Origin of the sequence: Bacillus sp. 522_BSPC (genome assembly GCF_001076885.1) — a bacterium.
In the GTDB taxonomy this organism is placed as follows: domain Bacteria; phylum Bacillota; class Bacilli; order Bacillales; family Cytobacillaceae; genus Niallia; species Niallia hominis.
The window spans coordinates 1-57,671 of sequence record NZ_JVDT01000084.1; the positions used below are offsets into that span (position 1 = coordinate 1).

Here is a 57,671-nt window from a genome sequence, read left to right on the forward strand (position 1 = left end):
CGCCCCTAAACGGGCCCCCTCCGCTTTTCAATTAGTCTAGCTCCAGCGCCTATCGTTTAGCAAACTTCCAGGTGCCTTCCCTACGATAAGTCAACATCGGTTCACTAACGTTCACCGTGTTTCCTTTATCTCAGTCAGGCCCCCTCCAGTTTGTACATCGATAATCAGGCGCTTCCGCTTTTCAATTAGTCCAGCTCCGGGTGCCCAGGGGCTGATGGGCTTCCCGACGCTTCCCTACGATAAGTCAACATCAGTTCACTGCCGTTCACTGTGTTTCCTATATCTCAGGAATCGTCGCTCCACCCCACACGCCCCTAAACGGGCACCCTCCGCTTTTCAATTTGTAAAGATATTTTCTTGACATCTTTTTTTCTGGTGTGTAAAATAGTCGATGTAAAGGCTTTTGACTTAACACGGGGGTATTATTCGATGCTTGAGAAAACAACGAGAATGAATTATTTATTTGATTTCTATCAGTCGTTGTTAACACCGAAGCAACGAAGCTATATGTCTCTTTACTATTTGGATGATTACTCTCTTGGGGAGATTGCTGCTGAGTACAATGTAAGCCGTCAAGCGGTGTATGACAACATTAAACGTACAGAAGCAATGCTAGAAGAATATGAGAATAAGTTATTATTACTTCAGAAATTTCAAGAGCGTCAAGTTCTTTTTGAAAAGATGAAAAAAATGCTAGAACATGATACCTTATCTATATCTGCGTTGCGAGAGGCAGTAGAGGAACTAGAGAAATTAGATTAAGGAGGCTGACGTATGGCATTTGAAGGTTTAGCTGACCGACTGCAGAACACGATGCAAAAAATCCGTGGAAAAGGGAAAGTAAATGAAGCGGATGTAAAAGAAATGATGCGTGAAGTACGTCTTGCGCTTCTTGAGGCAGACGTAAACTTTAAAGTGGTAAAAGACTTTGTCAAAAAAGTAAGTGAACGTGCAGTTGGACAGGAAGTGCTAAAAAGCTTAACTCCTGGACAACAAGTTATTAAAGTAGTAAAAGAAGAGCTTACGGAATTAATGGGTGGAGAAGAAAGCAAAATTGGTGTGAGTAAACGTCCTCCAACTGTCATTATGATGGTCGGACTTCAAGGGGCGGGGAAAACAACCACCACTGGTAAGCTTGCAAATTTACTGCGTAAAAAACATAATCGTAATCCACTATTAGTAGCTGCAGATATTTATCGTCCTGCTGCGATTAAGCAATTGCAAACATTAGGAAAACAGCTTGATTTTCCAGTTTTTTCACTAGGAGACCAAGTTAGTCCTGTTGAAATTGCAAAGCAAGCGATTGAAAAAGCGAAAGAAGATCATCATGATTATGTATTAATTGATACAGCAGGTCGTCTTCATGTAGATGAAGCCCTAATGGATGAATTAAAGCAAATCAAAGAACTTGCAAACCCAGAAGAAATATTACTTGTTGTCGATGCAATGACAGGGCAAGATGCTGTCAATGTAGCCGGAAGCTTTAACGAGCAGTTAGGATTAACGGGAGTTGTCTTAACAAAGCTTGATGGTGATACACGTGGGGGTGCTGCGCTTTCCATACGTTCTGTTACAAACACACCAATTAAATTTGTTGGTTTGGGAGAAAAAATGGACGCGCTTGAAACATTCCATCCTGAGAGAATGGCTTCTAGAATCCTAGGAATGGGTGATGTGCTTAGCTTAATCGAAAAAGCGCAAATAAACGTGGATGAAGAAAAGGCGAGAGAATTAGAAAAGAAAATGAAATCAGATTCATTTACCTTTGACGATTTTCTTGATTCCTTAAGCCAGGTGAAAAGCATGGGACCACTTGACGAATTAATTAAAATGATGCCAGGTGCGAACAAAATCAAAGGCTTAAACAATATGAAAGTGGACGAAAAGCAAATTGCACATGTAGAGGCAATCATTAAGTCCATGACTAAGCAAGAAAAAGAACATCCAGAGATCATCAATTCTGGCAGAAGAAAGCGTATTGCAAAAGGAAGCGGTAGAACCGTTCCGGAAGTAAATCGACTTTTAAAACAGTTTGATGACATGAGAAAAATGATGAAGCAAATGACCAATATGGGTCAAAAGGGCAAGAAAAAAGGTAAATTAAAATTACCTTTCAACCCGTTCTAACGACAGTTTTTTATATAAAATTGGCTTCGTTTGTCCATTGAAATTGGGCGAAAACAGACTGTTAGAGGGCGTAAATAAAGATTTTTAACACTGACAAGAAAAAACACTTTACAAAGTGTTGGAGTATCTGATAATATACTATCTTGTGTGAAACTATTCGGAGGTGCAATATTAAATGGCAGTAAAAATTCGTTTAAAAAGAATGGGAGCAAAAAAATCTCCTTTTTATCGTATCGTAGTAGCAGATTCTCGTTCACCACGTGATGGACGTTTCATTGAAACAGTAGGAACTTACAATCCGGTAGCAAACCCAGCTATCGTGGAAATCAACGAAGATAAAGCTCTACAATGGTTACAAAATGGTGCAAAACCATCTGATACAGTACGTAACCTATTCTCTAACCAAGGTATTATGGAAAAATTCCACAATATCAAAAACGCTAAATAATTTTTGATGCAATGAAAGAGCTTATAGAAACGATTGTTAAGCCCCTTGTTGATTTTCCAGAGGAAGTTGCCGTAACTGTAACAGAAGAGGATAATCGTATCACTTACTTGCTTTCTGTCAACGAGAATGACATAGGAAAGGTAATAGGGAAGCAAGGGCGAGTAGCGAGAGCCATTCGAACGATTGTTTATGCAGCAGGATCATTACAACAAAAGAAAATTATTGTTGATATTAGAGATTAAATGAAAAGGAAGGAGGGGGAACCCTCCTTCCTTTGTTTTTTAGGAGAAATATGCGTTTGGCTGATTAGTGCGCTTCTTTGGCTGATATCGATGGAGATTTGGCTGATAAATGATTATTTTGGCTGATAAACATGTTACATTGGCTGATATAGTAAACTTAAGTGCTAGCATTTCTTCAGAAGTAGCTGTAGTGTTGGTAAAATGATTGATAATTTACTTGTATTTAGACGAAAAATGCAATATATGTTACCTTGTTAGTGGTATGTACAAAGGTTGTCATCTGTTAGGAGGAAGTATATGAAGATTCTTCAGTCTGTAACAGTAAAACAAGTTTTAACAGAGAAAACGCGAAAGTCCATTTCTGAACGATATCGGCAAGAAATAGAGCAACTAGAAAAAGAAGTACAACAGCTTTATTTTGAAGAAAGAAAACAATTGAAAAATCACCCTTCTGGTTCGGAAATTAAACGTTTTTTTCGAAAGGAAGTTACAAATAAATTAGAGAAACAAAAAACGATAGAGTTCCAATTAAATCAATTACATATACTACCATTAGGGACAGAAATCAAGGAGCAAGAAGTAATGGCTGTTGTTGATGTTCAGGTGGGGCAGTCTTGGGAAAATACAAATAAGTCAATTATTGTAAAAGATGGAACAGTGGTTGATATTCGATAGAGGTGAATGCAATGGAGAAATGGTTTAATGTTGGTAAAGTTGTCAATACACATGGGATAAGAGGAGAAATTCGTGTTATTTCTCGTACTGATTTTCCAGAAGAACGCTACAAAATTGGGAATACGATTTATTTTTTTCAGACAGATAAAGCGAATCCGCTTGAATTGAAAATTAAAGGCCATCGAGAACATAAGAACTTCAATCTGCTTACATTTGAAGGCTATGAAAATGTGAATGATGTGGAATTTATGAAGGGCGGCCTTTTAAAGGTGCCAGAGAGCTTTCTTGGAGAACTTGCAGAAAATGAGTATTATTTTCATGAAATTATCGGTTGTAAAGTGGTAACCGTAGAAGGGGAAGAGCTTGGAGAAATTACGGAAATCTTAACACCGGGAGCGAATGATGTGTGGGTTGTGAGAGGCCAAGATAAAAATGAAATCTTGATTCCATATATCGAAGAAGTAGTGATGAAAGTAGATGTGCAAGAAAAACTAGTTGTAATAGAGCCAATGGAAGGGCTGTTTTCTTAATGAAGATTGATGTACTTACATTATTTCCAGAGATGTTCGAAGGGGTTCTTCATCGTTCTATTTTAAAGAAGGCAGAAGAAGGCGAAAAAGCTGCGTACAATGTCGTGAATTTTCGCGATTACGCTGATAATAAGCATCAAACCGTTGATGATTATCCGTACGGAGGAGGTGCTGGAATGGTATTAAAGCCCCAGCCGATATTTGACGCTGTTGGTGCATTAACAGCAAAAAAGGAAGGAACCAAGCCTCGTGTCATTCTAATGTGTCCTCAGGGAGAAAGATACACGCAAGCAAAAGCGGAAGAACTGGCCAAAGAGGAGCATTTAATCTTCATTTGTGGTCATTACGAAGGATATGATGAAAGAATCAGAGAGCATTTGGTAACAGATGAAATCTCCATTGGTGACTATGTCCTAACTGGCGGTGAATTGGGCGCAATGGTTGTCATTGACAGTGTTGTACGGCTATTGCCAGGTGTACTGGGGAAAGAAGCATCCCATGTAAATGATTCGTTTAGCACTGGTTTGTTGGAGCATCCTCATTACACTCGACCAGCTGATTTTCGTGGTATGAAGGTTCCGGATACACTGTTATCTGGAAATCATGCTCATATAGATGAATGGAGAGAAAGGGAATCTTTCCGAAGAACGGTTGAAAGACGTCCGGATTTACTAGATAATTATCCGCTGACAGAGAAGCAGAAAAAGCTTGTAAATGAGTTAAAAAAGCAACATCATCCAAGTTAACATAATACAATTATATTAAAAATAGCAAAGTTCTATTATTTTTAGAAAAAATATTGCTGTTATTATAGTTTTATGTTAAGATAACACTTGTGACTTAAACAGATGGATTTCTGTGAAGAGTCTTATAACGATGTTCCGCTGCAAGTGGTCTCCATTATGAGTGCAAGAGCGTCTGTTGGAAGGAGTTGAAAACGATGCAAAAATTAATAGAAGAAATTACAAAAGAACAACTTCGTTCTGATCTTCCTTCGTTCCGTCCTGGTGACACTGTACGTGTACACGTGAAAGTTGTTGAGGGTACTCGTGAACGTATTCAGTTATTTGAAGGTGTTGTAATTAAGCGTCGTGGTGGTGGTATCAGCGAAACTTTTACAGTACGTAAAGTTTCTTACGGAGTTGGCGTTGAGCGTACATTCCCTGTTCACACACCTAAAATTGCGAAGCTAGAAGTTATCCGTCGCGGTAAAGTACGCCGTGCGAAACTTTACTACCTACGTAACCTACGTGGTAAAAAAGCTCGTATTAAAGAAATTCGATAATTGTTACCAAAAAAGAGCTTGTTCTTGTAACAAGTTCTTTTTTATATCTTACTTTCCAATTTTACTTCATCCAGAAATTCCGCTAAAATATATCATGTTAGTGAAGCGTTCAATCATACATAAATAACTACCTATATTGTTCAGTTAAGGATTGGTGAAAGGTATGGCAACTGAAAAGAAGAAGAAAAATGAAGTATGGGAATGGAGTAAAGCATTAATTATCGCTGTTTTACTCGCCTTTGTCATTCGATATTTTTTATTTGCTCCCATTGTAGTAGATGGAGAGTCTATGCAGTCAACATTGCTTGACCAAGATCGAATGATTGTAAATAAAATAAACTATAAAGTAAGTGAACCAAAGCGTTTTGATATTATTGTTTTTCACGCGCCAGAAGGCAAAGATTATATAAAAAGAGTAATTGGCTTGCCGGGAGATACGATTGAGTATCGAGATGATGTGTTATATGTCAATGGACAAGCTTATGAAGAGCCCTACTTGGAACATAATAAGGAAGGGCTAAATGGACTACTAACGGAGGATTTCACTGCAACCGTACCAGAGGATGAGTTATTTGTAATGGGTGACAACCGCAGAAATAGCAAAGATAGCCGCCATATTGGTACAATTGGCTATGATAAAATAATTGGCAGTACAAGTGTTGTATATTGGCCGATTTCCGATTTAAAAATAGTAGAATAATGTAAGTGGAAGAAATAGAGGTGCAAGATGACTATACAATGGTTCCCGGGGCATATGGCGAAAGCCAGAAGACAGGTAACGGAAAAATTAAAGCTGGTAGATATTATATTTGAATTAGTGGATGCGAGAATTCCTCAATCATCTCGAAATCCCATGATTGATGAAATCATCCAGCATAAACCGAGAATTGTGTTATTGAACAAAGCAGATATGGCAGATAAAGAACGTACAAAAGAATGGATAAACTACTTCAAAAAGCAAGGTATACAAGCGCTTGCGATTAATTCACACGCAGGGGTAGGAATGAAGGAAATTACTGCTTTAGCAAAAGTAGTTTTGGCGGAAAAATTTGATCGCATGAAAGCAAAAGGAATTAGACCACGAGCAATTCGAGCAATGATTGTCGGAATTCCGAATGCAGGTAAATCTACCCTGATTAATCGATTGGCGAAAAAAAACATTGCCAAAACAGGAAATACACCAGGTGTAACGAAAGCACAGCAATGGATTAAAGTAGGCAAAGAAATGGAGCTATTAGATACACCAGGAATATTATGGCCGAAATTTGAAGACCAAGAAGTTGGATTAAAGCTTGCTTTAACGGGAGCAATTAAAGATACTATTTTAAATTTACAAGATATTGCTATCTTTGGACTACGCTTTTTGGAAAAAGAATATCCAGAACGTTTAAAAGAAAGATATGATTTAGATACGATTCCAGAGGATACGGTTGAACTGTTTGATAAAATCGGCACATTTAGAGGAGCATTATCAGGCGGCGGTATGATTGACTATGATAAAGTGACAGAATTAATAATCCGTGATATCAGAAGTGAAAAATTTGGACCTTTGACATTTGAAAAAACAGAAGATATGTAAAAAGCTCTCAAAGAGAAGTGGCTAAAATCAGACACTTCTCTTTTCTATGTAAAGAGTAGGAGATAAATTTCTAATTTTCATAGTTATAAGGAGAGAAGAAATTTTGTGTCTGAAATGGAAAAATAACGGCCAACATTTTCGGAAGCGAAGTAAAAGCATACCGAACAGATTAAAATAAATAAAATCATCCATAAACCGATATAAATATCGAGGTGTAAAAAATGAAATTAGCAACGATGAAAGAAATAAAAGAGACGCTAGAAGGGATAAAGGAAGTTAATGACCCTTTTATCCTTGAATTACGAAAGGACGAGAGAAAAGGGGCTCAGAAGCTTCTAGAAGCATGGGAGAAGCGTATCGTAAAGGAACAGAAGCTTCATGACCATTTCGTCAAGATGAATCGTTATGAAATAGAAATAAGAAGCAAGGGATATACATATATTGCAGGCATTGATGAAGTAGGCAGAGGACCGCTTGCTGGACCTGTTGTCACAGCGGCCGTTATCCTTCCGGAAGGTTTTTACTTACCTGGTATCGACGATTCAAAGAAATTGTCAGAGAAAAAAAGAGAATTATTTTATGAGGTCATTAAAAATGAGGCAATTTCGATAGGGGTGGGAGTAATCTCACCTACAGAAATAGATCGAATTAATATTTATCAAGCAACAAAAAAGGGAATGTTAGAAGCGATTAATGAGCTTTCCCAAACGCCAGATTACTTACTTATTGATGCAATGAAATTAACCACTCCATACCCTAGCCAGTCCCTTATTAAAGGGGATAGTAAAAGTGTTTCAATTGCTGCGGCAAGCATTATTGCAAAAGTAACGAGAGATCGCATGATGAAAGAGTTACATGAAGTGTATCCTGATTATCATTTTGCGAGCAATATGGGCTATGGCACACAGGAGCATCTAGTAGCTCTTAAGGAATGTGGGATTACGATTCATCACCGCAAGAGTTTTTCCCCTATCAAAGAGATGGTGGAGAATATAAAATAGCTAATGGAATGGTTGTATTTTTGTTAAGGAAGAAAGGAGGAATAAGATGAATATTAACCATATTGTACATGATTTATTTCATGAAAATCGTTTAGGTAACAAAGCCCTTGAATTAAGAGATGGACAACTAGTATATGGAAAATTGACAAAATTATTTCCTCAACAAATGGCAGAGGTACAAATAGGATCGCAAAGAATGCTTGCCAACCTAACCATTCCCGTAACCGTTGATCAAAGTTATTGGTTTCAAGTTTCCATAACGGATGATAAGCCAGTTTTAAAAGTTTTAACCCAAGCAAATGAAGTACCAGAAGAAAAAGGAAATATGACTGGATTGCTTCAACAGCTAAATCTTCCTAACACAAAAGACAATAGATTGTTACTCCATTATCTACTATCTAATAATCTACCAATTACGAATGAAGCGATTGGAAACATAAAGGAATGGCTGCCAAGTTCTTTGGGAAAACAAGAGCTTTCGATTATTGGCCTTATGCTTGAAAGAGAGCTGCCTCTAACAAAAGAAGTATTTTCAAGTCTTTCATCCTTGCAATCAGATAAAGGATTTAGTGTCCTGATAGAGGAGTTGCAACAGCAGCTTTCTTCCCATAAAGTGAAGGAACCAATCTTAAACAATTTGCTTTCTAGTTTAACAGAGGGAGAAAATTTTTCCAAAGATAGTATGGTAGATACGATAAAAACTATAATTCATAAAATGGGCTATTCGTATGAAGCTGGATTATTAAAACGAACTCCGATGGAAGACGAACAAGCCTTTCATCAGGAAATGCTAAAGCCCATGCTACTAGAGTTAATGGGAAAAGACGTTCCAATAGCTGTGAAAGAGACAGCAGGACAACTGATCGATAAAATGACAGGCTATCAGCTTATGAGTCAGCAAACTGGTCCTATTATGCAGCTAGTTACAGAAATTCCCCTTCGTTTTTTCAACCAGCAGGTGGATGTAACGATGCAGTATAATGGCAGAAAAACGGAAGATGGCAAAGTGGATAGCAATTATTGTCGCATCCTTTTTTACTTAGAGCTTGCTCATATGAAGGATACGGTTATTGATTTAAATATCCAAAACCGAATCATGAATATGAGTATCCTTAATGATCAAGCAACTGAAATAATGCCAATAATAAAACAAAAGGAAGAGTCTTTAAAAGAAAGGCTTAGGGAGCTTGATTATAAACTGATGGCAGTTCATGTGAGACCTTTGACAAAAGAAGACAGGCCTATGTGGAGTCCTCAGCAAGCAATGCGAGTAAATGGTTACAAAGGAGTGGATCTTAAAATATGAACAAGCCTAGGCCTTTAAAACGAAAAGAAGCGATAGCGTTAACCTATGAGAAGCATAAACATTCAGCTCCTGCAGTTATTGCAAAAGGGAAAGGCTTAGTGGCTGAGCAAATACTTGAACGGGCGAAAAAAGAGAATATCCCGATTCAGGAAGATGCTTCGCTTGTAGAACTTCTAAGTAAATTAAATATAAATGAACAAATTCCAGAAGATTTATATATGGCAGTTGCTGAAGTGTTTGCATATATTTATTCATTAGAGAAGGAAACGACGAAAAAAGACGCTCCAAAAGGCAAAAAATGAAGAAAAAATATTTTTAAATGTAAAATATTTAAAGATAAAAGCCTTTTTTATAGACAAAGAAAGGTTTTTTCATTTAAAATGAAAGCGTGACCATATTTTTGTTTTTTCCAAATAGATAAATAAATCGTAAATCGCTTTTAGGAAAGCCTATTACTACAGTGAAAACGATTATTATGTCAAAAGGAGAAAACAAAAAAGAATGAAATAAATTTCATTCATTCGTTATAAGATGTATTAATGCAGTTGTCTCCAATTTTACAAAAAAGGGAAATCAAAGGGGTGTGGAAGCTTGAATATTCATGAATATCAGGGGAAAGAGATTTTAGAATTAAAAGGCGTCTCAGTACCAAAAGGAAAAGTAGCTTTTACAGTAGAAGAGGCAGTGCGAGCTGCAGAAACATTAAACAGTGATGTATGGGTAGTGAAAGCACAAATCCATGCAGGTGGTCGAGGGAAAGCTGGTGGAGTAAAGGTTGCAAAAAGTTTGGAAGAAGTACAGACTTATGCATCAGATATATTGGGCAGCACATTGGTTACCCATCAAACAGGACCAGAAGGAAAATTAGTAAAACGATTATTAATAGAAGAAGGCTGCAGGATCAAGAAGGAATATTACATAGGATTTGTCGTGGACCGTGCAACATCTCGAATCGTATTAATGGCTTCTGAAGAGGGTGGTACAGAAATTGAGGAAATCGCAGAGAAGTACCCAGAGAAAATTGTCAAAGAAGTTATTGATCCAGTAACTGGTCTTACTCCGTTTCAAGCACGTCGGGTTGCATTTGCAATTAATATCCCAAGCAAGCAAGTAAATAAAGCAGTTGCATTTATGACTGGTTTATATAAAGTATTTGTAGACAAAGACTGCTCGATTGCTGAAATTAATCCACTTGTGCTAACAGAGGATGGAAATATTATGGCGTTGGATGCAAAGTTGAATTTTGATTCAAATGCCCTTTATAGACATAAAGATATTGTAGCATATAGAGATTTAGATGAAGAAAACGAGAAAGAATTAGAAGCGTCTAAATATGATCTAAGCTATATTGCCTTAAATGGAAATATTGGCTGTATGGTAAATGGTGCTGGACTTGCTATGGCAACGATGGATATTGTTAAGCATTATGGCGGAGAACCGGCAAACTTTTTAGATGTTGGGGGCGGAGCAACAGCAGAAAAAGTAACAGAAGCGTTTAAAATCATTTTGTCTGATTCAAAAGTAAAGGGAATTTTTGTTAATATTTTTGGTGGCATTATGAAATGTGATGTTATCGCAACAGGAATTGTGGAAGCTGCAAAGCAGGTCAGCCTTCATGTGCCGCTTGTTGTTCGCCTAGAAGGAACAAACGTAGACTTAGGCAAAAAGATTCTTCGGGAATCAGGTGTGGATATTGTAGCAGCAGAATCGATGGCTGATGGTGCTGAGAAAATTGTAACCTTAGTAGAACAAGGAGGGAATTAAGCATGAGTGTTTTTATTAATAAAGATACAAAGGTCCTTGTCCAAGGAATAACTGGTGCAACAGCACTTTTCCATACAACACAAATGATTGAATATGGTACAAAGATCGTTGGGGGCGTAACTCCAGGAAAAGGCGGTACAACGGTAGAAGGAGTACCTGTTTTTAATACCGTGAAAGATGCTGTAGAAGTTACGGAAGCAAATGCATCGGTTATTTATGTACCAGCTCCATTTGCGGCAGATGCGATATTAGAAGCGGTTGATGCAGAACTTGATTTAGTAATTTGTATTACAGAGCATATTCCTGTTCTTGATATGGTGAAAGTAAAACGCTATATGGAAGGGAAAAAGACTAGATTAATAGGTCCGAACTGTCCTGGGGTAATTACACCTGAAGAATGTAAGATTGGGATTATGCCAGGATATATCCATAAGAAGGGCCATGTAGGGGTTGTTTCTCGTTCAGGTACCTTAACATATGAAGCTGTTCATCAGCTTTCCCAGGCTGGTATTGGCCAATCTACTGCAGTAGGAATTGGCGGAGATCCAGTAAATGGAACAGATTTTATTGATACACTAAAGGCATTTAATGAAGATGAAGATACGTATGCAGTAATTATGATTGGAGAAATCGGTGGTACTGCAGAAGAAGAAGCGGCAAGATGGGTAAAAGCAAATATGACGAAGCCGGTAGTAGGATTCATCGGCGGGCGCACTGCACCACCAGGTAAGCGAATGGGGCATGCTGGTGCAATCATCTCAGGTGGAAAAGGAACGGCGGACGAAAAAATTAGCGTTCTATCAGAATGTGGCATAAAAGTAGCGCCAACTCCATCTGATATGGGAGCTACATTGATAGAGGTATTAAAAGAGCAGTCTTTATACGAAAAATGTAAAACACATGAAGTAGTTACAAAATAAAAAAGAAATCTAGTCTTATTTTGCAAATAAGGCTAGGTTTTTTCGTGATATTTTTTTAAGATTAGTTAGGAAGATATGTAATCTGCGGATTTACAAATGCAAACAGTGAAAATGAATACTAGGCATAATTCAAAAAACTATTTATAATGAAGGAAGATAATTCCTTATTTATGAAGTGTTTTTCGTCTTCCTTTTGTATGTTAGCTAATTTTTTGTGAAAAAGTAGACAAGTGAAAGGAAGAAAAGATGGAAATTGTAAACAAAACATTAATTAAGCTACATCACTGTCGAGGAATTAGTTGGAAAATAATAGGGAGTCTTCTGAAAGAAGATCCTACTCTTCAGTTGCATAAAATCCCTTCCTTTTTATCCTCGTTACCTCCTAATGTTGAAAAGGAAATAGTGGAAACAATCCATTCGAATTATGTGGAAGAGCTAATGAACCAGTATCGTTACAATCATATCCACACTATTCCTTTTTTTGATCCATTATATCCACCCCTTCTAAAAGAAATCTACCAGCCGCCTTGGGTTCTTTATGCAAAAGGAGATCTTTCCTTGCTTCAATCGAAAAAAAAGCTAGCGATTGTTGGTTCCCGTTTAGCTACTACCTACAGTACGAAAGTGATGCAACAGCTTCTAAAAGAACTAGTAGAGGAGAAAATCACCATAGTAAGTGGTCTAGCCCACGGGGTAGATTCTATAGCCCATAAGCTTACTATTGATCATGGGGGTAAAACAATTGGCGTTATTGCGGGAGGCCTTTTTCATATTTATCCAAAAGAAAACCGCGAGCTAGCCGGAGAAATGATGAAAGATCATCTCGTGCTATCTGAATATCCCCCATTAACAAAACCACTTAAATGGCAATTTCCAATGAGAAATCGCATTATTAGCGGCTTAAGTAACGGAACCCTCGTGGTAGAAGCGAAGCAGAAAAGTGGCTCCTTAATCACCGCTAATTTTGCCGTCAATGAAGGGCGAGACGTATTTGCTATACCAGGAAATATCTTTAGTCCCTATTCAGTTGGCCCGAATGAATTGATCCAACAAGGCGCAAAGCCCGTACTCGTAGCGAATGATATAATAGAAGAATGGAAGCATTTAGAATAAGTAAAAGCCTCTAATTTATTTATATAAAAATAGTTTTTAATCTCTATTTATCAATTGAAAAATAATCATTATCACAATAGGCAAATGAAAATAGTTTTCAATGCGAAAGGAAAGTGTTACGCTATAAACATAAAATTATTTAAGGAATTATCTTTTTTTATTTAAATTTTAATTGTTTTATCGGTTAATACTTGTACATTCGAGCAGACTGTGTGAAGTGGACACAAGCTGCGGAATTAGAAAGCAACCCTATTAGAAGCAGAAATAATCTTTCCATAAATTAGGAATTATTCATGAAACTTTAAAAAAAACTATTGCTATTTTTAGAAATTTGTTATACATTTTGCAACGTATAGATATTTAACCCGAAAAATTTACATAAATAAAGAGAGTGAAAACGTTTACTAGTTATCGGAATGTTTGACAAATCAAAACATAGTATACAATAATAGTGAATATTTAAATCCCTCTTAAGGAGGACAGTGGATGTCAGATTTTTTAGTAATCGTTGAGTCACCAGCAAAAGCAAAGACAATAGAACGATATTTAGGAAAAAAATTTAAAGTGAAAGCATCAATGGGACATATTAGAGATTTACCTAAAAGTCAAATGGGTGTTGATATAGAAAAACAATTTGAGCCAAAGTACATAACAATCCGCGGAAAAGGTCCTATTTTAAAGGATCTAAAAACAGCAGCAAAAAAAGCGAAGAAAATTTATTTAGCAGCTGACCCGGATCGCGAAGGGGAAGCAATTGCATGGCATTTAGCTAATAGCTTAAATGTGGACATTGAATCAGATTGTCGTGTTGTTTTCAATGAAATCACAAAAGACGCTATTAAAGAGTCATTTAAGCACCCAAGAGCGATTAATATGGACTTAGTGGATTCACAGCAGGCAAGAAGGGTTTTAGACAGATTAGTTGGATATAATATTAGTCCGCTATTATGGAAAAAAGTAAAAAAAGGACTGAGTGCAGGAAGAGTACAATCAGTTGCTGTACGTCTCATCATTGAAAGAGAGCGAGAAATCAAAGCATTTGTACCAGAAGAATACTGGTCTATTGAAGGTAGCTTTATTAAAGGGAAAAATAACTTTGAAGCATCCTTTTATGGAATAAATGGAGAGAAAATCGAACTTCATTCAGAAGAAGATGTTAAGAAAATAACTAGTCAACTAAAAGATAATAAATTTACAGTAGATAAAGTCAGTAAAAAAGAACGAAAGAGAAATCCCGCTGTTCCATTTACTACATCATCTCTCCAACAGGAAGCTGCCCGTAAATTAAATTTCCGTGCGAAGAAAACAATGATGTTAGCACAGCAATTATATGAAGGAATAGATCTTGGTAAAGAAGGAACAGTTGGTTTAATTACGTATATGAGAACCGACTCAACTAGAATTTCCGAGGTTGCCCAAGGAGAAGCATTTGAATTTATAAACAGTAATTATGGGAAAGAATATACAAGAGACGAGAAGAAAAAAGAGAAAAAGAATGCAAAGGTACAAGATGCCCATGAAGCAGTTCGTCCAACTAGCATTGGTCGAGAGCCAAATAAGGTAAAGGAATTTTTATCCCGAGATCAATTTCGGTTATATAAGTTGATTTGGGAAAGATTTATTGCTAGCCAAATGGCATCAGCTATAATGGATACAATGAGTGTCGATCTATCAAACGGCGACGTAAAATTCCGTGCAAACGGCTCAAAAATTAAGTTCCCTGGCTTTATGAAAGTTTATGTGGAAGGCACAGATGATAACGTTGATGAAAAAGACCGCCAGCTTCCTGATTTAAAGGAAGGGGACACGGTATTAAATAAAGATATTGAAACAAAGCAGCATTTCACCCAGCCACCTCCACGTTATACAGAAGCGAGACTAGTAAGAACGCTAGAAGAATTAGGTATAGGAAGACCATCAACATTTGCTCCAACCCTTGATACTATTCAAAAGCGGGGTTATGTAGCACTTGATAATAAACGATTTATTCCAACTGAATTAGGAGAAATCGTCTTAGAATTAATCTTGGAATTTTTCCCAGAAATATTAAACATTGAATTTACTGCCAATATGGAACAAGATTTAGATAATATTGAGGCAGGTAAAGTCGATTGGGTAAAAGTAATTGATGAATTCTATCAAACGTTTGAGAAAAGATTAGAAGTAGCTGAACAAGAAATGCAGACGATAGAAATAAAAGATGAACCAGCAGGAGAGGATTGCGAAGAATGCGGACATCCGATGGTTTATAAAATGGGCCGATATGGAAAGTTCATGGCTTGCAGCAATTTCCCGGATTGCAGAAATACGAAAGCGATCGTGAAGGATATTGGAGTAAAATGTCCGAAGTGCCATGAAGGGAATATAATTGAAAGAAAAAGTAAGAAGCGCAGAATCTTTTATGGTTGCGATCGTTTTCCGGAATGTGATTTTATTTCATGGGATAAGCCACTTCAAAGACCTTGTCCGAAATGCGAAAACATGTTAGTAGAGAAGAAGTTGAAAAAAGGGGTTCAAGTACAGTGCGTAAACTGTGATTATAAAGAAGAGCCACAAAGCTAACGAGGTTTCGTATAAAGATAATCGATCTACTTCGAAAATAACATTAAAGTAATGGTTCCGAGGGTGAGTGATGTGCTCACTCTCTTGTCAATTACTAACATATTATCTTTTGTGTATTTTCCTAAATATAATATATATGGAAGAAAAAGTAGTGGAAATTCGATTATATAAAAAAATATTTATTCTCTTGAAGTAGAAACTTTTCATTCTTTCATTCGTATAGTAAAATGCTATGAGTAATGACTTCATAAAAGTTGCGATTGTCTTTCGTGTTTTCCATGATTATTTAAATGTCTTGCTTTTAAATAGAAGGATGGTTCCTATATTTTAAGATTAGCTTTACAAATCGAAGGGAAAAGGAAGAAATAAACATGAAATGAAAGGATTGTCACAAACAATTCGGAACTTTGTGAAAAATGTGTAAATTTATTGCTTGTAGATAAAAAGTATGATAATATGATGAAGCCATTGTGAGGTGAGGGTATGAAACAGGAATTAAACAATCATGTTCAGGCATTTATTACCTATTTACAGATTGAAAAAAATTACTCACCATATACAATAGAATTTTATATGCAAGATATTGACCAATTTTTTCGCTTTATGAAGGATCAAGTAATAGACAAGTTAGATGACGTAAATCCTTCTGATGTAAGAATATACTTAACAGAGCTTTTTTCACAGCAATTAGCAAGAAAGACGATTGCGCGGAAAATATCTAGTTTGAGAAGTTTTTATCGATTTTTGCTAAGGGAGAAGGAAGTAGGCAATAATCCGTTTTCTGCCGTATCGATTCCTAAGCTGGAAAAGAGATTACCTGATTTTTTCTATGAGGAAGAATTGCAGCAACTCTTTTTATCATGTGATACAAACACACCCCTTGGGCTAAGAAATAAAGCATTGCTTGAATTATTGTATGCGACAGGCATTCGTGTTGGAGAATGTACAAAAATTCAATTAAGCGATATTGATTTTAGTGTTTCTACCGTATTGGTTAGGGGAAAAGGACAAAAGGAGCGCTATGTTCCATTTGGTAGCTTTGCTCATCAAGCTCTTGAAGCGTACATAAAAACTGGTAGGAATAAACTGATGAAAGATAATTCATCTCATTCTTATTTGTTTGTTAATTATCGCGGAGGAATTTTAACAGATAACGGAGTTCGTGATATCTTAAATAAAATGATGGATACTTCATCCTCACAGGGAAAAATTCATCCCCATAAATTGAGACATTCATTTGCAACTCATTTGTTGGCAAATGGTGCAGATATGAGAACGGTTCAAGAATTATTAGGTCATGCATTTTTAACATCAACTCAAATATATACTCATGTAACAAATGAGTATTTAAAAAAGACATATATGTCTTATCATCCTAGGGCATAGTCATTTGGATAAGGAGGAAGTAACATGTCTGAAATGCCACAATTTCATGCAACAACTATTTTTGCGGTAAAACATAAAGGGAAGTCAGCAATGTCCGGTGATGGTCAGGTTACACTAGGGAATGCTGTTGTGATGAAACACACTGCCCGGAAGGTAAGAAAGCTTTTTAACGGGAAAGTAATTGCAGGATTTGCGGGATCAGTTGCGGATGCCTTTACCCTTTTCGAACTATTTGAAGGGAAATTAGATGAGTTTAATGGGAACTTACAGCGTGCATCGGTGGAGCTTGCGAAGCTATGGCGCAGTGATAAAGTTCTTAGAAAACTGGAAGCGATGCTGATCGTTATGAATGAAACAGACCTATTATTAGTATCTGGAACAGGCGAAGTAATTGAACCAGATGATGGTATACTTGCAATTGGTTCTGGCGGAAACTATGCACTTGCTGCAGGTAGAGCGCTCAAAACTTATTCTGGAGATAATCTTTCTGCATACGACATTGCGAAGGCTGCTCTAAAGATTGCTGGTGAAATTTGTGTGTATACAAATAATAATATCATCGTGGAAGAATTATAGGGGAGGATTTTTAATATGCAAAAAAGTGCTAGTTTAACACCTCGTCAAATAGTAGAGCGCCTTGATCAATATATTGTTGGACAAAAGGATGCCAAAAAAGCAGTTGCTGTTGCTTTAAGAAACCGTTTTCGCAGAAGCTTGCTGGATGAAAAGCTTAGAGATGAAATCAATCCAAAAAATATTTTAATGATGGGGCCAACTGGTGTCGGCAAAACAGAAATAGCAAGAAGGATTGCTAAGATTGTTAACGCGCCATTTGTTAAAGTAGAAGCAACTAAGTTTACGGAAGTAGGTTATGTCGGACGTGATGTAGAATCAATGGTTCGTGATCTTGTTGAAACATCTGTACGCTTAGTGAAAGAAGAAAAGATGTTTCAAGTTAGAGAGAGAGCAGAAGTTGCTGCAAATAATCGACTTGTTGAATTATTGGTTCCTTCTGCTGCAAAGAAAACCTCGAACTACAAGAATCCTTTGGAAATGCTTTTTGGCGGTGGAGCTACAGATACAGACGAAGAAGAGTCAACTGTGGAAGAAACTAGTAAGTCAGAAAAAAGAAAGATAGTAAAAGAAAAGCTTGCCTTAGGCGAACTAGAAGACGAAGTAGTAACGGTAGAAGTAGAAGAACAACAGCCTTCTATGTTTGATATGCTTCAAGGTTCTGGCATAGAGCAAATGGGAATGAATATGCAGGATGCCTTAAGTAGTTTTATGCCGAAGAAAAAGAAAAAGCGCAAATTAACGGTTAGAGAAGCAAGAAGCGTTTTAACAAACGAAGAAGCGCAAAAACTAATCGATATGGACGAGGTTACACAGGATGCTCTCGTTCGTGCAGAACAAATGGGTATAATCTTTATCGATGAAATCGATAAGATTGCTAGCAAGTCAAATGGCAGTTCTTCAGCGGATGTTTCAAGAGAAGGTGTGCAGCGAGACATTTTACCTGTAGTGGAAGGATCGACAGTCGTAACAAAATACGGTTCGGTTAAAACGGATCATGTCTTATTTATTGCTGCAGGTGCTTTCCATATGTCTAAGCCATCTGATTTAATCCCAGAATTACAAGGAAGATTTCCGATTCGTGTTGAGCTTACGAAACTAACAGTAGATGATTTCTATCGTATACTTGTGGAGCCAGACAATGCATTGATTAAGCAATATCAAGCATTATTGCAAACAGAAGGTATAGAAATTGAATTTTCTGACGAAGCTATTCGTAAGATAGCTGAAGTAGCTTATGAAGTAAATCAAAATACAGATAATATCGGTGCGCGTAGACTTCATACAATTCTAGAAAAACTATTAGAAGACTTGTCTTTCGAAGCACCAGAAATAACAATGGAAAAAATAACGATTACTCCGAAGTATGTGGAGGAGAAGTTAGGAGCCATCTCAAGAAATAAAGATTTAAGTCAATTTATACTATAATTTTGTAGAACTAAAATATACTCCTGAAAAGGTAACGGTATAAGTAGACATAGATTATTTCAAGTGTTGGTTTGAGTTAACAGGAGGAATATGAAATGGATTTATTAACGAAAACAAGAAAAATAAACGCAATGCTGCAAAGAGCTGCAGGTAAGCCAGTAAACTTTAAGGAAATGTCTGAAACGTTAAGTGACGTTATCGAAGCAAATATTTTCGTTGTGAGCAGAAGAGGGAAATTACTAGGGTTTGCAGTTAATCAGCAAATTGAAAATGATCGCATGAAAAAGATGCTTGAAGATCGCCAATTCCCAGAGGAATATACAAATAGCTTGTTTAACATTCAAACAACTTCAAGTAATTTAGAAATCGAAAGTGAGTATACTGCTTTCCCAGTTGAGAATAAAGAATTATTTGCGAAAGGTCTTACTACCATTGTACCTATTATCGGTGGTGGCGAAAGACTTGGAACATTAATTCTTGCAAGATTACAAGAACAATTCCATGATGATGATTTAATTCTTGCAGAATATGGTGCTACAGTAGTTGGAATGGAAATTCTTCGTGAAAAAGCAGAAGAAATCGAAGAAGAAGCAAGAAGCAAAGCTGTTGTTCAAATGGCGATCAGCTCTTTATCTTATAGTGAATTAGAAGCAATCGAGCATATTTTTGAAGAGTTAAATGGTAACGAAGGTTTATTAGTAGCTTCTAAAATTGCAGACCGTGTTGGTATTACAAGATCTGTGATTGTAAATGCATTGCGTAAATTAGAAAGTGCTGGCGTTATTGAGTCGCGTTCTTTAGGAATGAAAGGTACTTATATTAAAGTGCTAAATGACAAGTTCTTATTAGAGCTTGAGAAATTAAAAACAAATAAATAAAAAGTATCTATTGAATATTCATTAATAAAACAGATGACGATAAAAAACCTTTTCAAATCATTGGAAAGGTTTTTTTGCGTTATATGAGCAGGAAGAAAGATTAACATGTTGGTTCGATTATACTATTAGCTATCGTTCGACAAAAACTGCGGATTTTCCAATTATTTTTCATTTACATTACAGAGTAGCAACATGTATATTTGTCTACGTAGCCAATTAATCATATCGATTAGTAACTAATAACCATGAAAATAGTAACGGTAAAGGTTCGAAAAACACCAACTCATACCCGTTTTTAGGAATAATTATGTCAATTATGAACTAAAATAGGTAAAAAGCATCATTAAAATTATCCTCTTTTCCATAGACATATTATTGCAAATTCATTAAAATTAAATCTATCATGTAAAAAAAACGTCACAAAAAAACAAAATTCAACAATTTTCTCAAAATTCGTTTCTCGAGGTGTAAAAAATTGAATCTTTTTTCTAATACAATAACAACCTTAGAAAATGCAATAAATTATTCTAATCAAAAACAAAAGGTTATAGCACAAAATATAGCAAATGTAGATACACCAAACTATAAAGCGAAGACAGTGACTTTTAAAGATTCGTTATCTAGTGCTATGAATGCAAATGTCACAAATAGTAAGCATATGTCTTTTTCCGCTAACAATGCTTCAACAACAGTCGTTTCCAAAAGTGGAGTTACTTATAATAACAGCGGTAATAGTGTAGATATGGATAAAGAAATGACAGACCTTGCGACAAACCAAATATATTACAATGCGTTAATTGATCGAATTAGTGGGAAATTTAGTTCGCTTGAAAATGTAATTAGAGGAGGGAAGTAAACATGACTATTTTTAATAGTATAAACACTACTGCCTCTGCTTTAACTGCTCAACGGTTAAGAATGGATGTTATATCTTCCAATATGGCAAATGTAGATACAACAAGAGGTAAATTAGTAGATGGAGAGTGGGAGCCATACAAACGAAAACAAGTTGTTTTTCAAGAGCAAGAAGGTTCGTTTGCTTCCCATTTGAATGCTGCAAGAGGAACAAGCTCAGATACAGGTTCAGGAGTTAAGGTATCTAAAATTGTAGAGGACGAAACACCATTTGAGATGGTTTATGATCCGGAAAATCCAGATGCAGATGAAAATGGGTATGTAAGTATGCCGAATGTAGATCCTTTGCGGGAAATGGTTGATTTAATGAGTGCCTCTAGGTCATATGAAGCCAATGTCACTGTTTTAAATGCTTCTAAGAGTATGTTAATGAAAACATTAGAAATTGGTAAATAAAAACGAATAGGAGTAATGAAATGGAACCTTTAAATTTTTCTGCAGTATCTTCTGCATTTCCATTAACAAATACAGCAACTACTAATAAAACATCTGTTGCAAATACACAAAAAAACTTTGCGTCCTTTTTAAAAGAATCCATTAACAGTGTGAACCAGGCACAAAATGAATCAGATGCGCTAACAAATAAGCTAGCAAGAGGAGAAAACGTCGATTTATCTCAAGTAATGATCGCATCTCAAAAGGCTAGCATCACGATGCAAGCTACAATGGAAATACGTAATAAAGCAGTAGAAGCTTATCAGGAAATAATGCGAATGTCAGTGTAATAGTAAGAATGTTTTCAATAAACGAAGTTGGAGGATAAGAGGTAACTCCCTTCCTCTCCGTAAAAAGCAAGTGTCCATGCGATTAATGGGCTTCGTTGAAAAAGAAACACTCATGAGAAAACTGATGACATAAAAAGATGGGCGGTTATTACCTAAACAAAATTACGGTAGCCGGGGGAAGAGAATGAAAGAGAATCTAAATAAAATATTTAATCCTTTAAAAGAGTATTGGCAAAGTCGTTCGAAAAAGCAAAAGACTGTGATAACAAGTAGTGGACTTTTGCTTCTTCTAGTTGTTATATTTTCAGTTTATTTTTTTACGAGAGTAACACTAGTGCCACTTTACAGTAATTTAACACCTTCAGAAACAGGAGCAATCAAAGAGAGTCTTGATAGTAGAGGTATAACTTCTGAAATTTCTAATGGGGGTACGGTTATTAGTGTTCCAGAAGAAGTAGTAGATACATTGAAAGTTGAACTTGCAGCAGAAGGAATACCGCAGTCAGGTAGCATAGACTACTCCTTTTTTAGCGAAAACGCAAGCTTTGGAATGACAGATAATGAATTTAATGTATTAAAATTAGATGCCCTCCAGACAGAAATCGCAAACCTAATAAAAGGTGTGGATGGGATTAATGACGCGAATGTTGTTATCACTTTACCAGAAGAAAGTGTATTCGTTTCTGATCAAGGAGGAGAAGCTACAGCCTCTATCGTGTTAAATACAAAACCAGGCTATAACTTCTCAGAAAATCAAATAAAAGGGTTATATACACTCGTGTCCAAAAGTGTACCAAACCTTCCTACAGATAATATCGTCATTACTAACCAAACCTTTGAGTATTTTGACTTAAATTCTTCGAATAATTCTGCCACAGATACTTTTACCGCGCAAAATAATGTGAAAAAACAAATTGAACGTGATATTCAAAGACAAGTACAAACCATGCTAGGGACGTTAATGGGGCAAGATAAGGTCGTTGTATCTGTTACTGCTGATATTGACTTTACCCAAGAAAACAGAGAAGAAAACCTAGTAACGCCTGTTGATGAAGAAAATATGGCAGGGATTGAAATAAGCGCTCAAAATATTACGGAAACATATACAGGTGAAAATGCTGCTAATGGCGGAGTTGTCCAGGCAGAAGACGAGACAGATACAACAACTTATAATTCAGAAACAGGATCCGGTAATGGGGACTATGAAAAAGTTGAACAAACCGTAAATAGTGAAGTAAATCGTATAAAAAAACAAATTGTTGAAAGTCCATATAAAATTCGTGATTTAGGTATACAAGTCATGGTAGAACCACCTGATGCTAATGATACTACTTCCTTACCACAGGAAAGCATTGATGATATTTCCAATATTTTAGGGACGATTGTTCGTACATCTATTGATAAAACGTCAACTGGTGGAGAACTTACAGATGAAGATATCCAAAGCAAGATTGCTGTGTCCGTTCAGCCGTTCAATGGAAAAATACAAGCAACAGAAGTAGTACAAACATCGATTCCTTGGTGGATTTATGCTGTTGGAGGAGCATTGCTTGCGATTATTATTCTATTAATCTTCTTATTTATGAATGCAAGAAAGAAAAAGAAACAAGAAGATGTGGAAGAAATTATTCAACCAGTTACTCCTGTTAAGGATATCAATGAAGAACAAGAAAATGAGGGGTCAATCAGAAGAAAGCAGCTTGAAAAAATGGCAAAAGAAAAACCAGAGGAATTTGCAAAATTACTACGTACATGGATAACAGAAGATTAAGGAGTGTTGTTAAATGGCAAGAAAAGAATCAAATGAATTATCCGGCAAGCAAAAGGCAGCCATTCTCCTTATATCATTAGGTCCTGATGTTGCAGCTTCGGTTTATAAACATTTAAGTGAGGATGAAATTGAACGATTATCACTTGAGATATCAGGAGTTAGAAAAGTGGAGAATACTTCTAAAGAAACGGTGTTAGAAGAATTTCATAATATTGCACTTGCTCAAGATTATATTTCTCAAGGCGGTATTGGATATGCAAAAACGGTGTTGGAGAAGGCTCTTGGAGAAGAACAAGCGTCTATCATCTTAAACAGATTAACTTCTTCTCTCCAAGTAAGACCTTTTGATTTTGCGAGAAAAGCCGATCCGAGCCAAATATTAAATTTTATTCAAAATGAACATCCACAGACAATTGCTCTTATCTTATCGTATTTGGATCCAACGCAAGCAGGGCAAATTCTATCTGAACTGCCACAGGAAGTACAAGCAGATATTGCCAGAAGAATTGCGGTAATGGATAGTACTTCACCAGAAATAATTAATGAAGTGGAACAAGTTTTAGAAAGAAAGCTATCTAGCACTGTTACACAAGACTATACACAAACGGGTGGCATTGAAGCTGTCGTTGAAGTGCTAAATGGAGTAGACAGAGCAACAGAACGGACGATTTTAGACGCGCTTGAAATTCAAGATCCAGAATTAGCAGAAGAAATTAAGAAGAGAATGTTTGTCTTTGAGGATATTGTTACATTGGATAACAGAGCAATCCAAAGAATTATTCGTGATTGTGAAAATGAAGATCTTATGCTTGCTCTTAAAGTTTCTGGAGATGAAGTGAAAGAGATTGTCTATAGCAATATGTCGACAAGAATGGCTGAATCCTTTAAAGAAGAAATGGAATTTATGGGGCCAGTTCGCTTAAAGGATGTAGAAGAAGCACAATCAAGAATTGTTGCAGTTATTAGACGACTTGAGGATGCTGGAGAAATTGTAGTTGCCCGCGGCGGAGGAGATGATATCATTGTCTAGGTTAATTAAGTCAAGATATTCCAATCCTGATGCTAAGAAAGAGAAACTAATTTCAATTAAGTATATAGATACCTTCGATTCTGACTTTGAACAATCAAGGGAAGTAACACAAACGGAATATAACAACATAATAGCTACTGCACAGAAAGAAGCAGAAGAAATAAAGAGACTCGCCTTAGCTGAAGCTGAACAAATAAGTCTTCAGCTTTCAGAAGAAAGGCAAAATTGGGAATTAGAAAAAGCACAATTAATAGAAAACGCGAAGCAAGACGGCTATCAGGCAGGATTTGAGACAGGTAAAAACGCTGGATACAAGGAAGCATATAGTTATATCCAACAAGCGAAGGATACTGTAATAGCATCCAAGACAGATTATGAAAAGTATCTACAATCTGCTGAAAGCACTATTTTAGAGCTAGCTATTGAAGTGGCAGGGAAAATAATGAACAACAAGATAAAGGAAGACGAGCAACATTTCATTCCTCTTGTCCAGCATGCCTTAAAAGAAGTAAGAAAACAAAGAGAAATACAATTACATGTTAACCCTATCCATTACGAAATGGTAGTAGCAGAAAAAGAGGAGCTGCTCCAATTATTTCCGATAAAGCCTAGTCTATTTATTTTTCCGGATGAATCAATGGAGGAAAATGGCTGTATCATTGAAACAGCAACTGGTCGTTTGGATGCTAGTGTAGATACACAATTACTCATGATTAAAGAAACACTACTTGAAATATTGGAGAGTGAGGAAGGATGAAAGCACAGGCTTTATTAAGCACCATTTCGTCCATTGACTCTTATAAGCAATATGGTCGTGTGAAAAAAGTAGTCGGATTAATGATAGAGTCACAAGGTCCAGAAAGCTCGATTGGGGATGTTTGCAATATTCATATTGGCACAAAGCATAAACGGATCATTAAAGCAGAAGTGGTCGGATTTAATGATGAAAATATTATTTTGATGCCATACACAACAGTTAATGATATTTCACCAGGGTGCCTAGTTGAAGCTTCTTCTGAGCCATTAGAAATAAAGGTTGGACCAGGATTAATCGGAATGGCTGTTGATGCATTAGGAGTGCCTTTAGATGGTTCGTTGCTGCCAAAAGGGTTAAAGTCTGTTCCAATTGATCAGGAGCCCCCTAACCCAATGACAAGACCACCTATATCTCAATCGATGGAAGTGGGTGTTCGATTAATTGATGGGCTACTAACGGTCGGAACTGGCCAAAGACTTGGGATTTTTGCAGGTAGTGGTGTCGGAAAAAGTACGTTATTGGGAATGATTGCACGAAATACAAAAGCAGATTTGAATGTTATTGCTTTAATTGGAGAACGTGGAAGAGAAGTACGTGAATTTATTGAACGTGATTTAGGACCAGAAGGTTTAAAAAGGTCGATTGTTGTCGTTGCGACATCTGATCAGCCAGCACTAATGAGAATAAAGGGTGCTTATACAGCTACAGCCATTGCAGAGTATTTTCGAGATAAGGGGTTAAACGTCATGCTGATGATGGATTCTGTTACACGGGTAGCAATGGCACAACGGGAAGTCGGTCTAGCTATTGGAGAACCACCAACTACGAAAGGGTATACCCCTTCTGTATTTGCGATACTGCCTAAGCTTTTAGAACGAACAGGGACAAATGAATATGGTAGTATAACAGCCTTTTATACCGTATTAGTTGATGGGGATGATATGAATGAACCAATCGCAGATACGGTGCGTGGAATCTTGGATGGGCATTATGTCTTAGATCGGGCGCTTGCGAATAAAGGACAATATCCAGCCGTCAATGTCCTGAAGAGTGTTAGTCGGGTAATGAATCATATAGTGCCCAAAGAACATGTGAAAGCTGCAGAGCGATTGCGGGAGCTTCTTAGTACCTATATGAATTCCGAAGATTTAATCAATATAGGTGCTTATAAGAAAGGTTCTTCTAAAGAAATCGATACGGCAATTCGATTGTATCCAAGTATTCTATCTTATATAAAGCAGGCTACAGATGAGAAGGTTTCAATTGAGGAAAGCCTCCATTCCTTATTAACTTTAATTGGAACTGAGGGATAAAAGATGAGTTATCAATTTAAATTTGAAAAAATCTTAACTATTCGAGAAAGAGAAAAAGAAGAAGCTAGCTCGGCTTATAATCAATCAGTAACTAGATTTGAAGAGGCTGCTGAAAAACTGTATGAGCTATTAAAAAGAAAAGAAGAGCTAGAAGCATATCAAGCTGACAAAATGGCGACAGGTTTATCTGTTCAAGAAATTAGACATCACCAGCAATTTGTGGGCAATTTAACAAAAACTATCGAACATGCACAAAAAATGGTGCAAAATGCACGAAATTCGATGGTTTATTTTCAAGAAAAAATGCTAGAAAAAAATATCGAAGTCAAAAAATTTGTGAAGATAAAAGAAAAAGATCATTCCAATTATTTAGCGTTAGAAAAAGCAGAAGAGGCAAAACAAATGGACGATATTTCGCTTCAACAATATATGCAACATGAAAAGGTGGGTGGTTAAATGGAAAACTCATGGGAAGAAAAAAAGAAGCCATTTAATTTTTTCCAGCGTTTTCTTATGGTTGCTATCATTCCAAGCCTGTTTGCAGTCATTGTCCTTGTGTTATTGCTCATGTATTCGGGAGCAGATATTGCAGAAAAGGGAAAAGAGTTACTAAATACGATTCCTTTTCTAAATGAAGAAAAAAAGTCGACGGATAAATTGCTAGAAAATAATAAAAATACGATTGTCTCCTTACAAACAAAGCTGGAAGAACGGGAAGAGCAAATAAAATCGTTAGAGTCCCAGTTAGAAAACAGTGAAAATAGAATTCAATCTGTCAATTCGGAAAAAGAAAAATTACAGAGTGAGCTAACTTCTCTTCAGTCTGCTCAAGAAGAAACAAAAAAGGCAGTTGCTGAAATTGTGAAGACATATGATACAATGTCGCCTAAAAATGCTGCGGCCATCTTGTCAGAAATGAGTGAAAGCGAAGCATTGAAAATTTTGGCAGAGCTTAAACCAGCAAAACTTGCGTCGATATTAGAGAAAATGGAACCATCCATTGCTTCAAAATATACGGAGCTTTTAGCCGCTAATACAACGGTAAATCCTTAAGTAAAAGGTTTTCGACTTGAAAGGGGGTGAAAAATTGCAGCTAGGAATGATTAATTCATTGAGAAAAATGGAATTAGCAAGTGGTAGTCAAGGAATACCAAGCGAAAAAATAGATGGACAGTTTATGTTAATGTTAAATGCCCTAAAAACAAGACCTCCACAAAATGAGTCCAGTCAAAAGGACGGACAAGCAAAAGAGGGCATAAATCAGCTATTAGACATACTATCTAGTTCAGCGGATGTAAGCCTTATGTCAAATAGGGAAGATAAATTGGAGGCAGAAGCAGTAAGCTTTTCGACAGAAGATGATCAGCTTTCATTAAATCTGAAACATTTAGTTACCACTTATCATTCTTTTTCGGATAGGGAAGAAACGCTTGATTTAGATGTATCGAATCTGGATTCCATTTTAACAAATACATTTGCTAATCTAGAAAGCAAAATCACTCAGGTTTTAAAGAACGAAACGAATACGAAGATTGCCCCAGATATGTTTAATCAAACAGAATTACCGGTTTTACTTTCGGATTTAAAACAGCTTGAGCATACAGCGAATAATCTGCCTGATATTTCGGTTAATGAAAAAATTTCGGAAACGGTACAAGATTTACAGGGGTTAATCGTTTCTATAACCAAATTCATCGAATCAAATGAATCAACGAAAAAAAATGTGGAAAAGGATACTAATCTTAAAGCAGGATATTCATTTACCAATGAAAATAATTTTATCGTTGGATATAATAAGCTGTCTTCCACAAAAATCACCGTGCAAAAAGCAGATAAAGAGCAAGCAATAGAAGTGAAACAAGAAGATACGGATGCTATTTTGAGTGAAGCTGATCCAAGTAGTTTTATGTTTTCAAATCCTGAGAAGCTTGAAGTGGAGATAGAAGCTCCAACATCAGAAATATTACAATCATCTGTGAAGAAACTTGAACATAAGTCTGAGACAAATGTTTCTGAGAATTCAATTGGGAAAAATGAAGATATTAGGAATTTTAGCCCTACTGAACAGCCAAGTGGTCGTATGAATAAACAAATGGTTGATCAAGCGAATATTAACCCTCGAGTGAAGAATACAGATACAAATCATGCGCATGAAGGAAATCATCTAGTTCAAATGAATGGAAAACAAGATTATGCAGAAGGATATCAAGAGGGATTAATCCTACCAACTGATCAAAATAATCAAAATAGCGTATCCAAAGTAAATAATGCAGTAGAATCTCTAGTTAAGGAAACAACGATAGCAGCTGAGAGCACTGGTGAAATGATTTCGAAAGCTCCAACTCCTAATACAGTGATAGATAGGACGAAAGATAATCCTTTGTGGATCGCAATTAATCCAAATAATGGATTAGAAAATCAAAAAGAAAACAGCCAATCTATAAAAAATAGTTTGCTTGATTCCAATTCAGAAGAAACAGCAACATCCTTTAACGAAGCAGAATTAATGGCTAGTAAGGAAAATGGGGAAAACGTAAAAAGATTTTCGACTATGGATTCAAAGCTGTTAGCAATACAAAATCGTGTATTGTTAGAAACTAGAAATGCGGTTGGAAAAGAAGCAAATACAACGAAGCAAAAGATCGATACTTTGCAATCAACCCAATCGAATCTTTTTCAAGGAGATAATCGCCTTACAGAAGCAACAACGGAGCTTAAATCGATTATTTCTTCTATTCTATCCAAGCTAGATAAACAACCAGAAGGAAAGAGTGCAACAGTTGTTCAAAAAGTCATGAATCCGATAATGGTAAGCTCCTTACGAAAAACAGGAGACATAATCTTACCATATGTAGGAATGAAGGAAGCAGTTGAAGTAAGTCAGGAAGATGCAAACACGAATGTGCTTCCATCTATGCAAAATTCCTATATAAAACAACATCCGTTTGTATTGTTAACAGACACAGGGAAAATGGCACAGCCAAAAGATGTCGAGGAACAGTTTACTAAACTATTAGCAAATAGTACGTTTACAAAAGTCGGCGATATGCAAAAGCTCTCCATTCGTCTTGCGCCAGATCATTTAGGATCAATTCGAATCGAAATTACGCAAAATGAGGGCAATATGATAGCTAGAATTATTACCACAAATGCTGAGGCAAAAGAAGCTTTAGATAAACAGCTTACTAGCTTAAAGCATGGATTTACTGCACAAAATTTGCAAGTGGATAAACTGGACATCGTTGTCTCTACTCCACCACAGGAGAAACTGCAAAAAGAGCAACAGCAGCAACAAGAACAGCAACAATCTCAATCACAAAGAGAGAAGAAAGATGCTGATGAAGAGGAGAAAAATCGAAAATCTTCTTTTTTTGATGAACTATTAAATATGGAAATATAGAGGAGCAAGTAAAAGATGGCAAATACAATTAATGATTCTTCTCTTTATTTATCAGACTATCAGAAATCAAATAATTCTACTGGCAGTTCGTCTTTAGGAAAAGATGATTTCTTGAAAATTTTGATTACTCAATTGCAAAACCAAGACCCAACTAGTCCGATGGATGATAAAGAGTTTATCGCACAGATGGCTCAATTCTCAAGCTTAGAACAAATGCAAAATTTGAATACATCTATGACAAACTTAATTTCCCTGCAAACACAGTCCAATTTAATTTCTTATGGACAATTTATGGGGCAAGATGTGAATTGGAGCAAGGTAGAAACCGATGACGAAGGGAACAGTACGACAACTTCTGGAGTAGGAAAAGTAAGCTCCATTGCTTATACAGAAGATAGCGTCGTATTTACACTAGAAGATGGAACACAAGTTACTCCAGCAAATATATCGAGCATGAGTTCAAGCTCTTCAGAAAACAATCTAGTACTAGCAAGCCAGTTAATTGGAAAAACGGTTTCTTATTCCAATGAAAATAAGGAAGAAGTGAGTAGCAAAGTTCAGTCTGTATCTTTAAAAAATGGACAAATACTACTAACATTAGATGATGAGGCGGGGAGCCAAATTACCTCAGGACAAATTACAAAAATTGAATAGGAAGTGATTAGATGGATAAGCCTATTTATCCCTCCATAAAATCACAAGCTGCTATTAAAAATGGTATTGAGGCGATTAAATCCAAGTCAACTGTGCATAAAGCACAAAATCTCACATCGTTTTCGACTCATTTCCATCAGTCCATTTCATCCTTAAATACGCTGAATATTAGTAAACATGCAAACGAGAGACTTCAGCAACGGGGGATTGAAATAGATGATGCCAAATGGAAGGCGATAGAAGAAAAAGTTACCCAAGCAAAGAAAATGGGAATAAAAGAATCACTCGTACTTTTAAATAATGCCGCATTAATCGTAAGCGCAAAAAACAATACGGTAATTACAGCAATGGATCGTGACGAAGCGACAGATCAAATTTTCACTAATATAAATGGAACAATCATTATGAATTAAAAAAAGGCTGGACCAAAAATGGAGGCCAAAAGCTGCTGAGTGATAGAGGCAGTTCATTCGAAGGGAGATAATTATACATGTTACGTTCATTATATTCAGGAATCAGTGGAATGAAAAACTTTCAAACAAAATTAGATGTTACTGGTAATAATATCGCAAACGTAAATACGTATGGATTTAAAAAAGGTCGTGTGACGTTTAGTGATTTAATAAGTCAAACAACAGCATCTGCAACTGCACCGTCAGCAACAACAGGGGGGATTAATGCAAAACAGGTTGGGCTAGGTGCACAAATTGCTTCTGTCGATACATTGCATACTCAAGGTAGCATGCAGACAACGGGTAGAATATTAGACTTAGCTATTTCAGGAGATGGTTATTTTGTATTAAGATCACCAGGCTCTACTACAGATTACTATACAAGAGCTGGTAATTTCTACTTGGATGGAGATCGTAATATTGTGGCGACAAATGGTATGGTGTTACAAGTAGAAAATGGAATTACCGATGTTACAGTTACTACAGATGAAGATGGTAATACAGATACAACAGTAGAGAGAGCTGGGGAAAATACTACATCGGGAACAAAAATTCCTGAAACTGCACAAAGTTATAGTATATCTGCAGATGGAAAAATCAGTTATGTTGATGAAAATGGTGAGACTCAAGAAGCTGGACAAATTGTCATGGCGAAAGTAGCAAACCCAGAAGGTTTAACGAAATCTGGAGCAAATTTATATCAAGCTTCTAATAACTCAGGTGATTTAGCTACTGGTGGACTTGTAACATCTGGTGTTGCTGGAACAGGTTCCATTAACAGTGGATTCCTTGAAATGTCGAACGTTGACCTATCAGAAGAATTCACAGATATGATTGTTTCTCAAAGAGGATTTCAAGCAAACACTAAAATTATTACAACTTCTGATGAAATTCTTCAAGAACTAGTTAACTTAAAACGATAATTTTAATTGGAGGGGAAGAGGCTTTCCGTTAGGTTAGCCTCGCATATAAAAAATGATACATTTAACTCGACTAAACGGGAAAAAGTTTTTATTAAATGCTTTATTTATTGAAACAGTCGAATCCTTTCCTGATACAACTATTACTTTAACAAATGGAAATAAATTTGTTGTTAAAGAAAGGGAAGAGGAAGTTTTAGAGAAAATGAATCATTTTTTTCAAAAGGTGAACCTCTTCGGATTACCACATGTGGGAGAGAAGGACGATGAAGAATAATAAAGTTATTATTACAATGCTTGTTTTATTACTAGTCATAACACTAGCCGGAGCTGGAGCATTCATTTATATTTGGAAATTCACTGGCGATGAGAAGGACAAAGAACCTTCGATTGAAGAAATCTTGGAATCCTCTGTTGAAATGGAAGAAATTACGACGAACTTAGCATCCGATAATTTCATTAGAATATCCTTTACGATTCAGACAGATAGTAAGAAGGCGAAGGAAGAACTAGAAAAACGGGACTTCCAAGTGAAAAATATTATTATTCAAGAGCTATCTGAGAAAACTACAGAAGACTTAAAAGGAAAAAAAGGACAAATTCAATTAGAGAACGATCTCAAGGATAAGATTAACGAACTGATGCAAGAAGGCAAGGTAGTCCAAGTTTATATTGTAAACTCTCTACTCCAATAAAATAAAAGAGAAAAAGATGGAGGTGAGTAATTTTGTCAGCTGATATTTTATCCCAAAATGAAATAGATGCCCTTCTTTCTGCACTATCCTCTGGTGAGATGGATGCAGATGAATTGAAGAAAGAGCAGCAGGAAAAAAAGGTTAAGGTCTATGATTTTAAAAGAGCATTAAGATTCTCGAAGGATCAGATTCGAAGTTTAACAAGGATCCATGAAAATTATGCTAGATTATTAACTACCTTTTTCTCTGCACAATTAAGAACATATGTGCAAATTACAGTTACATCAGCAGATCAAATTCCATATGAAGAGTTCATTCGCTCGATTCCTAAAATGACCATTTTAAATGTGTTCGATGTTCCACCACTAGAGGGAAGAATCCTGATGGAAGTGAATCCTAATATAGCCTATGCTATGATGGATCGAATGATGGGTGGGAGAGGCAGCAGTATCAATAAAGTCGAAAATTTGACAGAAATTGAAACAAAAATAATGTCAAATACTTTTGAAAGTGCCTTTGATCACTTTAGGGAGGCAATGGAAGATCTTATAGAAATTGAACCTAGCCTTGCAGAGTTTGAAGTAAATCCACAGTTTTTACAAATGGTTTCTCCAAATGAAACAGTAGTAGTTATTTCGTTAAGTACTACGATTGGTGAAACGAGTGGAATGATTAATATATGTATTCCCCATGTGGTGCTTGAGCCTATCATGCCAAAGCTATCCGGACATTATTGGATGCAGGCAGAGAAAAAGGAAAGATTGCCTGAATTTACATCTCGTCTTGAAGAGAATATTCAGCAGTCGATTGTGCCATTAGTAGCTGAATTAGGTACATCTGATATTTCTATCCAAGATTTTTTAATGTTGGATATTGGTGATGTAATTGAAATGAATCAAACGATACAACAACCCTTAATTATTAAAGTTGGAGATATCCCTAAATTTATTGGACAACCAGGAAAAGTAAATAAAAAAATGGCCGTTCAGATTTTAGGAACTTTAGAGGAGGGGAAGGAAGATGGTGAGTAAGGATATGCTATCACAAGATGAAATTGATGCTCTCTTAAGGGGAGATACTGTAACAAACGAAAGTTCAGAGATGGATGTAGAAAAGTACTTATCTGATATAGAAAAAGATACGTTGGGGGAAATTGGAAATATATCCTTCGGTAGCTCGGCAACAGCTTTATCTACATTATTAAACCAAAAAGTCGATATTACAACACCAAGTGTTAGTGTAATCTCAAAAAATATGTTATCAGACGAATTTCCGCAGCCCTATGTGGGGATTAGAGTCAATTATACAGAAGGATTTACTGGTATGAATTTACTTGTTATTGAACAAGCGGATGCTGCTGTTATTGCTGACTTAATGCTTGGTGGAGATGGGCTTAATGCTAGTAAGGATATGTTAGATGAAATCCAGTTAAGTGCTGTTCAAGAAGCAATGAACCAAATGATGGGTTCTGCAGCTACATCCATGTCCACCATTTTTAGCAAAAAAGTCGATATATCGCCTCCTAGTATTGATATTTTAGATATAAATCATGGAGAAGGAACGGATACGATTCCGGATGAAGATATTTTTGCGAAAATTTCCTTCCGCATCAGGATAGGAAATTTAATAGATTCTAAAATCATGCAATTATTACAGCTTTCTTTTGCGAAAGATTTAGTAGAAGGATTATTAAATCCAGATATTAAAGAAGAAGGCGTTTCAAATATTCCCAAAGTCGATTATAATTCAGTATATGAGCCAAAAGAACCGATGCAAGAGTCACGTGTACAAAGTAATAATCAGCAAGTATCTAACGAAATGCCTAATAATAATAATCAGGTCAATTATGCCAATACAAATGCTAATCAGAACAACGTGAATCATCAGCAACAATATTTTGGCTCAGGTTCTAATACACAAGGTCCGCCACCCAATGTGCAGCCTGCAGGGTTTTCTAGCTTTGAAATGCAACCACAAATGACGACAGAAACAAAAAATCTAGATATGTTGTTAGATATACCTTTACAAGTAACGGTTGAGCTTGGAAGAACAAAAAGATCCGTTAGAGAAATATTAGAGCTGTCCTCAGGTTCCATTATTGAGTTAGACAAGTTAGCCGGAGAACCAGTGGATATTCTTGTAAATAATCGTTTGGTAGCACAAGGGGAAGTAGTGGTAATTGATGAGAATTTCGGTGTTCGTGTAACCGATATTGTTAGTCAAAAGGATCGATTAAAGAATTTAAAATAATTTTGGGGGTATTGAGGAAAATGGCACAAAAAATACTAATTGTTGATGACGCAGCATTTATGCGAATGATGATCAAGGATATTCTATCAAAGAATGGATATGAAATTGTTGGAGAAGCTGCAGATGGTATGCAAGCAATTGAAAAATTTAAGGAAACACAACCAGATTTAGTAACAATGGACATTACCATGCCAGAAATGGATGGGATTACAGCTTTAAAAGAAATTAAAAAGCTAAACCCAAATGCGAAAGTTATTATGTGTTCAGCAATGGGACAACAAGCGATGGTTATTGATGCAATACAGGCGGGTGCGAAGGATTTTATTGTTAAGCCATTTCAAGCAGATCGTGTATTAGAAGCAATCAGTAAAACATTAGGCTAAAAATGAAAATAGAGGGTGCCGAATGTGAATAAAGTATATTTATTAATTCGTTGTTCACTACTCATCATTGTTCTGCTAGGCTTTGGAACGAAAGCCTATGCAGAACAAATTGATAAAAGTGTATATGATATTTTACATAATGAAAAATCAGAAGAGAACAAAAAGCAAGAAGATGCAAATAAAGATACAACAGAAGAAAGTACGAATGCTGAAGATCAAACATCGGATCAGTCTGAATTACTGCTAGATGAATCAGATAGAGAGGAATCAGGTTCCATTGGTGTTACCATTTGGGATTTTATTAAGATGATCTTTGCAACCATATTTGTCATTTTTTTAATGTATTTTATTCTGCGATTTATCAATAAAAGAAATCATGGTTATAAGAACGCGCAAATTATTGAAAATATTGGTGGTACTGGCTTAGGTTCCAATCGATCCATTCAATTAATAAAAGTAGGGAATCGATTACTAATAGTAGGTGTTGGAGATAGTATTCAATTAATTAAAGAGATTGATGATGAACAAGAGTATAAAGAAATTTTAGAAGAATATAATCGGAAATTAGATCAGCTAGTACAACCAAGCGATATTGTGACAAAGGTGAAGAAGATAGTAGCTTCCGGTCATTCTACATCGAAGCCAAAAGAGTCTTTTACTATGCGTTTGTCAAAAGAACTAGAGCGAATATCGAGAGAACGTAAGGAAAAGATGGATGTACTGGAGAAGAAAAAGAAAGGAACGTCTGAAAAAAATGAATGAGTTTATGCAGTTGTTTAGTAACAATGATCCAGGAAATGTTTCAACTTCTGTTCAATTGTTATTATTATTAACCGTCCTTTCTTTAGCACCTAGTATCATCATTTTACTAACTAGTTTTACGAGAATAGTGATTGTTCTTTCCTTTGTCAGAACGGCGCTTGCAACACAGCAAATGCCTCCTAATCAAGTAATTGTTGGGTTAGCTTTGTTTTTAACATTTTTTATTATGGCTCCAACTTTTCAGGAAGTAAACGATAAAGCACTGACCCCTTTATTTAATGAAGAAATTACATTAGAGGAAGCATATGATAACGCAGCATTACCCTTTAAAGAATTTATGAGTAAGCACACGCGTCAGAAAGACTTAGCGCTGTTTTTAAACTATTCGAATGCAGAAGCTCCTGAATCAATTGAAGATATTCCTTTAACTACAATGGTTCCTGCTTTTGCAATTAGTGAATTAAAAACAGCCTTTCAAATAGGATTTATGATTTTTATCCCATTTTTAGTCATTGATATGGTTGTTGCAAGTATTCTGATGTCTATGGGGATGATGATGTTACCACCTGTTATGATTTCCTTGCCGTTTAAAATTCTACTTTTCATTATGGTAGATGGTTGGTATCTAGTTGTAAAATCACTGTTAGAAAGTTTTTAAGAAGGTGAAAAAATGTCACAGGAAATGGTTATTTCCATTGCTGAGAAAGGTATACTTACCGTTTTAATTGTCAGTGGTCCATTGTTAATTATTGCTTTAGCAGTTGGACTAATAATCAGTATTTTTCAAGCTACAACACAAATTCAAGAACAGACTTTGGCCTTTGTACCAAAAATCGTAGCTGTTCTTGTTGGGCTTGTTTTCTTTGGATCATGGATGTTAAGTCACATGCTTTCCTATACGAAAGATATATTTTCGAATCTAACAAGGTTTATTGGTTAGAAAGATGATGGATGAACTTTTATCAAATTTTCCAGCATTTTTACTTATCGTCGTTCGGGTTACTTCGTTCTTTTTAATGTTGCCTATATTTTCTTATCGGACGATTCCTACATCTTTTAAAGTAGGTTTAGGCTTTTTTTTATCTTTAATTATGTTTTGGGGAATGGATGTGCCAACACTAGCAATTGATTCAACCTACTACTTTCTTATTATGAAAGAAGCCATGGTAGGGATACTAATTGGATTTGTTGCCTATATGTTGTTTGCTGCCATTCAAATCGCAGGTGGTTTTATAGATTTTCAAATGGGATTTGCTATTGCAAATGTCATAGATCCCCAAACAGGTACGCAAAGTCCACTTACTGGTCAATATTTAACCATTATTGCTATGTTCTTTTTGTTAGCATCTAATGGTCACCATTTGTTATTAGATGGAATTTTTTATAGCTATCAATATATACCGCTAGACCAGGCTTGGATTCATTTTGGTGATGGGAATTTGGCAGAATTTCTCCTTAAAACATTCAGTTTAATGTTTGTAATTGCCTTTCAAATGTCCATTCCTATTGTCGGGAGCATCTTTCTTGTTGATGTGGGATTAGGAATTGTCGCAAGAACCGTTCCACAATTAAATATCTTTGTTGTTGGGGTTCCCATTAAACTAATTGCAGGCTTAGTCATTCTCTTTATTGTTATAGGGGTACTCATGTCTTCCGTCTCTCATTTATTCTCGTCCATTTTAACAACAATGAGGGGAATAATGAACATATTAGGAGGTGGTGGATAAATGAAACTCCTACGAGTGAATCTACAGTACTTTGCAGGAGAAAAAACAGAAAAAGCTACTCCTAAGAAAAGACAAGATACTAGAAAAAAAGGACAAGTTGCAAAAAGTCAGGACGTTAATACAGCACTTGTTCTTTTAGTTGTATTTGGTGTATTAAGCTTCACAGGTGGATATCTTTTAGATGGATTAATGTCCATTCTCACTTTTACTTTTAGTGATTTTACGAACATTAACACTTCTGTAAATTCTATGCAGGCCTTGTTTTTAGATATTGTGAAGGAAGCTGCACTTCTATTAAGCCCTATTTTAATTGCAGCCCTTGTTGGGGGCATCGTAGCTAATTATATGCAAGTTGGTGTTTTGTTCTCGCCCGAAGCAATTAAATTGAAATTAGAAAAAATAAATCCTCTGTCAGGATTTAAGAGAATGTTTTCCCTTCGCTCTATTGTTGAGCTCTTAAAGTCTTTGCTTAAAATTACGGTAATCGGCATCGTTGTTTTTTCTGTTCTATGGGGAAAAATGGATGAAATCCTTATTCTTTCCCATAAATCAATCGGTTCTATTGCAGTGACAATTGCTAAATTGACCGTGCAAATGGGACTTTATGCGTCCGTTGCACTGTTAGTCATATCGCTAATGGACTATATGTATCAACGATATGACTATGAAAAAAATATTCGGATGTCAAAGCAAGACATTAAAGATGAATATAAAAACATGGAGGGGGACCCATTATTAAAGTCAAAAATAAAACAAAAGCAAAGAGAAATGGCGATGCACCGAATGATGCAGGATGTGCCTTCTGCAGATGTAGTCATTACTAATCCCACTCATTATGCAATTTGTTTAAAATATGATGAGGAAAAGTATGATGCACCCTATGTTGTTGCCAAGGGAGTAGATTTTATTGCACAAAAAATAAAGCTAGTGGCAAAAGAAAATAATGTTGTGATGGTAGAAAATCGTCCATTAGCACGAGCTATGTATAATCAAGTAGAGATAGGAGATTTAGTGCCTGAAGAATTTTATAAAGCAGTTGCGGAAATTCTTGCTATTGTCTACCAGACGAGAGATAAATAATGCGAGAATTATTAGTAAATGAATTATTGTAAATAATAAGGAATCAAATGTGCGTTTTTAAGGAGCGGAAGAAATGGCAAGGAAAGACTTAATCGTAGTGATAGGAGTAATTCTCATTATTGCAATGTTAATTATTCCATTTCCAACGTGGTTATTAAGTGTTCTTATCTTACTTAATATTACATTGGCGCTACTCATCCTATTATTAACTATGAATATGAGTGAAGCTCTCGAATTCTCTATTTTCCCTTCGCTTTTGCTATTAACAACCCTTTTTCGACTAGGGCTTAATGTATCCACTACTAGATCCATTTTATCTACAGGGGATGCAGGTGGGGTAGTACATACCTTTGGAACCTTTGTTATTGGCGGAAATATTGTTGTTGGGTTAGTGGTCTTTTTAATTCTGGTTATCATTCAATTTGTAGTTATTACGAAAGGTTCAGAGCGTGTATCAGAAGTCGCAGCTCGTTTTACATTAGATGCTATGCCAGGGAAGCAAATGAGTATTGATGCTGATTTAAATGCTGGAATTATTTCCGAGCAAGAAGCAAGACAGCGTCGAGAAAAAGTAAGTAGAGAAGCAGATTTTTACGGTTCTATGGATGGTGCCAGTAAATTCGTTAAAGGGGATGCCATTGCTGGTATTATTATTGTTTTTATCAACCTGATTTTTGGAATTGTAATTGGAATGACCCAGCTTGGAATGGCAACCGCAGATGCTGCCCAGCACTTTTCTTTACTTTCAGTAGGGGACGGAATTGTCAGCCAAATACCTGCATTATTAATTTCTACTGCAACAGGTATTGTGGTAACAAGAGCTGCTTCTGAAGGTAACCTAGGTTCTGATATTACATCACAGCTAATGGCTTATCCGAAAATGCTGTATGTTGCTGGCGGAACCATTTTTCTCTTAGGATTATTTACACCGATAGATGACTTTTTAACCATTCCTATTGCAGGACTTCTTATCTTTGGTGCCTATTACTTGTCGATAAAGCCAAAGCCTGATTTGGAGCAGATGCAAGAGATGGAGGAAGAAATACAGACAGATGAGTTGAAGAGTCCAGAAAGTGTCGTTAGTTTATTAAATGTGGATCCAATTGAATTTGAGTTTGGATATGGACTGATTCCGCTTGCAGATGCTAATCAAGGTGGAGACCTGTTAGATCGAGTTGTTATGATTAGGAGACAACTAGCAATAGAATTAGGACTGGTAATACCTGTTGTCCGTATAAGAGATAATATTCAATTACAGCCAAATGAATATCGGTTAAAAATAAAAGGGAATGAGAGAGCGCGCGGAGAGCTATTGTTGGATCATTATTTAGCAATGAGTCCAGGGATGGATGATGATGCTATAGAAGGTATTGATACTATTGAGCCATCCTTTGGGCTACCAGCTAAATGGATTACAGAAAGCACAAAGGAACAAGCAGAAATATTTGGATATACAGTAGTAGATCCGCCATCTGTCGTATCGACCCATATTACGGAGGTTATTAAGGCAAATGCTTATGAATTATTAGGCAGACAAGAGACAAAACAATTAGTGGATCATGTGAAGGAAAGCTACCCAATCTTAATTGAAGAAGTGACACCTAGTCCGTTATCTATAGGAGAAATCCAAAAGGTTCTCGCAAAATTGTTAAAAGAAAATGTTTCTATCCGCAATTTGCCAGTGATTTTTGAAACATTAGCAGACTTTGGGAAGATGACATCTGATACAGATTTACTTGTTGAGTATGTAAGACAATCATTAGCTCGTCAAATAACCAATCAATATTCAAATCAAAATGATTCCCTAAAAGTTGTAACTTTATCAGGAAAAGTGGAAAAACTAATAGTGGATAATATACAACAAACAGAACATGGAAACTTTTTGGCACTTGATCCAAGTGTTTCTCAGTCCATTTTAGAAAGCATCGCAGGACAAATTGAGCAACTGTCTGTCATGGAACAGCTACCGATTCTTTTATGCTCACCAGCTGTTCGTATGTATGTAAGACAATTGACAGAACGCTATTTTCCACAAGTTCCAGTATTATCGTACAATGAATTAGAAGCAAATGTGGAAGTTCAAAGTGTGGGAGTTGTGAATATCGAATGAAAATACAAAAATATATAGCACGTGATATGCCGGAAGCTATGAAAAGAATTCGAGCTGAATTAGGAAATGATGCCGTTATTCTTCATTCTAAAGTGATTTATACAGGAGGCTTCTTAGGCCTTTTTAAAAAAAGAAACATAGAAGTCCTTGCAGCAATTGATCCAAGTGTTTCGGATGTGCCCGTTCCTCAATATAAACAAATGAAGAAGAACGAGGTGCGGCATCCAATATTAATAAAAGAACAACCACCTAACACAAAATCTTTTGATCAACCTAGTATAGATCAGTCAGTGAATGGGAAAGGGAGTGCTGATTATCCGGATATCGTAAAGCAACTTGATGAAATTAATCAACATGTACAAGCATTTGGAGACTTAAGTAGCAATGTCTCCTTCTCCATCCCTACTCCTATAAAAAAAGTAGTGCACCAATTAGCAAAACATGAAATAGAAAAATCCATTAAAGACAGATTGGTTAAAGAACTTGTGGCTAAATGGTATGCAGCAGGGGAAAATGTACAAGAACCTGATGTTTTTAAATGGGCACAACAGCTTCTATTAACGGAAATTTCCTCCTATTCCTTTGGAGAAATCTCTTTATCCAAAAAATATATTAATGTAATTGGTCCTACCGGTGTAGGAAAGACAACAACTTTAGCAAAAATAGCAGCAAATATAATTTTAAAGCAACAAAAAACGGTAGGCTTTATTACGACAGATACATACAGGATTGGAGCGATTGAACAGCTTAAAACATATGCAACTATTTTGGATGTTCCCCTTGAGGTTTGCTATTCGATGGAAGATTTTGAAAACGCAACAAGGAAATTAGAAAATTGCGATATTATTTTAATTGATACAGCAGGAAGAAATTTTCGAAATAAAAAATATGTTGAAGATTTGATGCAAGTTGTCGATTATAAAAGAGAAATGGAAACATTGCTTGTTCTATCGTTGACGGCAAAGCAGAAAGACTTAGAAGAGATATATCAACAATTTTCAGCAATTGAAATCGACTCATTTATTTTTACAAAATTAGACGAAACGTCTTCTTATGGAGCAATGATCAATTTAATCGTTTCATGCAAAAAGGGTGTTGCCTATATTACGACAGGGCAGAATGTTCCTGACGATATTATCCAAGCAACGCCAATAGAGCTGGTAAATAAAATAATTGAGGTAGATTAAGGATGACAGATCAGGCTTCAATCTTAAGAAAAAAAATCGAGCAATTGAATACAAATCGTAAAAATCAGTCCAATCACAAAACATTAGCCATTATAAGTGGAAAAGGTGGGGTTGGGAAATCAAATTTTTCTCTTAATTTTGCCCTCACGTTACAAAAACGGGGCTACCGTACATTGTTAATTGACATGGATATAGGAATGGGCAATATTGATATTTTAATGGGAACCCAATCTCGTTTTACAATCGTTGATTTTTTTAGAAATAATATCGGCTTTGAGAATATTATTACAAAGGGGTTCGAGGGACTAGATTATATTGCAGGTGGTTCTGGACTTAGTGATTTTGTTAATATCGAGGAGGAGAAGCTTGAAAGTTTCTTTCAGCATTTTCATATGTTGTTAAGCCAATATGATTATATCCTCCTTGATATGGGAGCAGGAATCAGTACGGATTCCTTAAAATTCATATTATCTGTTGATGATTGTATTGTCATCACTACGCCGGAACCGACATCGATAACAGATGCTTATGCAGCGATGAAATTCATTCATACGAGGAACAATACACTTCCATTGTATCTTGTCGTTAATCGTACGATAACGAAAAAAGATGGAGTGGAGACACTCCAAAAGCTTCGTCAAGTAGTGAAACAATTTTTACATCGAGATCTTATTAACCTAGGCTATATTCCAGATGATACAAATGTTGCACAGGCTGTCAGAAAACAAATTCCTTTCGTCTTTTTTAATGAAAAATCAGAAGCATCTAAAGCTTTGCGTGAAATTGCCGATAGATATGGTAAACAACAGTTTACAGAATCTCATCTAGTTAATAGACACTCTTTTGTGTCAAAATTAAAAAGGTTTTTGTTTGAAAGGTAGTTGGGGATTAAAGTGGAGAAAATAAAGGTTCTCGTTATTGACGATTCTGCATTTATGCGGAAGCTAATTACTGATTTTCTTTCTGAAGACACGAGAATAACCGTTATTGGCACCGCTAGAAATGGCGAGGATGGCATTAAAAAAGTCAAGGAATTAGCTCCTGATGTGGTAACTCTTGATGTTGAGATGCCAGTATTAGATGGACTAAGTGCTTTAAAGAGAATGATGGCAGAGCATCCTGTACCAGTTCTAATGCTTTCAAGTATAACGAAGGCGGGAGCGGAAAGTACCATTCAGGCAATGCAGGCAGGTGCAATTGATTTTATTACAAAGCCATCTGGTTCTATTTCTCTAGATTTATATAAAGTAAAGCAGGAATTAATAGAAAAAATAATTTTGGCAAGCAATGTAAAGCGAAAAACATTAATAAATCTCTCTAATGAAGGAAAAAAGACTATTCCTTCACAATCTTCTTATAGTAAAATGGAACCAAGCGAAGAAAAAGAGAAAGTAGTACAAAAGATAGGTTTTTCAGATAAATGGATGAAACCTATGAAAAAAGTAGTGGTTATTGGAACATCGACAGGTGGTCCAAGAGCGTTGCAAAAAGTTTTAACTAGTTTACCAAGTGATATAGAAGCACCGATTTTAGTCGTTCAGCATATGCCAGCAGGATTTACCCGTTCGCTTGCAAATCGCCTTAATACGTTATCGGCGATTACAGTAAAGGAGGCCGAACATGGCGAAATTATCCGTAATGGTGTTGCCTATATCGCGCCAGGTGGTTTGCATTTAAAGGTAAAGACAGCTGGAGGTCATACAGCCATTGTGTTGGACGAAGCAGCACCTCTAAACGGTCATCGGCCATCAGTAGATGTAATGTTTGAGTCTGTTAGCGAATTGAAAGCCTATGCAAAAATTGCAGTTATTATGACTGGTATGGGTTCTGATGGTACAGAGGGTTTAAAGAAATTAGCAAGACAAGGCTATCTAAAGGCTATCGCTGAGTCGCAAGAAACATGTATAGTTTTTGGAATGCCTAAAACAGCTATTGCCACGAATTATATAGATGATATTCAAAAGGTAGATCAAATTGCGGAAACTATTATGAAATATGTATAACGTCAAGGGATGTGAAGCAAGGTGGAAATGAGTCAGTATTTAGAAGTTTTTATTGAAGAGAGTAAAGAACATTTACAAGCATGTAATGAACATCTATTAGAATTGGAAAAGGATCCTGAGAATTTACAAATAGTAAATGAGATTTTCCGTGCAGCCCATACTTTAAAAGGGATGTCGGCGACAATGGGGTATGAGGACTTAGCAAGCTTAACCCATCAAATGGAAAATGTGCTTGATGCAATCAGAAATAAGAAGATTGTTTTTTCTCCAGAAATATTGGATGTCATTTTCTTAGCTGTCGATGATCTTGATGCGATGGTAGAATCAATTGCTAGTGGTGGAGACGGAAAGAGAAATGTAGAGGAAGTTGTTGAAAAGCTTGTTCAAATCGAAAAAGGTGAACCGATAAATCAACTTAAGAAAGCGGAGGTTGAGGTTGCCGCTACTACTATAGAAAAAGCTCCAGCAAGAGAAAATCATTATGATCAATTTGAAACGACCGTATTACAACAATCAGCAGATCAAGGTTTTTTTACTTATGAAATTAATATTACATTGAAAAGCGACTGTTTATTAAAAGCTGCAAGAGTATATATGATTTTTGAAGCTTTAGAATCATTAGGAGAAGTTGTTAAATCGGTGCCAGCTGTAGATGAGCTAGAGGAAGAAAAGTTTGATTATGACTTTATGGTAACTCTTATATCAAAAGAAGCAGCTAATAAAATAGAAACATCTATCATGAAAGTTTCAGAAGTAGAAAAGGTAGAAGTAAGAGAGTTTTTTGCAACTAGTATATCAGGTAAGCAAGCAGACCAATCTACAACTGAAATGAATGTGGTGGAGGAAGGGCAGGAAGAAAAGAAAAATACTCCTGTTGCAGAAAATGATGCTCCTGCAGAAAATAAGCAGCCAGAGAAACAAACGGCGACTAAAATTTCGAATAAGACCATTCGTGTTAATATTGAGCGTTTAGATATTTTGATGAATCTTTTTGAGGAGCTTGTTATAGACAGAGGAAGATTAGAGCAAATATCTTCTAATCTCAAAGATCAAGAGCTGCATGAAACCGTGGAGAGAATGTCAAGAGTAACAGGAGACCTGCAAAATATTATTTTGAATATGCGAATGGTTCCTGTTGAAACCGTGTTTAATCGTTTTCCAAGAATGGTAAGACAGCTTGCTCGTGATTTAAATAAGAAAATTGACTTGCAAATCATTGGTGCTGAAACAGAACTCGATCGTACGGTTATTGACGAAATTGGCGATCCGTTAGTTCATTTAATCCGCAATGCGCTTGATCATGGAGTGGAAACACCAGAGGTTAGAAGAGCAAATAATAAACATGAAGAAGGGACAGTCGTTCTTCGTGCATATCATAGCGGGAACCATGTTTTTATTGAGCTCGAAGATGATGGAGCAGGGATAAATAAAGAGAAAGTTCTTTCTAAAGCTATTAATAAAGGCATTGTTTCAAAAGAAATAGCTAAGACATTAACGGATTCGCAAATTGCTGAACTTATTTTTGCATCTGGGTTTTCTACCGCAGACCAAATCTCAGATATTTCGGGACGTGGCGTAGGACTTGATGTTGTAAAAAATACAATAGAATCTTTAGGTGGTTCCATCACAATCGAATCAGAAGAAGGAAAAGGATCGCTATTCTCTATTCAATTACCATTAACCCTATCGATTATTTCTGTAATGCTAGTAGAAATTCAAGCTGAAAAGTATGCCATTCCATTGTCATCGATTATTGAGACAGCCATTGTTTATAAAAAGGATGTAATGCATGCCCATAATCAGACAGTCATTGATTTCCGAGGTAAAGTGGTTCCATTATTATTCTTAAAAGATATTTTTGATGTTCCATCAACAAAAGCGGAAAGTGAATATTATTCAGTTGTTATCGTAAGAAAAGGAGAAAAACTCGCAGGTCTTGTTGTGGATGGATTTATCGGACAGCAAGAAGTTGTATTAAAGTCATTAGGTGCTTACCTTTCAAGTGCATATGCAATATCTGGGGCAACCATTTTGGGTGATGGACAAGTAGCACTAATAATGGATTGTAATGCATTAATTAAATAATTCTCTTATAAAAGATGTATGTCTATGTAGCAAACATAATACCCATTAATATGGCAAACACATCAAATGGTGGAAATGTTAATGCATGCTATAAAATGACATAAAGCATCACTTAGGTGATGATAAAGACTCTTTGGCTTTAGTATGTAGATAAGGTTAATTGGAGAGGGATGAAAAAGATGAGTGATGCAGTTTCAACAGACGAAAAATTAATAATATTTGAATTGAAAGGAAAGGAATATGCTATTTCTGTCAATGAAGTCATGTCCATTGAAAAGAATATGCATATTACTAGAATTCCAAATATCGCTCCTTTTGTTAAAGGTGTGATTAATTTAAGAGGAGTAGTAACGCCGATTATTGATTTACGGCTTCGGTTTAATTTGGAAGAAATTCCTTACACAGAAAGTACAAGAATCATCATTATTATGTTAGAAGATATGGAAGTAGGCATTATTGTTGATTCAGCCAATGATGTTGTAGATGTAGATACTGCTTTATATGAGCCAGCTCCAGAAACCATTAATGGGGATGAGGTTGATTATATTAAAGGGGTAGTCAAGCTTGATAAACGTTTACTAATTCTTGTAGATTTAGAAAAAGTGTTTGACCGCACTATTTTAAGAAATTATTCTACTACTAAAAGTGATGAATAAGCATGGGTTATATAAATGATATTGATTCAATGAAGCTTGATGTATTAAGAGAAATTGGTAATATTGGGGCAGGACACGCTGCAACCTCTTTGTCAAAGCTCCTTAATAAAAAGATTGATATGAAGGTGCCTGATGTTCAAATTGTAACATTTGATGAAATGATGGAAATGGCTGGAGGGGCAGATAATATTGTTGCAGGAGTTTTCTTAAGAATAGAGGGCGATGTTCCTGGAAGTATGTTCTTTATTCTTCCTATCGAGCAGGCAACTAAATTTGTCCAGGATATGATTGGAGATACTTCTGTTAACTTTGCACTGCCATATGATGAGTTATCTATTTCAGCATTACAGGAATTGGGAAATATTTTATCTGGTTCCTATTTATCTTCCTTATCCGATTTCACGCAGCTATCCTTATATCCATCTGTTCCAGCGCTTGCCATTGACATGGTTGGCGCGATTGTTACATATGGATTAGTCGAACATTCACAAGTAAGCGATTATGCAATTGTCATCAATACAGAATTGAATGGAGAAGATATTAAGCTTTCTGATACTGTAAATGGACATTTCTTTTTATTGCCTGATCCAGACTCTTTTAGCACATTATTTCAGTCATTAGGAGTGAAAGATGGTGACTGAACAGACTACAGTGATAAAAGTTGGAATTGCTGATATGAATGTGGTACATCCTCCTAACACGATTCGAACCTCAGGACTCGGATCCTGTGTAGGAATTGTATTATATAGTCCAATGAAATCTATTGCTGGATTAGCACATATCATGCTGCCAGAAGCGTCTATTTCAAAATCTGGAACTATAAATAAGGCTAAATTTGCAGATACAGCGATTATTGAATTAGTGGAACGTTTAGAAGGGTTAGGGGTAAAAAGACATTCCTTATTAGCCAAAATTGCTGGCGGAGCGCAAATGTTTCAGTTTAATGGAACAAGCGATGTTATGAGAATAGGTCCTAGAAATGTAGAAGCAGTGAAAAATACATTGGAAGCATTAAGGATTAAAATAGTTAGTGAAGATGTAGGGGGGAATAGCGGAAGAACAATTGAATTTTCCCCAGCTACCCATCAATTAACGATTCGTACGGTGAACAAAGGAATACATATTATCTAAGTTGGACGAAAGTAGTTTGTTTAATGAACCGAATAGGAGTGAAGAATAAGACTGTCTCTCGTTAAAAAGAATTCCTATTCTATAGGTTATTCTTTGTTAAGAGCTAGTCTTTTTTTGCTGCTTTTTTATTGAATAAATACTATAGCAGTTTAACTGGAATGCTCCCATCGAGATTCTGTGAACATATTGTGGCCGAAAAGAAAACTTCTTATTTTTGAAGCAAATTTATAATAAGTCTTTATACCTATTTTTTGTAGCGGTATTAGAAAGGATAGATAAAAAATCATGTCTTCTGCTAAAATCAATAGTGAAATATATACATAAAAAGGGACGAAGTATCTTAATTATAATTCTTATTTTTTTGCTGAATGGATAGGAATGTAAAGGATAAAAATAAAAAGCACGAAAATGAAAAAATGGGACGACCTATTCTCTGTTCCTACTCCTAAACATAAGTAAGACTCTCACTTCTTGCTTTTTATAATTCAAAAGATAACAGGGAGACGAACCGTCCTTACATGTCCGAGGATTCAGCTGACCATTAGTGGGAGAAGGGGAAAGCCTGCTGATGAGTGTTCATTTTAGTGAATGGCTTTATAAATGTAGTTTTCTTGTAGAAAAAGGAAAGGAAAGAATGAAAGTCTCTTTCTCCTTTACGATTATAGACAGAAAAGATTTAGTGCGAATGTTAATGTTCACTGTTTTTTAGAGGAGGGTATTTAATGGCCAATGAGTCAACAACAGAAGAAAAGCAAGCATGGGAATTGTGGATTAGTTCGAGAGATCAAGAAGCAGGCAACCAGTTAATAAAGAAGTATATGCCTTTAGTTAGTTTTCATGTGCAAAGAATATCCATAGGATTACCGAAAAGTGTGTCGCGAGACGAATTAACGAGCCTCGGGATGATGGGTTTATATGATGCTTTACAACGATTTGATCCAAATAGAGACTTAAAGTTTGATACATATGCATCTTTTCGGATTAGAGGAAGTATTATTGATGGCCTTCGGAAGGAAGACTGGTTATCAAGGGGGACAAGGGAAAAGTCAAAGAAGATTGAAGCCGCAATTGAAAAACTGGAACAAAAATTAATGAGAAATATCACTGCACAGGAAGTTGCTGATGAATTAGGCACAAGTGTTGAAGAAGTGTATAGTACGATGAATGAACACTTTTTTGCCAACGTGCTATCTATTGATGAGCAGCTAAATGAGGGGGAGGAGAAAGAGGCACAAAGTTTTTCAATCCGAGATGATAAAACCATTATTCCAGAAGAAAAAGTTATCAAGGATGAATTAGTGCAAGAAATGGCAGAAAAAATTCAGGAGCTAAATGAGAAAGAACAGCTTGTTATTAGTTTGTTTTATAAAGAGGAATTAACGTTAACGGAAATTGGACAAGTAATGAATTTATCCACTTCAAGAATATCGCAGATACATTCAAAAGCTATCTTTAAATTAAGGCATTCTTTAGAAAAAGTAATCTAATGAAATGGGTGAAGGCATATGAGTTTGAAGGCAATAGAAATGCAAGTTGCTCTACCAAGAACTTATGATGCAGGAAAGCTTCAAGAACAACAAGATCAGAAACATCAGCAAATGTATTCTTTCGCTGCCAAAGAAGCTGGAAAAGAAGAGGAAAGAAAAAGAATAACGGTCATAAAGGGAGAAGGAAAGGGAAAAGTCAATTCTAATAAAAAGGGAGATAAACACCTTCACGAACAAACAAGGAGTGAAGAAAAGAAGGAGTTTAACGAAATAGAGAATACCACGATACACCCATATAAGGGACAAAGTATCGACTTTAGTGGATAGAGGGATAAAATGGTTAACTTTTTACTTTTTTTAAGCATTACATTAAATTTAATCGCTATACTTAGTATTGTCATTTTATATCTTAGACAAAATCGGTTTGTCGACATAGAAAAAGAACAGAAAAAGAATATAGAGGAAATGGAAGAAATAATTTCTACCTTTATATCGGAAATTAAAGAGGATAATGAACAGTTTATCGAAAAGCTTTATTCATTCCAACCTAAAGTAATACAACAGGAGAAGCGAGAGGAAAAAGAGATGGATGATGCGACAAACGTTGACTTTAAGCCGAAAGAGTTGAAAGGGAATAAAGCCATGTTAAATGTATATAAAAATACCTCTCCTTCTCCGTCTGAACGAGAAAATAATAAAGAAGATAGACTAGAGAAGGAAGATATGGAAGAGCTGTTGAACTTAATCCTTCCGCCAGAGAAAGAAAAGAAGGAAAAGTCTATTGCTGAATTAGCCTCTGAGATGCAAGCAGAAGGAAAAAGCATTGAGGAAATAGCGAAAACATTAAATAAAGGGAAGACAGAAATGGAGCTACTCCTTAAATTTAGACAAAATTCGTAAATATACTTGATTGTATGTAGTACATATGCTATATTAACAAATGGTGTTAATACACACGCTTTTGGATTTAATCATTGGTGCTGTATTATTTACAGTTTTGATTAAAAATGAAAAAAGCGGAGGAAATCAAAACCATTAGGAGGAAAAAACATGTCAGTTATTTCAATGAAACAATTACTTGAAGCTGGTGTACATTTCGGTCACCAAACTCGCCGTTGGAACCCAAAAATGAAAAAATATATTTTCACAGAGCGTAACGGCATTTACATCATCGACCTTCAAAAAACAGTTAAAAAGGTTGAAGAAGCTTATAACTATGTGAAAGAATTAGCTGGAAACGGCGGTACAGTTCTTTTCGTTGGTACGAAAAAGCAAGCACAAGATTCAGTTAAAGAGGAAGCTATCCGTTCTGGTCAATACTATGTAAACCAACGCTGGTTAGGTGGAACTTTAACTAACTTTGAAACGATTCAAAAGCGTATTGCTCGTCTTAAAGATATCGAAAGAATGTCTGAAGATGGCACTTTTGAAGTACTTCCTAAAAAAGAAGTAGTTCAATTAAACAAAGAGCTTGAGCGTTTAGAAAAATTCCTAGGCGGAATTAAAGATATGAAGAAGATTCCTGACTGCTTATTCATCGTAGATCCACGTAAAGAACGTATTGCAGTTGCAGAAGCTCATAAATTAAATATTCCAATCGTTGGTATTGTTGATACTAACTGTGATCCAGACGAAATTGATGTTGTTATTCCTGCGAATGATGATGCAATCCGTGCTGTTAAATTATTAACTGCAAAAATGGCAGATGCAATTCTTGAAGCTAAACAAGGCGAAGAAGTAACTTCTGCTTAATAGAACCGCATGACTTGTTACGAATGAGTTTAGGATCAATTTGATTGAACTTAATGGATAATAAGTATTTGTTTAGGGACTTGTGGAAAAGGTGATAAAGAGCATCCCTCTTATCACCTTTTTTTCAAGCATCCTGCTTAAAAGTGAAATAAAATGGTAAAAAAAATAATACATAAACCTTAAGGAGGCAAATTACTATGGCTGTTACAGCTCAAATGGTAAAAGAACTACGTGAAAAAACTGGTGCTGGAATGATGGATTGTAAAAAAGCACTTACTGAAACGAATGGAGATTTAGATAAAGCGATTGACTTCTTACGTGAAAAAGGTATTGCAAGTGCTGCTAAGAAAGCAGACCGTGTAGCTGCTGAAGGTTCAACTTATATCGCTGTAGAAGGTAATGAAGCAGTTATTCTTGAAGTAAACTCTGAAACTGATTTCGTTGCGAAAAACGAAGGTTTTCAAAACTTAGTAAACGAACTTGCTACACATTTATTAGCAACTAAACCTGCAACTGTAGAAGAAGCACATGCTTCAAACATTACGGAAGGTACAACAGTTGAATCACATATCAATGCAGCAATCGCTAAAATCGGTGAAAAATTATCTCTACGTCGTTTTGAAATCAAAACAAAAACAGATAATGATTCATTTGGTGCTTATCTTCACATGGGCGGACGCATTGGTGTTCTAACTGTATTAGAAGGAACTACTGATGATTCTGCTGCTAAAGATGTTGCGATGCACATTGCTGCATTAAATCCTAAATATGTATCTCGTGACCAAGTTTCTCAAGAAGAAGTGGCACATGAGAAAGAAGTATTAACACAACAAGCGCTTAACGAAGGAAAACCAGCTAAAATCGTTGAGAAAATGGTTGAAGGCCGCTTAAGCAAATATTTTGAAGATGTATGTGCACTTGATCAAACATTTGTTAAAAACCCTGACCAAAAGGTTCGTCAATTTGTAGAATCTAAAGGTGCTACTTTACGTGAATTCGTTCGTTACGAAGTGGGAGAAGGAATCGAAAAACGTGAAGATAACTTCGCTGAAGAAGTTATGAACCAAGTAAATAAGAAATAATAATAAATAAATGATTGATTAATTCATGTTATCATAGGGGGCACCACGGTGTTCCCTATTTTTCAAGATATTTCAAATATAGCGGAGGTTTCCATGAGTAGTAATCCAAAATATAAACGTGTTGTTCTGAAATTAAGTGGTGAAGCATTAGCTGGTGAAGCTGGATTTGGTATCAATCCAAGTGTAATCAAAAACGTAGCACAGCAAGTGAAGGAAGTTGCAGATCTTGGTGTAGAAGCGGCTGTAGTTGTTGGCGGTGGAAATATTTGGCGCGGTAAAATCGGGGAAGAAATGGGAATGGACCGAGCGAACGCTGATTATATGGGAATGCTTGCTACTGTTATGAATTCATTGGCACTTCAAGATAGTTTAGAGCAAATGGGCATTGAAACACGTGTACAATCTTCAATTGAAATGAGACAGGTAGCGGAGCCTTATATTAGAAGACGTGCCATTCGACATCTTGAGAAGAAACGTGTTGTGATTTTTGCTGCAGGAACTGGAAACCCTTATTTCTCAACAGATACAACAGCTGCCCTAAGAGCTGCTGAAATAGAGGCAGACGTTATTTTAATGGCAAAAAATAATGTGGACGGTGTATATTCAGCAGATCCGAAAGTAGATAAAACTGCAACGAAATTTGAAGAACTTACTTATTTTGATGTGATTAAAGACGGTCTTGCAGTAATGGATTCAACTGCTTCATCATTATGTATGGATAATGACATTCCGTTAATCGTGTTCTCTATCATGGAAGACGGCAATATTAAGAGAGCGGTAATGGGTGAGACAATTGGAACAATCGTGAGGGGGAAAAATAATGCCTAAACAAGTTATTGCAAATACAAAGGAAAAAATGAATAAAGCGATTCAAAGCTATTCACGTGAGCTTGCAAGTATTCGTGCAGGTAGAGCTAATGCTTCCTTATTAGATCGAATTACAGTAGATTATTATGGTGCACCAACACCAATCAATCAAATTGCTGGTATTAGTGTTCCAGAAGCTAGGTTGCTTGTAATTCAACCGTATGATAAAACGATTCTTGGAGATATTGAAAAAGCAATTCTTAAATCTGATATTGGATTAAATCCTTCAAACGATGGAAGTGTTATCCGTCTTTCTATTCCAATGCTTACAGAAGAGCGTCGTAAGGAATTAGTAAAGAACGTGAAAAAAGAGTCCGAAGAAGCGAAAATTGCTATTCGTAATATCCGCCGAGACGGTAATGATGATCTAAAGAAATTAGAAAAAAACGGCGAAATCACAGAAGATGCACTACGCGGCTTTAATGAAGATATCCAAAAATTAACGGATGAATTCATTAGTAAAGTTGATGCGTTAACAAAAGAAAAAGAAAAAGAAATTTTAGAAGTATAACACTGCAAGGTACTAAGGTGTATTCTAATGAGAATTCTTTAGTTGATTCTTACAGCAATGGACACTAAACTTCTGCGGGAAGAGAGGGAAGTGGAAAAATCCCTGCAAGCTATAAGCCAAGGAGGCGCTCCTCCCATTTCTCTCCAAAAAAGCAAGTGTGTCTGGAGCGGAAATCAACGAGATTTGTTTATATGTTGATGAAACCCTCTACTATATAGGGGGTTTTTTTCTTCATCAAATTCATGTCTTTCTTTTCTAAAATTACTTTTTGTCTATTTAAGAGTAAGTTGTTTAAAGCAGATAAGAGAGGGAATAACTTCCTCCAGCTAGCAAGAATAGTGTTAAGTGATTACGTATAAATAAATCAATTTGAAAAGGATCAAAATTGTCCAAAATATTAATTTTTGTCCAAAAATAGCCAAAACTAGCTAGTTTTTTAATTCTTAGTTGCTTAAGCTGACTATTTTCCTATAATATAGAAAGGGAACTTATTGTGTTATCTTACTAGGGGATATGATAGGTTTATGGACACGAAGAATTTAATAGAAAAGTCGATCCTTGTATTATGCAATATCGTTATTATGATGATTATCTTAAAGCTAGTTGTTTAGTAGAGAATATAAACAGATACAGTTTAAATCATATACTGTATACATATAATCACTGTTAATAGTAAGATACGAAAGGGATCTATTTTGGAGGAGCTATTTTATGTTTAACAAAATAAGGTTATGGAAAAAGAAACCAATTTCTTCTAATTTCCAAGACCGCATATCTGCATTAAAAATGCGAAATATTCCAGAGCATGTTGCGATTATCATGGATGGTAATGGGCGATGGGCGAAAAAAAGAAAATTGCCGAGAATTGCTGGACATCATGAAGGAATGAAATGCGTTAAGCGGATTACAACCATCGCAAATGATCTTGGAATTAAAGTGTTAACTCTATATGCCTTTTCTACAGAAAATTGGAAAAGGCCAAAATCGGAAGTGGATTATATACTGTCCCTTCCAGAACAATTTCTTGGTACATTTTTGCCGGAATTAATAGAGAAAAATGTTCGTGTAACAGCGATTGGCTATACAGAGGGATTGCCTGAGTCTACACTTAATGCCTTAAATCGTGCTGTGGAACAAACAAAGCATAATACTGGTCTTCAATTAAACTTTGCCTTGAATTATGGTTCTCGAGCCGAAATCATAGACGCTGTTAAAGGTGTTGTAAAAGATAGTCAATCGGGGAAAATAGAGATAGACAACTTATCAGAAGAAATGTTTGCCTCTTATTTAATGACAGAAGAGATAATAGAGCCTGATTTATTAATTCGTACAAGTGGGGAAATAAGAATAAGTAATTTTATGCTATGGCAAATAGCTTATTCGGAACTTTATTTTACAGAAGTCTTATGGCCAGATTTTAGTGGCCAACATTTAATAGAAGCAATCGAAGAATTTCAAAACAGACAACGCCGTTTTGGCGGTGTCTGAAGAGAGTTGGTTTAGAGATGAAGCAAAGAATAATTACAGCAATTATTGCAATAGCCGTATTTTTGCCGTTCGTTTTAATCGGAAAGCTACCACTGGTACTTTTCACTTTTCTACTAGTCGGAATCGGCATATTTGAAATGTTTCGGATGAGAAAAATACCGTTTCTTTCTATTCCGGGAATTATTTCTTTAGTTACTGTATGGTTGATGGTACTACCTAACCATTATTTAAATATCACAAAAGTTGAAATAGGATTAATCGCTGTTTTATTGTATTTAACGTATATGGTTTTTTCTAAAAATAAATTTACATTTGATGATGTCGCATTTTCGATATTGGCTGTTATTTACATAGGAACTGGATTTCATTTCTTTATTGAAATTAGAGAAACACAATTAGCGTATCTTATTTATTCGTTATTTATTATTTGGGCAACAGACTCTGGGGCTTACTTTATAGGCAGAGCTATTGGAAAGCGAAAATTATGGCCAGAAATCAGTCCAAATAAAACAGTCGAAGGATTTGTTGGAGGGATTATCAGTGCTTTAGTGGTAGGGGTTCTATTTAGTGTGTTTGGCTACATAGAATGGTCTATAGGCTTTGCTTTTACTACCATTATCTTATCCATTTTTGGACAAATTGGGGATTTAACAGAATCAGCTTTAAAGCGCCATTATGATGTGAAGGATTCTGGTAGATTATTACCAGGACACGGTGGGATTCTGGATAGGTTTGATAGCCTTATCTTTGTCTGGCCACTGCTTTATTTTATCTTTGAACGATTTCTTGATTTAATTTAAAATAAAAGGTAGGAAATAATGGGTGTAGGAGTGAGGTAGTGAAGTATATTAGTTTGCTTGGGGCGACTGGATCGATTGGAACACAAACGTTGGATGTTATTAAAAATCATCCTGATATGTTTCAATTAGTTGCCTTTTCATCAGGAAGAAATTTAGAACTTACAAAAAAGATTATCGAAGAATTCAGACCATCACTTGTTTCCGTTTCAGAAAAAAGCGATTATGAGCAATTAAAACAAATTTTTCCGACCATTCATTTAAGCTATGGAATGGAAGGTCTAACGGAAGTAGCTGTCTTTGATAAAGCAGATATACTAGTTAATGCAGTAATTGGTAGTGTTGGGCTACATCCAACCTTACAAGCAATCGAAGCAAAAAAGGTTATAGCGATCGCAAATAAGGAGACATTAGTAACAGCAGGGCATATTGTGATGGAAGCTGCTGCAAAATATAATGTACCTATTTTACCAGTTGATAGTGAGCATTCGGCTATTTTTCAATGTTTACAAGGGGAAAATCAAAAGAATATTGAGCGCCTAATCATTACAGCCTCGGGTGGGAGCTTCCGAGATTTAAGCAGAACAGATTTAGAACAAGTGACAGTAGAAGATGCTTTGAATCATCCGAACTGGTCAATGGGTGCAAAAATTACGATAGATTCTGCAACAATGATGAATAAAGGATTGGAAGTAATTGAAGCACACTGGTTATTTGGGCTTCCGTATGAGAAAATAGATGTATTATTACATAAAGAAAGTATCATCCATTCGATGGTAGAATTTCATGATAGTAGTGTGATTGCTCAATTAGGGACACCAGATATGCGAATACCAATCCAATACGCCCTTTCCTATCCAGAGCGCCTTTCTGTTGCGAATGGGAAACGATTAGATTTGGCTACAATAGGAAAATTGCATTTTCAAGAAATGGATATGGAGAGATTTAAATGTCTTCATTTTGCTTATGAGGCAGGAAAAGCAGGCGGCACATTGCCAACCGTTTTAAATGCAGCAAATGAAGTGGCGGTTCAAAAGTTCTTAAATAACGAAATTAGCTTTCTGCAAATTGAAGACTTAATCGAAAAAGCACTAAATAGTCATCAGAATATACTAAACCCTAGTCTTGAAGTGATCCAAGAGGTTGACTTAGAAACAAGAAAAAGAGTAAGCACACTTCTATAAAAAGGTGGTTAAATTTTGTATACAGTTATAGCTTTTATCATCATTTTTGGTGCGTTAGTATTTTTTCACGAATTAGGGCATTTCGTTTTAGCTAAGCGTGCAGGTATTTTATGCCGTGAATTTGCAATTGGAATGGGACCTAAAGTTCTTTCCTTAAAAAAAGGAGAAACCGTATATACGATTCGTCTTCTACCAATTGGTGGCTATGTCCGTATGGCAGGGGAAGATCCAGAAATGGTCGATATTAAACCTGGCCATCGAATCGGTTTAATCCTAAATGAAAAGGAAGAAGTAACCAAAATCATTATTAATAATAAAGAGAAGTATCCAAATGCACGTGTTATTAATGTTGAGGATGCTGATTTAGAACATAAGCTCTTCATTAAAGGCTATGTTGAGGATGACTTGGAGGAAAAACTGCTTGTTTTTCCTATTAAAAAAGACGCGGTCTTCGTTGAGAATGGTGTTGAAACACAGATTGCGCCATATGACCGTCAGTTTGCAAGTAAGTCATTAGGACAACGAACGCTTGCTATTTTTGCAGGTCCTGCCATGAACTTTGTACTAGCTTTCCTTATTTTTATCGTTATCGCTCTATTACAAGGGATTCCTTCGAATGAAGCTAAGCTTGGTAAGCTAACAGATGATGGGGTAGCAATTAGTGCTGGGTTACACGAAGG

The 57,671-nt window shown here is 36.0% G+C and carries 64 protein-coding genes (1 of these 64 running past the window's edge); all 64 read left to right on the forward strand.

Going from position 1 to position 57,671, the window contains the following annotated elements; genetic code table 11:
• The first annotated feature begins 429 nt into the window (after positions 1-429).
• Positions 430-762, forward strand: coding sequence for a putative DNA-binding protein (locus ADJ83_RS06300; protein ID WP_031534436.1), 333 nt, complete (start codon positions 430-432; stop codon positions 760-762).
• A 12-nt stretch (positions 763-774) separates the two neighbouring features.
• Positions 775-2,127, forward strand: coding sequence for a signal recognition particle protein (gene ffh, locus ADJ83_RS06305; RefSeq protein WP_031534438.1), 1,353 nt, complete (start codon positions 775-777; stop codon positions 2,125-2,127).
• Between the two features lie 175 nt (positions 2,128-2,302).
• The gene (gene rpsP, locus ADJ83_RS06310) at positions 2,303-2,575 is read left to right on the forward strand and encodes a 30S ribosomal protein S16 (protein WP_031534440.1); all 273 of its coding nucleotides are present in this window, start codon (positions 2,303-2,305) and stop codon (positions 2,573-2,575) included.
• Positions 2,576-2,586: 11 nt separating this feature from the next.
• Positions 2,587-2,817, forward strand: coding sequence for a KH domain-containing protein (locus ADJ83_RS06315; protein ID WP_031534442.1), 231 nt, complete (start codon positions 2,587-2,589; stop codon positions 2,815-2,817).
• Positions 2,818-3,114: 297 nt separating this feature from the next.
• On the forward strand, positions 3,115-3,492 hold the full coding sequence (locus ADJ83_RS06320; protein ID WP_031534445.1) for a YlqD family protein: 378 nt from the start codon (positions 3,115-3,117) through the stop codon (positions 3,490-3,492).
• A gap of 11 nt (positions 3,493-3,503) precedes the next feature.
• Entirely contained in the window at positions 3,504-4,022 is a 519-nt protein-coding gene (gene rimM, locus ADJ83_RS06325) for a ribosome maturation factor RimM (RefSeq protein WP_031534446.1), read from the forward strand.
• Positions 4,022-4,768: a tRNA (guanosine(37)-N1)-methyltransferase TrmD gene (gene trmD, locus ADJ83_RS06330; RefSeq protein ID WP_031534448.1), complete on the forward strand. Its 747-nt coding sequence runs from the start codon at positions 4,022-4,024 to the stop codon at positions 4,766-4,768. Before rimM ends, trmD begins: the two co-directional genes overlap by 1 nt.
• 194 nt (positions 4,769-4,962) lie before the next feature.
• Positions 4,963-5,307, forward strand: a complete 345-nt coding sequence (rplS, locus tag ADJ83_RS06335; RefSeq protein WP_031534450.1) for a 50S ribosomal protein L19 — start codon at positions 4,963-4,965, stop codon at positions 5,305-5,307.
• Between the two features lie 163 nt (positions 5,308-5,470).
• A complete protein-coding gene (gene lepB / locus ADJ83_RS06340; RefSeq protein WP_031534451.1) occupies positions 5,471-6,007 on the forward strand; it encodes a signal peptidase I in 537 nt (178 codons plus the stop codon).
• Positions 6,008-6,034: 27 nt separating this feature from the next.
• Positions 6,035-6,886, forward strand: coding sequence for a ribosome biogenesis GTPase YlqF (ylqF, locus tag ADJ83_RS06345; protein ID WP_031534453.1), 852 nt, complete (start codon positions 6,035-6,037; stop codon positions 6,884-6,886).
• 221 nt (positions 6,887-7,107) lie between these two features.
• Positions 7,108-7,887: a ribonuclease HII gene (locus ADJ83_RS06350; protein WP_031534455.1), complete on the forward strand. Its 780-nt coding sequence runs from the start codon at positions 7,108-7,110 to the stop codon at positions 7,885-7,887.
• Between the two features lie 46 nt (positions 7,888-7,933).
• Entirely contained in the window at positions 7,934-9,193 is a 1,260-nt protein-coding gene (locus ADJ83_RS06355) for a hypothetical protein (protein WP_031534457.1), read from the forward strand.
• Positions 9,190-9,495, forward strand: coding sequence for an EscU/YscU/HrcU family type III secretion system export apparatus switch protein (locus ADJ83_RS06360; RefSeq protein ID WP_031534459.1), 306 nt, complete (start codon positions 9,190-9,192; stop codon positions 9,493-9,495). The genes ADJ83_RS06355 and ADJ83_RS06360 overlap by 4 nt, the downstream gene beginning before the upstream one ends.
• Before the next feature lie 289 nt (positions 9,496-9,784).
• The gene (gene sucC / locus ADJ83_RS06365) at positions 9,785-10,957 is read left to right on the forward strand and encodes an ADP-forming succinate--CoA ligase subunit beta (protein WP_031534461.1); all 1,173 of its coding nucleotides are present in this window, start codon (positions 9,785-9,787) and stop codon (positions 10,955-10,957) included.
• A 2-nt stretch (positions 10,958-10,959) separates the two neighbouring features.
• Positions 10,960-11,877 carry a succinate--CoA ligase subunit alpha gene (sucD, locus tag ADJ83_RS06370; protein WP_031534462.1) on the forward strand — a complete coding sequence of 306 codons (918 nt, stop codon included), beginning with the start codon at positions 10,960-10,962 and terminating at the stop codon, positions 11,875-11,877.
• Positions 11,878-12,123: 246 nt separating this feature from the next.
• Positions 12,124-12,990: a DNA-processing protein DprA gene (dprA, locus tag ADJ83_RS06375; RefSeq protein ID WP_031534463.1), complete on the forward strand. Its 867-nt coding sequence runs from the start codon at positions 12,124-12,126 to the stop codon at positions 12,988-12,990.
• A gap of 486 nt (positions 12,991-13,476) precedes the next feature.
• Positions 13,477-15,552 (forward strand): type I DNA topoisomerase, encoded by a 2,076-nt coding sequence (gene topA / locus ADJ83_RS06380; protein ID WP_031534466.1) that lies wholly within the window; start codon positions 13,477-13,479, stop codon positions 15,550-15,552.
• A gap of 483 nt (positions 15,553-16,035) precedes the next feature.
• Positions 16,036-16,938 carry a tyrosine recombinase XerC gene (gene xerC, locus ADJ83_RS06385; protein ID WP_031534468.1) on the forward strand — a complete coding sequence of 301 codons (903 nt, stop codon included), beginning with the start codon at positions 16,036-16,038 and terminating at the stop codon, positions 16,936-16,938.
• A 33-nt stretch (positions 16,939-16,971) separates the two neighbouring features.
• Entirely contained in the window at positions 16,972-17,514 is a 543-nt protein-coding gene (gene hslV / locus ADJ83_RS06390; protein ID WP_031534470.1) for an ATP-dependent protease subunit HslV, read from the forward strand.
• Positions 17,515-17,529: 15 nt separating this feature from the next.
• Positions 17,530-18,939, forward strand: a complete 1,410-nt coding sequence (gene hslU, locus ADJ83_RS06395) for an HslU--HslV peptidase ATPase subunit (protein ID WP_031534471.1) — start codon at positions 17,530-17,532, stop codon at positions 18,937-18,939.
• Positions 18,940-19,034: 95 nt separating this feature from the next.
• Positions 19,035-19,817 (forward strand): GTP-sensing pleiotropic transcriptional regulator CodY, encoded by a 783-nt coding sequence (gene codY, locus ADJ83_RS06400; protein WP_031534473.1) that lies wholly within the window; start codon positions 19,035-19,037, stop codon positions 19,815-19,817.
• Positions 19,818-20,292: 475 nt separating this feature from the next.
• Entirely contained in the window at positions 20,293-20,673 is a 381-nt protein-coding gene (flgB, locus tag ADJ83_RS06405) for a flagellar basal body rod protein FlgB (protein WP_031534474.1), read from the forward strand.
• A 2-nt stretch (positions 20,674-20,675) separates the two neighbouring features.
• Entirely contained in the window at positions 20,676-21,128 is a 453-nt protein-coding gene (gene flgC, locus ADJ83_RS06410) for a flagellar basal body rod protein FlgC (RefSeq protein WP_031534477.1), read from the forward strand.
• A gap of 20 nt (positions 21,129-21,148) precedes the next feature.
• On the forward strand, positions 21,149-21,457 hold the full coding sequence (fliE, locus tag ADJ83_RS06415; protein WP_031534479.1) for a flagellar hook-basal body complex protein FliE: 309 nt from the start codon (positions 21,149-21,151) through the stop codon (positions 21,455-21,457).
• A gap of 184 nt (positions 21,458-21,641) precedes the next feature.
• Positions 21,642-23,228, forward strand: coding sequence for a flagellar basal-body MS-ring/collar protein FliF (gene fliF, locus ADJ83_RS06420; RefSeq protein ID WP_031534481.1), 1,587 nt, complete (start codon positions 21,642-21,644; stop codon positions 23,226-23,228).
• Positions 23,229-23,241: 13 nt separating this feature from the next.
• Positions 23,242-24,258, forward strand: a complete 1,017-nt coding sequence (gene fliG / locus ADJ83_RS06425) for a flagellar motor switch protein FliG (RefSeq protein WP_031534483.1) — start codon at positions 23,242-23,244, stop codon at positions 24,256-24,258.
• Entirely contained in the window at positions 24,251-25,015 is a 765-nt protein-coding gene (gene fliH / locus ADJ83_RS06430; RefSeq protein ID WP_031534484.1) for a flagellar assembly protein FliH, read from the forward strand. Before fliG ends, fliH begins: the two co-directional genes overlap by 8 nt.
• Entirely contained in the window at positions 25,012-26,328 is a 1,317-nt protein-coding gene (gene fliI / locus ADJ83_RS06435) for a flagellar protein export ATPase FliI (RefSeq protein WP_031534485.1), read from the forward strand. The genes fliH and fliI overlap by 4 nt, the downstream gene beginning before the upstream one ends.
• Positions 26,329-26,331: 3 nt before the next feature.
• Positions 26,332-26,784, forward strand: a complete 453-nt coding sequence (gene fliJ / locus ADJ83_RS06440) for a flagellar export protein FliJ (protein WP_031534486.1) — start codon at positions 26,332-26,334, stop codon at positions 26,782-26,784.
• Positions 26,785-27,381: a MotE family protein gene (locus ADJ83_RS06445; RefSeq protein WP_031534488.1), complete on the forward strand. Its 597-nt coding sequence runs from the start codon at positions 26,785-26,787 to the stop codon at positions 27,379-27,381. It begins immediately after the preceding gene.
• Positions 27,382-27,415: 34 nt separating this feature from the next.
• Positions 27,416-29,728: a flagellar hook-length control protein FliK gene (locus ADJ83_RS06450; protein ID WP_031534490.1), complete on the forward strand. Its 2,313-nt coding sequence runs from the start codon at positions 27,416-27,418 to the stop codon at positions 29,726-29,728.
• A gap of 15 nt (positions 29,729-29,743) precedes the next feature.
• Positions 29,744-30,382, forward strand: coding sequence for a flagellar hook assembly protein FlgD (gene flgD, locus ADJ83_RS06455; protein ID WP_031534492.1), 639 nt, complete (start codon positions 29,744-29,746; stop codon positions 30,380-30,382).
• Between the two features lie 11 nt (positions 30,383-30,393).
• Positions 30,394-30,795, forward strand: a complete 402-nt coding sequence (locus tag ADJ83_RS06460) for a TIGR02530 family flagellar biosynthesis protein (RefSeq protein ID WP_031534494.1) — start codon at positions 30,394-30,396, stop codon at positions 30,793-30,795.
• A 77-nt stretch (positions 30,796-30,872) separates the two neighbouring features.
• Complete coding sequence (gene flgG / locus ADJ83_RS06465; protein WP_031534496.1) at positions 30,873-31,757, forward strand: flagellar basal body rod protein FlgG; 885 nt, start codon at positions 30,873-30,875, stop codon at positions 31,755-31,757.
• A 52-nt stretch (positions 31,758-31,809) separates the two neighbouring features.
• Positions 31,810-32,031 (forward strand): flagellar FlbD family protein, encoded by a 222-nt coding sequence (locus ADJ83_RS06470; RefSeq protein ID WP_031534498.1) that lies wholly within the window; start codon positions 31,810-31,812, stop codon positions 32,029-32,031.
• Positions 32,021-32,449 (forward strand): flagellar basal body-associated protein FliL, encoded by a 429-nt coding sequence (gene fliL, locus ADJ83_RS06475; protein ID WP_031534500.1) that lies wholly within the window; start codon positions 32,021-32,023, stop codon positions 32,447-32,449. The genes ADJ83_RS06470 and fliL overlap by 11 nt, the downstream gene beginning before the upstream one ends.
• Before the next feature lie 32 nt (positions 32,450-32,481).
• Positions 32,482-33,480: a flagellar motor switch protein FliM gene (gene fliM, locus ADJ83_RS06480; protein WP_031534501.1), complete on the forward strand. Its 999-nt coding sequence runs from the start codon at positions 32,482-32,484 to the stop codon at positions 33,478-33,480.
• A complete protein-coding gene (gene fliY / locus ADJ83_RS06485) occupies positions 33,470-34,699 on the forward strand; it encodes a flagellar motor switch phosphatase FliY (RefSeq protein WP_031534503.1) in 1,230 nt (409 codons plus the stop codon). The genes fliM and fliY overlap by 11 nt, the downstream gene beginning before the upstream one ends.
• A 20-nt stretch (positions 34,700-34,719) precedes the next feature.
• On the forward strand, positions 34,720-35,082 hold the full coding sequence (locus ADJ83_RS06490; RefSeq protein ID WP_031534505.1) for a response regulator: 363 nt from the start codon (positions 34,720-34,722) through the stop codon (positions 35,080-35,082).
• A gap of 24 nt (positions 35,083-35,106) precedes the next feature.
• Entirely contained in the window at positions 35,107-35,844 is a 738-nt protein-coding gene (locus tag ADJ83_RS06495; protein WP_031534506.1) for a flagellar biosynthetic protein FliO, read from the forward strand.
• Positions 35,837-36,502, forward strand: a complete 666-nt coding sequence (gene fliP, locus ADJ83_RS06500; RefSeq protein ID WP_031534508.1) for a flagellar type III secretion system pore protein FliP — start codon at positions 35,837-35,839, stop codon at positions 36,500-36,502. Before ADJ83_RS06495 ends, fliP begins: the two co-directional genes overlap by 8 nt.
• A 12-nt stretch (positions 36,503-36,514) precedes the next feature.
• Positions 36,515-36,784, forward strand: a complete 270-nt coding sequence (fliQ, locus tag ADJ83_RS06505) for a flagellar biosynthesis protein FliQ (protein WP_031534510.1) — start codon at positions 36,515-36,517, stop codon at positions 36,782-36,784.
• 7 nt (positions 36,785-36,791) lie between these two features.
• Positions 36,792-37,571 (forward strand): flagellar biosynthetic protein FliR, encoded by a 780-nt coding sequence (gene fliR, locus ADJ83_RS06510; protein WP_031534512.1) that lies wholly within the window; start codon positions 36,792-36,794, stop codon positions 37,569-37,571.
• Positions 37,572-38,651, forward strand: coding sequence for a flagellar biosynthesis protein FlhB (gene flhB, locus ADJ83_RS06515; RefSeq protein ID WP_031534514.1), 1,080 nt, complete (start codon positions 37,572-37,574; stop codon positions 38,649-38,651).
• A 73-nt stretch (positions 38,652-38,724) separates the two neighbouring features.
• Entirely contained in the window at positions 38,725-40,761 is a 2,037-nt protein-coding gene (gene flhA / locus ADJ83_RS06520; RefSeq protein WP_031534518.1) for a flagellar biosynthesis protein FlhA, read from the forward strand.
• A complete protein-coding gene (flhF, locus tag ADJ83_RS06525; RefSeq protein ID WP_031534520.1) occupies positions 40,758-41,948 on the forward strand; it encodes a flagellar biosynthesis protein FlhF in 1,191 nt (396 codons plus the stop codon). The genes flhA and flhF overlap by 4 nt, the downstream gene beginning before the upstream one ends.
• A gap of 2 nt (positions 41,949-41,950) precedes the next feature.
• On the forward strand, positions 41,951-42,829 hold the full coding sequence (locus tag ADJ83_RS06530; RefSeq protein WP_031534522.1) for a MinD/ParA family protein: 879 nt from the start codon (positions 41,951-41,953) through the stop codon (positions 42,827-42,829).
• Positions 42,830-42,841: 12 nt separating this feature from the next.
• Positions 42,842-43,951, forward strand: coding sequence for a protein-glutamate methylesterase/protein-glutamine glutaminase (locus tag ADJ83_RS06535; protein ID WP_031534523.1), 1,110 nt, complete (start codon positions 42,842-42,844; stop codon positions 43,949-43,951).
• 21 nt (positions 43,952-43,972) lie between these two features.
• The gene (locus tag ADJ83_RS06540) at positions 43,973-46,036 is read left to right on the forward strand and encodes a chemotaxis protein CheA (RefSeq protein ID WP_031534524.1); all 2,064 of its coding nucleotides are present in this window, start codon (positions 43,973-43,975) and stop codon (positions 46,034-46,036) included.
• 179 nt (positions 46,037-46,215) lie between these two features.
• The gene (locus ADJ83_RS06545) at positions 46,216-46,692 is read left to right on the forward strand and encodes a chemotaxis protein CheW (RefSeq protein WP_035415917.1); all 477 of its coding nucleotides are present in this window, start codon (positions 46,216-46,218) and stop codon (positions 46,690-46,692) included.
• A gap of 2 nt (positions 46,693-46,694) precedes the next feature.
• On the forward strand, positions 46,695-47,333 hold the full coding sequence (locus ADJ83_RS06550) for a chemotaxis protein CheC (protein WP_031534528.1): 639 nt from the start codon (positions 46,695-46,697) through the stop codon (positions 47,331-47,333).
• The gene (locus tag ADJ83_RS06555; RefSeq protein WP_081836533.1) at positions 47,326-47,823 is read left to right on the forward strand and encodes a chemotaxis protein CheD; all 498 of its coding nucleotides are present in this window, start codon (positions 47,326-47,328) and stop codon (positions 47,821-47,823) included. The genes ADJ83_RS06550 and ADJ83_RS06555 overlap by 8 nt, the downstream gene beginning before the upstream one ends.
• A gap of 568 nt (positions 47,824-48,391) precedes the next feature.
• Positions 48,392-48,532, forward strand: coding sequence for a hypothetical protein (locus ADJ83_RS25970; protein WP_204375760.1), 141 nt, complete (start codon positions 48,392-48,394; stop codon positions 48,530-48,532).
• A gap of 13 nt (positions 48,533-48,545) precedes the next feature.
• Entirely contained in the window at positions 48,546-49,310 is a 765-nt protein-coding gene (locus ADJ83_RS06560; protein ID WP_031534531.1) for a FliA/WhiG family RNA polymerase sigma factor, read from the forward strand.
• An 18-nt stretch (positions 49,311-49,328) separates the two neighbouring features.
• Positions 49,329-49,637, forward strand: a complete 309-nt coding sequence (locus ADJ83_RS06565) for a hypothetical protein (RefSeq protein WP_031534533.1) — start codon at positions 49,329-49,331, stop codon at positions 49,635-49,637.
• A gap of 9 nt (positions 49,638-49,646) precedes the next feature.
• A complete protein-coding gene (locus ADJ83_RS06570; RefSeq protein WP_031534535.1) occupies positions 49,647-50,210 on the forward strand; it encodes a hypothetical protein in 564 nt (187 codons plus the stop codon).
• Positions 50,211-50,360: 150 nt separating this feature from the next.
• The gene (rpsB, locus tag ADJ83_RS06575; RefSeq protein WP_031534537.1) at positions 50,361-51,062 is read left to right on the forward strand and encodes a 30S ribosomal protein S2; all 702 of its coding nucleotides are present in this window, start codon (positions 50,361-50,363) and stop codon (positions 51,060-51,062) included.
• Between the two features lie 197 nt (positions 51,063-51,259).
• Positions 51,260-52,144 carry a translation elongation factor Ts gene (tsf, locus tag ADJ83_RS06580; RefSeq protein WP_031534538.1) on the forward strand — a complete coding sequence of 295 codons (885 nt, stop codon included), beginning with the start codon at positions 51,260-51,262 and terminating at the stop codon, positions 52,142-52,144.
• Positions 52,145-52,237: 93 nt separating this feature from the next.
• Positions 52,238-52,972 carry a UMP kinase gene (gene pyrH, locus ADJ83_RS06585; RefSeq protein ID WP_031534539.1) on the forward strand — a complete coding sequence of 245 codons (735 nt, stop codon included), beginning with the start codon at positions 52,238-52,240 and terminating at the stop codon, positions 52,970-52,972.
• Positions 52,965-53,522, forward strand: coding sequence for a ribosome recycling factor (gene frr, locus ADJ83_RS06590; protein ID WP_031534542.1), 558 nt, complete (start codon positions 52,965-52,967; stop codon positions 53,520-53,522). Before pyrH ends, frr begins: the two co-directional genes overlap by 8 nt.
• 711 nt (positions 53,523-54,233) lie before the next feature.
• Positions 54,234-55,010 carry an isoprenyl transferase gene (locus ADJ83_RS06595; protein ID WP_031534544.1) on the forward strand — a complete coding sequence of 259 codons (777 nt, stop codon included), beginning with the start codon at positions 54,234-54,236 and terminating at the stop codon, positions 55,008-55,010.
• A 17-nt stretch (positions 55,011-55,027) separates the two neighbouring features.
• Positions 55,028-55,810 carry a phosphatidate cytidylyltransferase gene (locus ADJ83_RS06600; protein WP_031534546.1) on the forward strand — a complete coding sequence of 261 codons (783 nt, stop codon included), beginning with the start codon at positions 55,028-55,030 and terminating at the stop codon, positions 55,808-55,810.
• 38 nt (positions 55,811-55,848) lie between these two features.
• The gene (dxr, locus tag ADJ83_RS06605; protein ID WP_031534547.1) at positions 55,849-56,991 is read left to right on the forward strand and encodes a 1-deoxy-D-xylulose-5-phosphate reductoisomerase; all 1,143 of its coding nucleotides are present in this window, start codon (positions 55,849-55,851) and stop codon (positions 56,989-56,991) included.
• 15 nt (positions 56,992-57,006) lie between these two features.
• Positions 57,007-57,671, forward strand: the 5' portion of a protein-coding gene (gene rseP, locus ADJ83_RS06610; protein WP_031534548.1) for an RIP metalloprotease RseP. The gene runs 601 nt beyond the window's last position; the window shows 665 of its 1,266 coding nt (coding positions 1-665); the start codon lies at positions 57,007-57,009; the stop codon falls past the right edge of the window.

Bases quoted from the DNA above. Each gene is read 5' to 3' on its own strand.
- ADJ83_RS06300 (WP_031534436.1), top strand. From the start codon at position 430: ATGCTTGAGAAAACAACGAGAATGAATTATTTATTTGATTTCTATCAG.
- ffh (WP_031534438.1), top strand. From the start codon at position 775: ATGGCATTTGAAGGTTTAGCTGACCGACTGCAGAACACGATGCAAAAA.
- rpsP (WP_031534440.1), top strand. From the start codon at position 2,303: ATGGCAGTAAAAATTCGTTTAAAAAGAATGGGAGCAAAAAAATCTCCT.
- ADJ83_RS06315 (WP_031534442.1), top strand. From the start codon at position 2,587: ATGAAAGAGCTTATAGAAACGATTGTTAAGCCCCTTGTTGATTTTCCA.
- ADJ83_RS06320 (WP_031534445.1), top strand. From the start codon at position 3,115: ATGAAGATTCTTCAGTCTGTAACAGTAAAACAAGTTTTAACAGAGAAA.
- rimM (WP_031534446.1), top strand. From the start codon at position 3,504: ATGGAGAAATGGTTTAATGTTGGTAAAGTTGTCAATACACATGGGATA.
- trmD (WP_031534448.1), top strand. From the start codon at position 4,022: ATGAAGATTGATGTACTTACATTATTTCCAGAGATGTTCGAAGGGGTT.
- rplS (WP_031534450.1), top strand. From the start codon at position 4,963: ATGCAAAAATTAATAGAAGAAATTACAAAAGAACAACTTCGTTCTGAT.
- lepB (WP_031534451.1), top strand. From the start codon at position 5,471: ATGGCAACTGAAAAGAAGAAGAAAAATGAAGTATGGGAATGGAGTAAA.
- ylqF (WP_031534453.1), top strand. From the start codon at position 6,035: ATGACTATACAATGGTTCCCGGGGCATATGGCGAAAGCCAGAAGACAG.
- ADJ83_RS06350 (WP_031534455.1), top strand. From the start codon at position 7,108: ATGAAATTAGCAACGATGAAAGAAATAAAAGAGACGCTAGAAGGGATA.
- ADJ83_RS06355 (WP_031534457.1), top strand. From the start codon at position 7,934: ATGAATATTAACCATATTGTACATGATTTATTTCATGAAAATCGTTTA.
- ADJ83_RS06360 (WP_031534459.1), top strand. From the start codon at position 9,190: ATGAACAAGCCTAGGCCTTTAAAACGAAAAGAAGCGATAGCGTTAACC.
- sucD (WP_031534462.1), top strand. From the start codon at position 10,960: ATGAGTGTTTTTATTAATAAAGATACAAAGGTCCTTGTCCAAGGAATA.
- dprA (WP_031534463.1), top strand. From the start codon at position 12,124: ATGGAAATTGTAAACAAAACATTAATTAAGCTACATCACTGTCGAGGA.
- topA (WP_031534466.1), top strand. From the start codon at position 13,477: ATGTCAGATTTTTTAGTAATCGTTGAGTCACCAGCAAAAGCAAAGACA.
- xerC (WP_031534468.1), top strand. From the start codon at position 16,036: ATGAAACAGGAATTAAACAATCATGTTCAGGCATTTATTACCTATTTA.
- hslV (WP_031534470.1), top strand. From the start codon at position 16,972: ATGCCACAATTTCATGCAACAACTATTTTTGCGGTAAAACATAAAGGG.
- hslU (WP_031534471.1), top strand. From the start codon at position 17,530: ATGCAAAAAAGTGCTAGTTTAACACCTCGTCAAATAGTAGAGCGCCTT.
- codY (WP_031534473.1), top strand. From the start codon at position 19,035: ATGGATTTATTAACGAAAACAAGAAAAATAAACGCAATGCTGCAAAGA.
- flgC (WP_031534477.1), top strand. From the start codon at position 20,676: ATGACTATTTTTAATAGTATAAACACTACTGCCTCTGCTTTAACTGCT.
- fliE (WP_031534479.1), top strand. From the start codon at position 21,149: ATGGAACCTTTAAATTTTTCTGCAGTATCTTCTGCATTTCCATTAACA.
- fliF (WP_031534481.1), top strand. From the start codon at position 21,642: ATGAAAGAGAATCTAAATAAAATATTTAATCCTTTAAAAGAGTATTGG.
- fliG (WP_031534483.1), top strand. From the start codon at position 23,242: ATGGCAAGAAAAGAATCAAATGAATTATCCGGCAAGCAAAAGGCAGCC.
- fliI (WP_031534485.1), top strand. From the start codon at position 25,012: ATGAAAGCACAGGCTTTATTAAGCACCATTTCGTCCATTGACTCTTAT.
- fliJ (WP_031534486.1), top strand. From the start codon at position 26,332: ATGAGTTATCAATTTAAATTTGAAAAAATCTTAACTATTCGAGAAAGA.
- ADJ83_RS06445 (WP_031534488.1), top strand. From the start codon at position 26,785: ATGGAAAACTCATGGGAAGAAAAAAAGAAGCCATTTAATTTTTTCCAG.
- flgD (WP_031534492.1), top strand. From the start codon at position 29,744: ATGGCAAATACAATTAATGATTCTTCTCTTTATTTATCAGACTATCAG.
- ADJ83_RS06460 (WP_031534494.1), top strand. From the start codon at position 30,394: ATGGATAAGCCTATTTATCCCTCCATAAAATCACAAGCTGCTATTAAA.
- flgG (WP_031534496.1), top strand. From the start codon at position 30,873: ATGTTACGTTCATTATATTCAGGAATCAGTGGAATGAAAAACTTTCAA.
- ADJ83_RS06470 (WP_031534498.1), top strand. From the start codon at position 31,810: ATGATACATTTAACTCGACTAAACGGGAAAAAGTTTTTATTAAATGCT.
- fliL (WP_031534500.1), top strand. From the start codon at position 32,021: ATGAAGAATAATAAAGTTATTATTACAATGCTTGTTTTATTACTAGTC.
- fliY (WP_031534503.1), top strand. From the start codon at position 33,470: ATGGTGAGTAAGGATATGCTATCACAAGATGAAATTGATGCTCTCTTA.
- ADJ83_RS06490 (WP_031534505.1), top strand. From the start codon at position 34,720: ATGGCACAAAAAATACTAATTGTTGATGACGCAGCATTTATGCGAATG.
- fliP (WP_031534508.1), top strand. From the start codon at position 35,837: ATGAATGAGTTTATGCAGTTGTTTAGTAACAATGATCCAGGAAATGTT.
- fliQ (WP_031534510.1), top strand. From the start codon at position 36,515: ATGTCACAGGAAATGGTTATTTCCATTGCTGAGAAAGGTATACTTACC.
- fliR (WP_031534512.1), top strand. From the start codon at position 36,792: ATGGATGAACTTTTATCAAATTTTCCAGCATTTTTACTTATCGTCGTT.
- flhB (WP_031534514.1), top strand. From the start codon at position 37,572: ATGAAACTCCTACGAGTGAATCTACAGTACTTTGCAGGAGAAAAAACA.
- flhA (WP_031534518.1), top strand. From the start codon at position 38,725: ATGGCAAGGAAAGACTTAATCGTAGTGATAGGAGTAATTCTCATTATT.
- flhF (WP_031534520.1), top strand. From the start codon at position 40,758: ATGAAAATACAAAAATATATAGCACGTGATATGCCGGAAGCTATGAAA.
- ADJ83_RS06530 (WP_031534522.1), top strand. From the start codon at position 41,951: ATGACAGATCAGGCTTCAATCTTAAGAAAAAAAATCGAGCAATTGAAT.
- ADJ83_RS06545 (WP_035415917.1), top strand. From the start codon at position 46,216: ATGAGTGATGCAGTTTCAACAGACGAAAAATTAATAATATTTGAATTG.
- ADJ83_RS06550 (WP_031534528.1), top strand. From the start codon at position 46,695: ATGGGTTATATAAATGATATTGATTCAATGAAGCTTGATGTATTAAGA.
- ADJ83_RS25970 (WP_204375760.1), top strand. From the start codon at position 48,392: ATGAGTGTTCATTTTAGTGAATGGCTTTATAAATGTAGTTTTCTTGTA.
- ADJ83_RS06560 (WP_031534531.1), top strand. From the start codon at position 48,546: ATGGCCAATGAGTCAACAACAGAAGAAAAGCAAGCATGGGAATTGTGG.
- ADJ83_RS06565 (WP_031534533.1), top strand. From the start codon at position 49,329: ATGAGTTTGAAGGCAATAGAAATGCAAGTTGCTCTACCAAGAACTTAT.
- ADJ83_RS06570 (WP_031534535.1), top strand. From the start codon at position 49,647: ATGGTTAACTTTTTACTTTTTTTAAGCATTACATTAAATTTAATCGCT.
- rpsB (WP_031534537.1), top strand. From the start codon at position 50,361: ATGTCAGTTATTTCAATGAAACAATTACTTGAAGCTGGTGTACATTTC.
- tsf (WP_031534538.1), top strand. From the start codon at position 51,260: ATGGCTGTTACAGCTCAAATGGTAAAAGAACTACGTGAAAAAACTGGT.
- pyrH (WP_031534539.1), top strand. From the start codon at position 52,238: ATGAGTAGTAATCCAAAATATAAACGTGTTGTTCTGAAATTAAGTGGT.
- frr (WP_031534542.1), top strand. From the start codon at position 52,965: ATGCCTAAACAAGTTATTGCAAATACAAAGGAAAAAATGAATAAAGCG.
- ADJ83_RS06595 (WP_031534544.1), top strand. From the start codon at position 54,234: ATGTTTAACAAAATAAGGTTATGGAAAAAGAAACCAATTTCTTCTAAT.
- ADJ83_RS06600 (WP_031534546.1), top strand. From the start codon at position 55,028: ATGAAGCAAAGAATAATTACAGCAATTATTGCAATAGCCGTATTTTTG.